At 42.5% G+C, this 57671-nt stretch carries 48 protein-coding genes, 1 pseudogene and 1 other annotated feature (2 of these 50 only partly in view); of the genes and pseudogenes, 7 read left to right on the forward strand and 42 right to left on the reverse strand.

The features are described 5' to 3' along the window. The 22 genes and pseudogenes from NQ488_11730 to NQ488_11835 form a co-directional block, all read right to left on the reverse strand. Positions 1-238: pseudogene (locus tag NQ488_11730) on the reverse strand (TraE family protein); it reaches 53 nt to the left of the window's first position. Beyond that, on the reverse strand, positions 142-1557 hold the full coding sequence (locus NQ488_11735) for a relaxase/mobilization nuclease domain-containing protein (GenBank protein UWN95231.1): 1416 nt from the start codon (positions 1555-1557) through the stop codon (positions 142-144). The pseudogene NQ488_11730 and the gene NQ488_11735 overlap by 97 nt, the downstream one beginning before the upstream one ends. Beyond that, the gene (gene mobC / locus NQ488_11740; protein UWN95232.1) at positions 1548-1889 is read right to left on the reverse strand and encodes a plasmid mobilization relaxosome protein MobC; all 342 of its coding nucleotides are present in this window, start codon (positions 1887-1889) and stop codon (positions 1548-1550) included. Before mobC ends, NQ488_11735 begins: the two co-directional genes overlap by 10 nt. Next, positions 1852-2010: a DUF3789 domain-containing protein gene (locus tag NQ488_11745; GenBank protein UWN95233.1), complete on the reverse strand. Its 159-nt coding sequence runs from the start codon at positions 2008-2010 to the stop codon at positions 1852-1854. Before NQ488_11745 ends, mobC begins: the two co-directional genes overlap by 38 nt. Before the next feature lie 135 nt (positions 2011-2145). Beyond that, a complete protein-coding gene (locus NQ488_11750) occupies positions 2146-2565 on the reverse strand; it encodes a DUF3846 domain-containing protein (protein ID UWN95234.1) in 420 nt (139 codons plus the stop codon). Continuing rightward, positions 2562-3524, reverse strand: coding sequence for a DUF3991 and toprim domain-containing protein (locus NQ488_11755; protein ID UWN95235.1), 963 nt, complete (start codon positions 3522-3524; stop codon positions 2562-2564). The genes NQ488_11750 and NQ488_11755 overlap by 4 nt, the downstream gene beginning before the upstream one ends. A 20-nt stretch (positions 3525-3544) precedes the next feature. Next, entirely contained in the window at positions 3545-6916 is a 3372-nt protein-coding gene (locus tag NQ488_11760) for a DEAD/DEAH box helicase family protein (GenBank protein UWN95236.1), read from the reverse strand. After that, positions 6870-7619, reverse strand: coding sequence for a hypothetical protein (locus NQ488_11765; GenBank protein ID UWN95237.1), 750 nt, complete (start codon positions 7617-7619; stop codon positions 6870-6872). Before NQ488_11765 ends, NQ488_11760 begins: the two co-directional genes overlap by 47 nt. Next, the gene (locus tag NQ488_11770) at positions 7547-7879 is read right to left on the reverse strand and encodes a TnpV protein (protein UWN97158.1); all 333 of its coding nucleotides are present in this window, start codon (positions 7877-7879) and stop codon (positions 7547-7549) included. The genes NQ488_11765 and NQ488_11770 overlap by 73 nt, the downstream gene beginning before the upstream one ends. Before the next feature lie 576 nt (positions 7880-8455). Beyond that, positions 8456-9301 (reverse strand): zinc-ribbon domain-containing protein, encoded by an 846-nt coding sequence (locus NQ488_11775; protein ID UWN95238.1) that lies wholly within the window; start codon positions 9299-9301, stop codon positions 8456-8458. Positions 9302-9456: 155 nt separating this feature from the next. Continuing rightward, the gene (locus NQ488_11780) at positions 9457-9933 is read right to left on the reverse strand and encodes an MGMT family protein (GenBank protein ID UWN95239.1); all 477 of its coding nucleotides are present in this window, start codon (positions 9931-9933) and stop codon (positions 9457-9459) included. 283 nt (positions 9934-10216) lie between these two features. Then, the gene (lysS, locus tag NQ488_11785) at positions 10217-12154 is read right to left on the reverse strand and encodes a lysine--tRNA ligase (GenBank protein ID UWN95240.1); all 1938 of its coding nucleotides are present in this window, start codon (positions 12152-12154) and stop codon (positions 10217-10219) included. 24 nt (positions 12155-12178) lie between these two features. Next, positions 12179-12661: a transcription elongation factor GreA gene (gene greA / locus NQ488_11790; protein ID UWN95241.1), complete on the reverse strand. Its 483-nt coding sequence runs from the start codon at positions 12659-12661 to the stop codon at positions 12179-12181. A 130-nt stretch (positions 12662-12791) separates the two neighbouring features. Next, positions 12792-14591, reverse strand: a complete 1800-nt coding sequence (locus NQ488_11795) for an ABC transporter ATP-binding protein/permease (GenBank protein ID UWN95242.1) — start codon at positions 14589-14591, stop codon at positions 12792-12794. A 24-nt stretch (positions 14592-14615) separates the two neighbouring features. After that, positions 14616-16169, reverse strand: a complete 1554-nt coding sequence (locus tag NQ488_11800) for a glycoside hydrolase family 28 protein (GenBank protein ID UWN95243.1) — start codon at positions 16167-16169, stop codon at positions 14616-14618. A gap of 25 nt (positions 16170-16194) precedes the next feature. Next, positions 16195-17289 carry a glycoside hydrolase family 88 protein gene (locus NQ488_11805; protein ID UWN95244.1) on the reverse strand — a complete coding sequence of 365 codons (1095 nt, stop codon included), beginning with the start codon at positions 17287-17289 and terminating at the stop codon, positions 16195-16197. A gap of 50 nt (positions 17290-17339) precedes the next feature. Continuing rightward, on the reverse strand, positions 17340-19280 hold the full coding sequence (locus NQ488_11810) for a family 43 glycosylhydrolase (protein ID UWN95245.1): 1941 nt from the start codon (positions 19278-19280) through the stop codon (positions 17340-17342). 41 nt (positions 19281-19321) lie between these two features. Further along, positions 19322-20047, reverse strand: coding sequence for a rhamnogalacturonan acetylesterase (locus NQ488_11815; protein UWN95246.1), 726 nt, complete (start codon positions 20045-20047; stop codon positions 19322-19324). A gap of 232 nt (positions 20048-20279) precedes the next feature. Next, complete coding sequence (locus NQ488_11820) at positions 20280-21137, reverse strand: carbohydrate ABC transporter permease (protein ID UWN95247.1); 858 nt, start codon at positions 21135-21137, stop codon at positions 20280-20282. A 14-nt stretch (positions 21138-21151) separates the two neighbouring features. Further along, positions 21152-22645, reverse strand: coding sequence for an ABC transporter permease subunit (locus NQ488_11825; GenBank protein ID UWN95248.1), 1494 nt, complete (start codon positions 22643-22645; stop codon positions 21152-21154). 139 nt (positions 22646-22784) lie between these two features. Further along, positions 22785-24365: an extracellular solute-binding protein gene (locus NQ488_11830; GenBank protein ID UWN95249.1), complete on the reverse strand. Its 1581-nt coding sequence runs from the start codon at positions 24363-24365 to the stop codon at positions 22785-22787. A gap of 418 nt (positions 24366-24783) precedes the next feature. Next, positions 24784-25437, reverse strand: coding sequence for a YigZ family protein (locus NQ488_11835; GenBank protein ID UWN95250.1), 654 nt, complete (start codon positions 25435-25437; stop codon positions 24784-24786). A 147-nt stretch (positions 25438-25584) separates the two neighbouring features. Between NQ488_11835 and NQ488_11840 the strand changes: the two genes are divergently transcribed. The 3 genes from NQ488_11840 to NQ488_11850 all read left to right on the forward strand — a co-directional run bounded on the left by NQ488_11840 (position 25585) and on the right by NQ488_11850 (position 29782). After that, positions 25585-28341, forward strand: a complete 2757-nt coding sequence (locus NQ488_11840; protein ID UWN95251.1) for a PBP1A family penicillin-binding protein — start codon at positions 25585-25587, stop codon at positions 28339-28341. A gap of 79 nt (positions 28342-28420) precedes the next feature. Then, positions 28421-29152 (forward strand): 1-acyl-sn-glycerol-3-phosphate acyltransferase, encoded by a 732-nt coding sequence (locus tag NQ488_11845; GenBank protein ID UWN95252.1) that lies wholly within the window; start codon positions 28421-28423, stop codon positions 29150-29152. 108 nt (positions 29153-29260) lie between these two features. Continuing rightward, positions 29261-29782, forward strand: coding sequence for a hypothetical protein (locus tag NQ488_11850; protein ID UWN95253.1), 522 nt, complete (start codon positions 29261-29263; stop codon positions 29780-29782). A 100-nt stretch (positions 29783-29882) separates the two neighbouring features. On the opposite strand, the gene NQ488_11855 is transcribed toward NQ488_11850, so the two are convergent. The 11 genes from NQ488_11855 to rpmG all read right to left on the reverse strand — a co-directional run bounded on the left by NQ488_11855 (position 29883) and on the right by rpmG (position 42560). Continuing rightward, on the reverse strand, positions 29883-30506 hold the full coding sequence (locus NQ488_11855) for an NUDIX hydrolase (GenBank protein ID UWN95254.1): 624 nt from the start codon (positions 30504-30506) through the stop codon (positions 29883-29885). 26 nt (positions 30507-30532) lie between these two features. Then, on the reverse strand, positions 30533-31153 hold the full coding sequence (locus tag NQ488_11860; GenBank protein UWN95255.1) for a zinc ribbon domain-containing protein: 621 nt from the start codon (positions 31151-31153) through the stop codon (positions 30533-30535). A gap of 168 nt (positions 31154-31321) precedes the next feature. After that, positions 31322-34975 carry a DNA-directed RNA polymerase subunit beta' gene (gene rpoC / locus NQ488_11865; protein UWN97159.1) on the reverse strand — a complete coding sequence of 1218 codons (3654 nt, stop codon included), beginning with the start codon at positions 34973-34975 and terminating at the stop codon, positions 31322-31324. A 16-nt stretch (positions 34976-34991) separates the two neighbouring features. After that, on the reverse strand, positions 34992-38864 hold the full coding sequence (locus tag NQ488_11870; GenBank protein ID UWN95256.1) for a DNA-directed RNA polymerase subunit beta: 3873 nt from the start codon (positions 38862-38864) through the stop codon (positions 34992-34994). 265 nt (positions 38865-39129) lie between these two features. Then, on the reverse strand, positions 39130-39495 hold the full coding sequence (rplL, locus tag NQ488_11875; protein ID UWN95257.1) for a 50S ribosomal protein L7/L12: 366 nt from the start codon (positions 39493-39495) through the stop codon (positions 39130-39132). Positions 39496-39543: 48 nt separating this feature from the next. Then, positions 39544-40038, reverse strand: coding sequence for a 50S ribosomal protein L10 (gene rplJ, locus NQ488_11880; protein UWN95258.1), 495 nt, complete (start codon positions 40036-40038; stop codon positions 39544-39546). A gap of 62 nt (positions 40039-40100) precedes the next feature. Next, positions 40101-40239, reverse strand: a sequence feature (ribosomal protein L10 leader region). Positions 40240-40281: 42 nt separating this feature from the next. Beyond that, on the reverse strand, positions 40282-40980 hold the full coding sequence (gene rplA / locus NQ488_11885) for a 50S ribosomal protein L1 (GenBank protein UWN97160.1): 699 nt from the start codon (positions 40978-40980) through the stop codon (positions 40282-40284). Between the two features lie 110 nt (positions 40981-41090). Further along, the gene (rplK, locus tag NQ488_11890) at positions 41091-41516 is read right to left on the reverse strand and encodes a 50S ribosomal protein L11 (GenBank protein UWN95259.1); all 426 of its coding nucleotides are present in this window, start codon (positions 41514-41516) and stop codon (positions 41091-41093) included. A gap of 25 nt (positions 41517-41541) precedes the next feature. Then, entirely contained in the window at positions 41542-42126 is a 585-nt protein-coding gene (nusG, locus tag NQ488_11895; GenBank protein ID UWN95260.1) for a transcription termination/antitermination protein NusG, read from the reverse strand. A gap of 15 nt (positions 42127-42141) precedes the next feature. Beyond that, positions 42142-42342 (reverse strand): preprotein translocase subunit SecE, encoded by a 201-nt coding sequence (secE, locus tag NQ488_11900; GenBank protein UWN95261.1) that lies wholly within the window; start codon positions 42340-42342, stop codon positions 42142-42144. Positions 42343-42410: 68 nt separating this feature from the next. After that, on the reverse strand, positions 42411-42560 hold the full coding sequence (rpmG, locus tag NQ488_11905; protein UWN95262.1) for a 50S ribosomal protein L33: 150 nt from the start codon (positions 42558-42560) through the stop codon (positions 42411-42413). Between the two features lie 323 nt (positions 42561-42883). On the opposite strand from rpmG, the gene NQ488_11910 reads away from it, so the two are divergent. Then, the gene (locus NQ488_11910) at positions 42884-44176 is read left to right on the forward strand and encodes a hypothetical protein (protein ID UWN95263.1); all 1293 of its coding nucleotides are present in this window, start codon (positions 42884-42886) and stop codon (positions 44174-44176) included. A 108-nt stretch (positions 44177-44284) separates the two neighbouring features. Here NQ488_11910 and NQ488_11915 read toward each other — a convergent pair whose 3' ends face one another. The 5 genes from NQ488_11915 to NQ488_11935 all read right to left on the reverse strand — a co-directional run bounded on the left by NQ488_11915 (position 44285) and on the right by NQ488_11935 (position 52012). Beyond that, complete coding sequence (locus NQ488_11915) at positions 44285-44980, reverse strand: 5'-methylthioadenosine/adenosylhomocysteine nucleosidase (protein ID UWN95264.1); 696 nt, start codon at positions 44978-44980, stop codon at positions 44285-44287. Positions 44981-45449: 469 nt separating this feature from the next. Continuing rightward, positions 45450-47465, reverse strand: a complete 2016-nt coding sequence (gene aroA / locus NQ488_11920) for a 3-phosphoshikimate 1-carboxyvinyltransferase (protein UWN95265.1) — start codon at positions 47463-47465, stop codon at positions 45450-45452. A gap of 1 nt (position 47466) precedes the next feature. Further along, positions 47467-47988, reverse strand: coding sequence for a nitroreductase (locus NQ488_11925; GenBank protein ID UWN95266.1), 522 nt, complete (start codon positions 47986-47988; stop codon positions 47467-47469). A 64-nt stretch (positions 47989-48052) separates the two neighbouring features. Beyond that, the gene (locus tag NQ488_11930; GenBank protein ID UWN95267.1) at positions 48053-49864 is read right to left on the reverse strand and encodes an ABC transporter ATP-binding protein/permease; all 1812 of its coding nucleotides are present in this window, start codon (positions 49862-49864) and stop codon (positions 48053-48055) included. Further along, positions 49865-52012 (reverse strand): ABC transporter ATP-binding protein/permease, encoded by a 2148-nt coding sequence (locus tag NQ488_11935; protein ID UWN95268.1) that lies wholly within the window; start codon positions 52010-52012, stop codon positions 49865-49867. Positions 52013-52207: 195 nt separating this feature from the next. Here NQ488_11935 and NQ488_11940 point away from each other — a divergent pair, with 195 nt between their 5' ends. Further along, positions 52208-53065: an AIM24 family protein gene (locus NQ488_11940; protein UWN95269.1), complete on the forward strand. Its 858-nt coding sequence runs from the start codon at positions 52208-52210 to the stop codon at positions 53063-53065. 5 nt (positions 53066-53070) lie between these two features. Here the strand turns inward: NQ488_11940 and spoVAC are convergent, their stop codons facing one another. Further along, positions 53071-53532 carry a stage V sporulation protein AC gene (gene spoVAC, locus NQ488_11945; protein UWN95270.1) on the reverse strand — a complete coding sequence of 154 codons (462 nt, stop codon included), beginning with the start codon at positions 53530-53532 and terminating at the stop codon, positions 53071-53073. A gap of 231 nt (positions 53533-53763) precedes the next feature. Between spoVAC and NQ488_11950 the strand changes: the two genes are divergently transcribed. Together NQ488_11950 and NQ488_11955 are read left to right on the forward strand one after the other, a co-directional pair. Continuing rightward, positions 53764-54240, forward strand: a complete 477-nt coding sequence (locus NQ488_11950; GenBank protein ID UWN95271.1) for an RNA polymerase sigma factor — start codon at positions 53764-53766, stop codon at positions 54238-54240. Further along, positions 54233-55171 (forward strand): anti-sigma-V factor rsiV, encoded by a 939-nt coding sequence (locus NQ488_11955; protein UWN95272.1) that lies wholly within the window; start codon positions 54233-54235, stop codon positions 55169-55171. The genes NQ488_11950 and NQ488_11955 overlap by 8 nt, the downstream gene beginning before the upstream one ends. Here the strand turns inward: NQ488_11955 and NQ488_11960 are convergent. From NQ488_11960 to NQ488_11970, 3 genes are all read right to left on the reverse strand, one after another. Continuing rightward, positions 55161-55589: a stage V sporulation protein AB gene (locus tag NQ488_11960; protein UWN95273.1), complete on the reverse strand. Its 429-nt coding sequence runs from the start codon at positions 55587-55589 to the stop codon at positions 55161-55163. The genes NQ488_11955 and NQ488_11960 overlap by 11 nt on opposite strands. Continuing rightward, a complete protein-coding gene (locus NQ488_11965) occupies positions 55586-56272 on the reverse strand; it encodes a stage V sporulation protein AA (GenBank protein ID UWN95274.1) in 687 nt (228 codons plus the stop codon). Before NQ488_11965 ends, NQ488_11960 begins: the two co-directional genes overlap by 4 nt. A gap of 162 nt (positions 56273-56434) precedes the next feature. Beyond that, positions 56435-57671, reverse strand: partial view of a zinc-ribbon domain-containing protein gene (locus NQ488_11970; GenBank protein UWN95275.1) — the 3' portion only. Its footprint extends 80 nt past the window's final position; the window shows 1237 of its 1317 coding nt (coding positions 81-1317); its start codon lies off the right edge, out of view — the gene reads right to left on this strand; it ends in the stop codon at positions 56435-56437.

Consider the following 57671-nt stretch of genomic DNA (forward strand, 5'->3'; position numbering starts at 1 on the left):
GGAATTTGTTTGCAAACGGTACAAGCGAGCTTCCCACCTTGATAAGTCCGTGTCCTGCTTCCACATTCGTGATATAAGACATCTGAAGGTCGGAAATATTCAGAAGTTTTGCAAGCTCAAGCCTGTCTGTGGAAGCCTGATTCAGCATAATGATAAACTCTGAGTTTGCAAGCATTGTTCTTGCTGTGTGGCTCTGCAAAAGGTCATCGACGTTCTGGGTAATTCCGCTTGCGTATGCTCAAGATTTTCTTCCATAACCTTTGACCTCTCCGCAATATCCTCGCAGAGTTTTACTTCCCGTCGGAGTTTTTTCAATTCTCCATTGATAGAAGCGATTTCATCTTTTGCCGTCTGAAGCTGACCATCATCAATATTTGTTCTTATCTTTTTTCGGAGATGTGTTCTTCCGGCAATCAGATTTTTCATCTGCTCCTCTAAGGAAGTCTTATATGAAAAAAGCTGTTCGTCCGTGGAAATATTTTCTCGTCCGAGCAGCCTTACTTCATCAGTAATCTTATCGAGCTTCATCAAATCATCTTTCAAAAGATAATGAAGCCTTGCGTTATTCTGTTTCTTATACTTGGGCAGATAACCAAGTCTGTAACAGTAATACAGATACAGTCCATAAAGCCCGCCTTTCTTTTTCAGCTTCTGCCCTCTGGTCTGCATACGGTACTGTCTTGGTTTATAAGTCGCCCTCTGGAACGGCTCAATCTCTGCCCATCTGTCACGATTTTCTTTGATACGCTCTACAATCCGGTCATTGGTATAATCTGCTCCGAGATTTTTCAGTCGTATCGGCTTATCGTATCCCTTTGGAATGACCGTCCAGTATTTTCGGCTTGGACTCAGGTTATAGGCATATCCCATTTCCTTGAGAGCAAACTGAAATTCTTTCAAGGTCTTGCTGTGGTCGATAGCATAATCAATGGCTTCCTTTGCAACCGAGTAGCGTGTCGGCATACCTGCTTTTTCTTTCATCGTCAGATAATCTGACTGCTTACTGCGGTTCGGATTCGGGTCATAGTAAAGTCCATACTTCTCACAAATCCTGTCTGCAACTTTTCGGAATTTGAACCACGCCTTTTCCTCTCCCCATAAATGTTTCCCATCGACGAAAGAAATAGAGTTGATGACAAAATGGCAATGCAGGTGCTTTGTGTTCAGGTGGGTTGTCACAACGACCTGAAATCTTTTCCCCCACACTTCATTTGCAAATTCCATTCCGATTTTCTGTGCCATCTCAGGAGATATATCTGTTTCCTTGAAACTCAAATATCCGTGATAGGCTTGGATACCGTCTGTCTTTTGGTACTGCTCCTTAACCGTTATGAACTGGTCACGGGCAATCGCTACATTACAGTTGATACCCTCAACATAGAACTCACGCTCTGTTTTTTCCTCGTCCTTTGCATAAGCAATAACATCTGCAAGAGCCTGATACTGTTCCGGCGAAAACTCCCTTTTGATTTTTGCAGAAGTCTTTTCGGGATTGGTCGCATAGTCAATGACCTGACCGAGCCTTTCTGTTACCGACCACAACTTTGTTACTGCCATTTCATTTCGCTCTGATTTGGACGAAGATATGTCCTCTCAATCTCTGACTGGAACTTATTCCACTTCGCAGCTTCATTCTTCAGCATAGGTGCGTCAATGAAACCGAGTGTATTTGCTTTGGCAGCAAGCTGATTGATGTTATTACCGATAGAGGAAAGTTCCCTCATCACATCATAGAAGCGGTCATCGGGTTTCTCTTTCGGCTCGTAACCTCTGATAAGTAAACGGATAAGTCCGGCTTCGGAAAGACAAGCCTTCTTTGCCTTTGCTGCCAAGTCCTGTGCTTCCTTGCGGTTAAAGCGTACAATCTTCTGAATGTTTCTCTTTCTCATAATCGGTATCTTCCTTTCTCTTTACTTTGCAATCTTTGTTAATCTGGAATAAGCACATCATCGTAACGCCAAGACAACTGCCGAGCAGTGTTCCAGCGGCGATAAGTAATAACTCTCTCAAATCAAGTTCTCCTTTCTCACGGGGTATTAGGGGCAACCCCTAACGAGCCTTTTACCGTTTGGGAAACTGTGTTTATCCAAATGGTCTGCTCGCTAAGATTAAACATCTCCTCTGGGTTGCCCCGTTCTCAGGCTACTATCTCTCATAATCCTTTGATTTCGGCTTAAAAGGTTCAGCCACGATATTGGCGCCCACTTCCTTAGAAAAGCGTTCAGGATACTTGAACTGTTCCTTATACTTCTTCATCATATCGTCCGGCAAGCTCTGAAAGCTCTCACTCTCAGGCGGTGCATAACAGATAAAGAACTTGCCGCAGATAATATCAACCATCTCTTTCTTATCGTTGTCCTGCACATAAACAGCACGATTAAGCGGAAGTCCTCTCATCTTTCCTTCCTCATTACAGATGATTGCAACGTCATCATCAAAGGGCATATATTCCTCAATATCCCCGCCGACAACCTCCTGCATTGCTTCCAGACTGTCGTCGATTACAATTTCCTTCGGGTACTTTTCCGGTTCTACCAAGAGAACTTTAATCTTTGTATCATTCATCGTTCTTCATTCCTTTCGTGTGTTTTTTTATTGTAAATTCCCATCCGCATACAAAGAAAATCGTTGAAGTCCTTACCTGCTTTTGGTGGCTCATCAACGATTTCATACTTATCCGGCAGAATAGTTTTTAAGGTCTGTGCTGCCTTTCTGCCCGCTATATCATTGTCAAAATGGATACGGATTTTCCTGACAGATGGGTTACTGCCAAGATACTTTTCCAGTGCAATCGGCACTTTACTGTCCTCAATTTTCTTTGCCGGAGAATACACCCCGGACAGCGAAACAAAGCTTATTTCTTTCCAGTCCTGCCCGTTCAGTTTTGCAAGCGTGGCATAGGATAACAAGTCAATGGCACACTCAAAGAGGTGTACTTCCTCCAAATTTTCCTTACCAAGCCGAAAAGAATAATCTTTTTTACTGCCACTGCAATCGCCCATAATCCTACGCTTATTCGTGGAACGGTAGGCTGCATATTTCGGTTCTTTCTTCTCGTCATAGCCTACAAATACAACATTGTGATACGGCAGGCTCTCAAAGATAAGGTCATTAGAGATACAGTAATTGATGATTTCAAAATCTATTCCTCTCCCGAAAAGATACTCTGTAATCACTCTGTTGGAAGCACATTTTTCAGGGAGAAGAAGCGGTTTATTTTCCTCTTTTGGCTGTGGCTTTTCATAGACCGGAGCCTGAATCGCTGTGTGTCCGATAATGGTTTCCACTGCTTCAAGGAAGCTGTAACCTTTGACCTTAATCAGATAATCCAAGGCACTCCTGCCGCCAATTCCTCTCGACCACCATATCCATTTCCCGTTTGAAATTTTCAAACTGTCGTGGGTTCTGGTGCAATAGGTATTACCTGAAAACTTAACCAGCTCATACGGTTCATAATTTTTCAGGTAGGTTAATAAGTCCATCTGCTTCGCCTGAATGATTAACTCAGGTGCGATAAAAGGCATATCGACCACCGCCTTTCAGTTTATCTCTCATACGATTTCTCCTTTCTGCCGCCGACTGCTTCGCCCTCATCAGGCTCTCCGCCGACAATCTCATTTTCCTTTTTATCCATATTGAGCAGGATATTCAGCTCATCAAGTCGGGCAGTTTTTGCCCTCAATTCTTCCTCCTTTGCAAACGGCTTTTCGATTTCCTGCTTCGCTGTTTCAAACTGCTTTTCCGTATTTTCAAGACTGTTTTTCGTATCAGCAAGTGCTTCCTCAAAGCGTTCAATACCGTTATCTATTCTCACGATATTACCGTGAGCGTCGTCGCCAAGCGGTACATCTCTGCTTGTTTCGCCTTTTAATTTCACAACATAATTACGCTGCACCGTATCAAAATACAGTTCCATTTGAAAGCCACGGTACTCGCCAAGTGGTATCGCATCGGGACTATTCATTGACTTGCAGGCATTGATGATTGCCTGACCTGCTTCGGCTTTTTCGGAATAAGAAACACCCGATACCATCATTCCAAGCGGCTGCTCGTCTGTCGGTTTCGGGTGTAATTTTGCTGTTTCAACATCTTTGGTAAGTCCCTCTACACGGGATTTCAAGTAAGCAATCTGCTGTGGGTAGAACTTGATGACCTTATCCTCCAGTCCGTATTTCTCCGATAAGAAATTGGATTTTAACATCTTCAGCTTCTGCACCTGAATGTCTAAGTCCATCTTTTCTTTGATATATGGATTACCTGTTGCAAGCATTTTTATCTCCGCATAGGACAGTGCAGTTTCATCAATATCCTCTGCCGACCTGACCGGAGATTTGCTCGTCATAATCTGACTTGCGAACTTCTGCTTACCTTCCACAAGCTGATAGAGGTATGCATCAAAGGTCTGCTCTGTTACATAGCGGTAAATATCTACCTGCGGATTTTCATTGCCCTGACGGACAATTCTACCGGAACGCTGCTCCAAATCTGAAGGTCGCCACGGACAATCCACGTCGTGAAGTGCAATAAGTTTGTCTTGCACGTTCGTCCCGGCACCCATCTTCTGAGTAGAGCCAAGAAGCACCCTGACTTCTCCCTTGCGGGTCTTTTGGAACAGTTCTTTTTTCTTCATATCCGTGTCGGCTTCGTGTATGAACTTCACTTCACTTTCAGGAATACCTCTCTCAATCAGCTTCTTTCTGATGTCGTTATAGACGGAAAATGTTCCGTCATTCTTCGGCGTGGAAAGGTCACAAAACACAAGCTGTGCAGATTTCTTGTCGGCATTTTCTTTCCATATCCGATAGATGTTATCAACGCAGGCATTGATTTTACTGCCCTCAAAATCAGGCAGCATGTCGTTTAGCATACGCTGGTCAAGAGCCAGTTTTCTTCCGTCATTCGTGATTTTCAGCATATTATCTACGCTTGAATCCACACCGCCGCCACGCACCTGCTCGGCTCTCTCTGCAAGGGAAGCAACCATTTCCTTCTGCATTTCCGACGGCTTTACTGCAATGTTATGGTACTTTGCTTCCGGTACTGGCAGGTTCAACATATCTGCTGTTTTAATGTCCGCTATCTCCTTGAACATCGCCATTAGTTCAGGCAAGTTATAGAATTTTGCGAACCTTGTCTTTGCTCTGTATCCCGTTCCTTCCGGTGTAAGTTCCACTGCTGTAATGGTTTCTCCGAAAGTGGAAGCCCAGGCATCAAAGTGCTGCAACCCGTTTTTCACAAGCGTGTTGTACTGCAAATATCGCTGTATCGTATAGAGTTCCACCATACTGTTTGAGATAGGTGTACCCGTTGCGAATACGGTTCCTCGTCCTCCGGTAATCTCGTCAAGGTAACGACACTTCATAAAGAGGTCGGAAGATTTCTGTGCTTCCGTCTGTGCGATACCACCCACATTACGCATTTTTGTATAAAGATAAAGGTTCTTGTAATAATGGCTTTCATCAACAAAAAGCCTGTCTACACCAAGTTCCTCAAAGGTTACAACATCATCTTTTTTCGTCTGGTCATTGAGTTTATCAAGTTTCTGCTTGATAGATTTCTTTGACTTTTCAAGCTGCTTTATGGAGAAGTTTTCCCCTCGATTTCGCTTGAGTTCTGCAATTCCTCCCGTTATCTCCTCAAGCTGCTGTTCTAAGATTGCCCTCTGTCTTTCAATGGACATTGGGATTTTCTCAAACTGTGAATGTCCGATGATAACTGCGTCATAATCTCCGGTTGCAATCCTGCCACAGAACTTTTTACGGTTCTTGGTTTCAAAATCTTTCTTTGTTGCGACAAGGATATTCGCCGCCGGATAGAGTTGCAAATACTCAGCCGCCCATTGTTCGGTCAAGTGATTTGGTACAACAAACAGTGACTTGTTACAAAGTCCAAGCCTTTTCGACTCCTGTGCTGCCGCTACCATTTCAAAAGTTTTTCCTGCTCCGACTGCGTGTGCAAGAAGCGTATTTCCTCCGTAAAGAATATGGGCAACCGCATTTTTCTGATGTTCCCTGAGTTCAATTTCAGGGTTCATACCATTGAAGATGATATGACTTCCATCATACTCACGAGGTCTGACGCTATTGAATTTCTCATTATAGGATTTGCAAAGTCTTTCCCTTCGTTCAGGGTCAGACCATATCCAGTCCTGAAATTCCTGCTTAATCATTTCCTGCTTCGACTGAGCAATCGCTGTTTCCTTTTTGTTCAGGACAGCCTTCTTCTTTCCCTCATCATCTTCGATATAATCAAAGATACGCACATCTTTTAAGTTCAGCGTTTCCTCGATAATCTTATAGGCATTGATGCGGGAAGTTCCGTAAGTGTTATATGCCCTTACATTTCCTTTGTCATAGGATTTGCCCTCAATATTCCACTCACTCGTAAATGGGGAGAAGTGAACTTTGATATTCCACTGTGCATAGCGTGGTGTTTCAAGCAAATGAAAGATAAACTCCTGCACATCGTCCGGTGGCAGCCAAGTTGCACCAAGTCGCACGGAAATTTCACTTGCAGTCAGGTCTTTCGGTTGCACCTTTTGAAGTGCTTCTACATTGACCTTATAATCTTCCGGATAGAGTTCTGCCGACTTCTTTGCAATCCTCAGCTTTTCCCTGACATTACCCGAAAGGTATTCATCAGCCATCAGATACTTCGGTTCGTAAGAATTTCCATACTCATAAAGCGGGTTTAGGAAGATAACACCCTTTAAGTCCTCAAAGATTTCATTCTCCGATTTACCGGAAAGCTCCATCATATAGTCCATATCAATCGTGGCTTTTTCTCCAAGAGATACCGCCAACGCTTCGCTTGCCGTATCAACAGAAGTAACCGGAGTATGCGGCTTAATTGTCCTCTTAGAAAACATATCAGCCTTCTTTACCGATGCCTTTCGTAATCGTAATACCTTTTCCATCGTGGCTCTCATCAATGCCTGCCCCGATTATGACGGGATAAGAACCGCCCCAACCATATTCATTTTTCAAGAAGTCGGCATTTTCTTTTGCAGAAAGACTTTTTTCAAACTGCTCATAAATACGCATTTTTCCCTCAGAAAATCCGCTTCCATTCGCAAGAATAGCGTCGATAATCTCCTGAGAAAAAGTAAAGGCAGAGGTTTTCTTTTCCTCTGCCCGACCGTCTAATATGAATGTCATCTGACCGTCCATTGACGGTAATGGTTTTATGCTGTCACTTAATTCTCCCAGTAATCGCATAGCTTCAAAATGACGGGCAATAACAGCCCAATCATAATAGCTCTGTGCGGTTCTGCTGTCGTATTTGCCCTCCCACAAATGCAGAACGTTTTCAAAGGTCTTGTACCCTACTGTCCTGCCGTCCTCTAAAGTAAGTTCGGTATAATCATTATTGAAAATACTCTTTATATACTCTGTGCGGTCTTTGTTATCAGGATTACGTTCATAATAATCTTTGATTTCTTCCAGACTTGCTGACAAATGTGGTGTCGTTCTGAGAATTTCATTGATTACTTCATCACGTCCAAAGAACGGAAGGCTTTTATCCTCGTGCGTTCTGTCGTAATACTCTAAGCGAATATCACTTCCGCTTTCACGATTTCCTGTGCCGAATTGCGAAGGGAGTTCATCAGACGAACCCATTTCATCATATCCTCCGCTTTCATCTGTTCGGTCACTCCCTCTTTCTGTGCCATCTGGCTCAGAATTGTTTTCTCCATCTTGCTGGCTCTCTGTTCCACTTCCGCCAAGTGCTGTGTCAGTTCGCCCCTCGTCAGGAGATTGTAGTAAAGGACTCTGTGATGTTCCTTCAGAAACTCTCTCCTCATCTGAGCGTACCTGCCCAGCGTCACTTCCGGCTGCTGTGGAAGTTTCAGGTTCGGAAGGCTGTAATCGCCCACCATCGTGTAGGTCAGTTCGTTCATCGTCCAAACTCCTTTCGTCATTATTTTCAACCTTATTGTATTCATTTCTGTCCTGACCGACAATTATGCGATTTTGACGGTTGAGTGCAGTAATTGTTTTAGATATTTCCGTTAATCCCATTTCTGCAATATCACTGGTAGCAAATCCAAGTGCATTGAGTGTTTCCTGCGTATTGAAGTTAGTAACATCTCTGAAATCATCAAGTTCAAAATAACCGTCCGTATCAACGCCGAGCCTTGACATCATCATATATGCCACACTATTTGTCACGACATTTTTATAAATGAAAGCCACAATATCCTCTTCCACTTCCTCAAAGGAACTGCCCTTGGTTGCATAGTAAAGGTCTTGCAGATAATCAGGGATATTATCCTCTGCCGCATTTCTTGCTGCTCCCATAATTGCTTCGGCAAGACTGCTCTTATTCTCAATCTCTCCGAAAGTGCTTTCCAATGTTTCAATCACATCAGCTTCGTATTCCTGACGCATATCCCAAATCGGGACTGTTCTTGAATATCTGCTTTCGTGAGTATCTGAAATGTCAAAGTAATGTGTCAGTCTTTGCCGTGAACGGTTTTCATCAGCAAAAACAGCAATACCTCTAGCACCTCGGTTGACCCATTGATAACTGATTTCCACTCGTTACCGCATTTTCTGCACTTCCACCAGACATTTTTCCTCGATTTTGCATTTACCTCATCAGGCTTCAATGGTAAGTTCTTCTCCGACCACTCCGAAGCAATTTCAGGGTGTGTTGTCTGCAAATCATTAAACCCTTTCAGGAATATGTACCCACTGCAATACGGGCATTTGCTCCCACCGGAACGAGTAGAAATAAGGGTGTTCCACTCTCTGCCGCAATCCTTACACTTCCACCAAGCCTTACGATTGGCAAAGACCGTAACCTGAGTTGGAAGTAACGGATAATTTCTATCCGACCACTCGGCAGCTATATCCGGCAGAAGTGTTGCAAGGTCATTAAATCCTGCCAACACTTTATTATGAGAGCAGTACGGACAACCTGTTTTATTTATTGTCCTGCTCTTAACGGCAGCTTCCCACTCGTGACCTTTTTTACATCTCCATATCACTTTCTTATGAGAACCAATAGAAACCTCTATCGGTTTTATCTTATTCTTTTTCGACCACTGCTTTACCAATAGTGGCTCTAATGTCGCCAAATCGTTAATACCTGCAATCACTCTCGCACCGGAACATATCGGACATTTCTCTCCATTAGAACGAGCCTTAACGCTTGCCTGCCATTCATGACCGCAAGCACCTCTCCACCATACTTTTTTATTTGAACCGAAAGTAATGTCATCAGGCGTAAGCGTTAAATTCTTTTCCGACCACTCCGAAACAAGCTCCGGGTGTACTTCTGCTAAACTGTTATTCATAGCCAAACCTCAACCTCCTTGTGCTTAGAGTATATGAAGTTTTGGCTTTATCTTGTAGTTTGCGAATATCCGTATAAATAGAAAAAGCCCTTTGAGAAAGGGATTTCTCCTCTCTCAAAGGGCAAGTTGGCAAACTGAAAGTTTCACATTATCTATTACAATGTAAATAATGCTTTTTCGTAGTCCTTAACATAATACTTAATATTGGTTCTACCTTTTTGTATTACAGTATGTCCCTCCTTCTCAAGCATCTCCTTTTGTGCCTCAACTCCTCCAGGATACTTTGCATTTAATTCCCCATTTGCTTTTAATGTTCTCCAATAAGGTGTTTTATCTTCTGCACGCTGATAACTCGCCCATGCAACTATTGAAACAAAAATTCCAGCTGTGATTGGCTCTGTAAAATCAGCACCGCTTTGTTTAGCAAAGTAATCTCTTATTGTACCTACAGTAAGCAATTTACCACAAGGCACAAGTCGCATTACTTTGTCATAGTCAATAGGTGGGGCAAAGTACATTTTATCTCCACCATATTTTTCAATGCTCTTTTCATCTGTTATTATTTGAACTTTAGGCATATCCTTGCTATCCATAAGCATAGCATTAAAATCTTTTTTATCTTCATTTGCCATAAGTATCACCTCCAAGCCAATCATATCTCAATAAATATACTCATGCAATGAGACGGTTTTTAAATTTCTCTCAAAAATTCCGATTTGTATTTCTGTTTGTTTTAAAAATGGGCAACTCCAATTGGAATTGCCCACTCATTGCACTAATTATGCGATTTTTTCTTGCTTGCACCGATTTCTGCATCAAATGATGTAAGTTTGATGTAAATCGCTGTTTTTTCAGTTTTTTATCAAATGAAGTATGTCCCGTCTATTTGGTAAAACGGTACATCTTTACATCATCTTAATAGAGCTTCGCACCTGCCGGAATGTGGTCATCTACCATCAGAAGATGAAGCTTTTCTTCGCCTTCTTCTTCATGAATAGCACTGAGGAGCATACCGCAAGAGTCAATGCCCATCATAGCTCTCGGTGGAAGATTTGTGATAGCAATCAGAGTCTTTCCAACCAGTTCTTCCGGCTCATAAAAGCTATGAATACCGCTTAAAATGGTTCTGTCTGTGCCTGTTCCGTCATCAAGAGTAAACTGTAACAGTTTCTTTGACTTCGGTACTGCAACACACTCTTTAACCTTTACTGCACGGAAATCTGACTTGCTGAATGTATCAAAATCAACAAATTCCTCAAATAAAGGCTCTACCTTTACCTTAGAAAAATCAATCTTTTCAGACTCAGTTTTTACATTTTTTTCAGGTGCTTCAGAAGCTGTATTATTTACATCATTTTTCTTATTTACACCATCTAAGGACTTCATTGTCGGGAAGAGCAGCACATCCCTGATTGCTGCTGAATCAGTAAGAAGCATTACCATTCTGTCGATACCGAAGCCGATACCGCCTGTAGGCGGCATACCGTATGCAAGTGCGTTGAGGAAATCCTCATCTGTGTGGTTAGCCTCTTCGTCACCCGCATCTGCAAGTGCGTCCTGCGCTGCAAAACGCTCTCTCTGGTCGATTGGGTCATTAAGCTCTGAATATGCATTGGCCATCTCCCAGCCGTTCATAAACAGCTCAAAACGCTCAACGTACTCAGGAGCATCCGGCTTCTTCTTAGTAAGAGGTGATATATCAAGAGGATGATCCATTACAAATGTAGGCTGGATAAGATGCTCCTCAACGAACTCCTCGAAGAACAGATTAAGGATATCGCCCTTCTTATGCCTGTCCTCGAATGCTACACCCTTCTCCTTAGCAACGGCCTTAGCCTCTTCATCAGTCTTAATCTGTGTAAAGTCAACGCCTGAATACTTCTTAACTGCATCAAGCATTGTTATTCTCTCGAATGGCTTAGAGAAGTCAATCTCAACATCACCATACTTAACCTTAGTTGTTCCATTGACCTTCTCACATACAGTCCTATAAAGTGATTCAGCCAGCTCCATCATGCCATAGTAATCTGTGTATGCCTGGTAGAGCTCCATAAGTGTAAATTCAGGATTATGCCTTGTATCAACGCCCTCGTTACGGAATACTCTTCCTATCTCATATACTCTCTCCATACCACCAACGATAAGTCTCTTAAGGTACAGCTCAAGTGAGATACGAAGCTTAACATCCTCGTCAAGCGCATTGTAATGTGTCTCAAATGGTCTTGCTGCGGCACCGCCTGCATTAGATACAAGCATAGGTGTCTCAACTTCCATGAAATCCCTTCCGTCAAGGAAATTACGGATCTCCTTGATAATCTGTGAACGCTTCACAAATGTTGTCTTAACCTCAGGATTCATGATAAGGTCAAGATATCTCTGTCTGTAACGGATTTCTGTATCTGTAAGTCCATGGAACTTCTCAGGAAGCACCTGAAGGCTCTTTGTCAGAAGTGTAATCTCTGACACATGAATTGACATCTCGCCCTTCTGTGTACGGAACACTTCGCCCTTAACGCCTACGATATCACCGATATCAAACTTCTTAAATGCTGCATATGGCTCTTCACCAATGCTGTCTCTCGCAACATATATCTGGATATTACCGTTAAGGTCTGCAACATTGCCAAATGAAGCCTTACCCATAACTCTCTTCTGCATAAGTCTTCCGGCGATTGATACCTGCTTACCCTCAAGCTCATCAAAATTATCCTTAATATCCTTTGTATGATAAGTCACATCATACTTTGTAATCTGGAATGGATCATTGCCTGCTTCCTGCAACGCCTTAAGCTTATCCATTCTTATCTTTATCTGCTCATTAACATCCGGTGTCTGTCTGTTCTGCTCAGCCACTGTTATTACCTCTCTTCGTTATGATTACTGTCTGCTGATTGAAAGTACCTTGTACTCAACCTCGCCCATCTGTGTCTCAACCTTGATTACATCGCCGACCTTCTTGCCGATGAGGGCTGAACCAAGCGGAGATTCATTAGAAATCTTATTCTTAAGGCTGTTAGCCTCTGTTGAACCAACGATTGAGAACTCAAGCTCCTCATCGAATTCAAAGTCAAAAAGCTTAACTATACAGCCGATATTTATCTTATCAGAGTCTACTTCAGTCTCAACAACAACTTCTGCATTCTTAAGAATATTCTCAAGCTCTTCAATTCTTGCCTCAATATCACGCTGCTCATCCTTCGCAGCATCATACTCAGCATTCTCAGATAAGTCACCCTGTGCTCTCGCTTCCTTAAGCTTCTCTGCAACTTCCTGTCTTCTGACTACCTTTAACTGCTGTAACTCATCCTCTAACTGCTTCAAACCTGTATAGGTAAGAATATTCTTCTTGTTCTCAACCATGACTCCCAATCACCTTTCTATAAAAAATACAGCCGCACAGGCAAAAAAGTGCGGACACTCTCATTAGTCCGCACTATTATAAACTACAAAGCCCAAAATGTCAATGATATCAGCATATATCGCCGTATCATCAGCTCTGTATCATCTTCATTTTATAGAATTCACCCTTAAGTGCCATAAGCTCATCAAATGTGCCATACTCAACGCATCTGCCATCGGCTATTACAGCAATCTTATCAGCATCTCTTATGGTTGAAAGCCTGTGTGCTACGATAAATGTAGTTCTTTCCCTGGTAAGATTACTGATAGCTTCCTGAATAAGCTTCTCTGAGATACTGTCAAGTGCTGATGTTGCCTCATCAAGCACGATAACCTGCGGATTACGTATAAGTGCACGGGCAATCGATATTCTCTGTCTCTGTCCGCCCGAAAGCGTGCCACCGTGTTCGCCGACCGCCGTATCAACACCATCAGGAAGTGAATCCACAAGTTCTGCAAGATTCGCAGCCTCGATTACCTGACGAAGCATCTCATCACTCACATTCTCCTGTCCGTATGTTATGTTATCCCTTATCGAGCCGGAGAACAGAATTGATGTCTGCGGAACAACCGCAAGATGTTTTCTGTATGACCTTAAATCAATCTGTGTAATATCCTCACCGTCAATTGTAAGAAGTCCTCCGGTAGGCATATTGAATCCGATTACAAGATTAAGTATCGTCGACTTTCCGGCTCCCGATTCACCGACCAGCGCAATTGTCTCACCCTTATTAACCTTAAGATTAAGTCCGTTAAGCACGTCATGACCGGAATTATGATATCTGAAATGTACATCCCTGAATTCAAACGCTCCTTCAACCTTCTCAAGCTCCTTCTTACCCTCATTGCGCTCAACGTCATCGGCAAGGAGTACCTCTCCGATTGAATTAACAGACTCAACGCCCTTGGCAATAGTAGGAATGAGCGCCATGAGTGATGACACCTGATTAACTATCGTTGTAAAGTAACTCTGGTAAAGCGTGATGTCACCAACCTGAATCTTATGTCCGAGTGCAAGCCATCCGGTAAATATAAGACAGATAATCTGGAATACCTGGAATATCGCCCAGCCGACAGAACCAAACAAAGACTGAATCACATCAAGTCTGTAGCCTTTTTCTGCAACTGCAAGGAGCTGTCCGCTCATCTTGTTTACTTCCTCTTCCTCAAGCGCATGTGCCCTTGTTACCGGAATAAGTTCAACCATCTCCATGACACGGGCTGAGGTCTCTTCCATCTCCTTACGGAACTCTGTATTACGTTTCTTCATTACATTACGGAACGATACCATTGTAAGTGCCGCAATAGGCGTTGTAAGAAGAAAGAAAATGAATACAACCATACTCTTCGATATCGTTACCGCAAGTGCTATACCGATATTAAGAGCGATATTAAGTATACTTAAGAACATCTGCGTTGAAAGCGTCTCAACCGCCTCTACATCACGCATAATCTTCGACTGCAGACGCCCAGACTGCGTCTCAGTATGATACGCAATTGACAGCTGCTGAAGCTTCTGCACAAGTGCTTTACGAAGTCCTGTCTCACAATATCTCGTTGCAAGACTCTTATACCTCGTATATCCGTAATTCATCGGTATATTCAGCGCAATAAGAACAATCATTATAATTCCGTATATTATCATATTGCGCCAGCAGTTAGCATCACCAACCGTTACTTCATTAATGATATTGGCCGTAATGATTGGAAGCACCCATACCGGGCTGTGCTTTATAAAGAAAAATACTACTGCAAGAAAAAACTTATTATAATTGCCCCTGTAGAGACCAAGAAGAATCTTCATCGGGTGCCCTTCGTTCTTTTTGTAACACTCGATGAACCAGTCTTCTACTGACTTTCCCCTGGGCCCTTTCATATTGATCTTAAACATTCTCTGCCTCTTTCCGTGATTAGACTATTTAATGATTGAATCAGCATTCTCTGCGACAACAGGTTCGCCCTCGCAGCCTTCCACATTAACGTTCTTAAGTACAAGCTCCTTGATGTTGCTTACAATAATTCCTGCCTTGCATGATTCTTTACATGCAAGCATCATAGCTGCAACACCTGACTTTGCATCGTCTGCATAGCTTATATCTACATTCTCAAATGTAAGACGCTCAATCTTACTCTCCGGCAGTCCGCAGATATATGCACCTGCCACATGGCAGTTCGTTGCCTTAATATCCTTGAATGTAAGTCTCTTAATAGCCGGAGTTCTGTCATCTACAGGCAGAGCCTTGCTTGTTGCGACATACTCAGTCTTACCGTCAGGGTCGCAGAAATAAAAGCTGTTTACAACAAACGGTGTCATTACATTGTCCATTGTAATATTCTCAAATGAAATATCATCAAGCACTGAATCCCTGCCACGTCCGCGGCGCGTCTTAACTCTTAAGCCTCTGTCTGTGTTCATGAAAATACAGTCTCTTATATGAACATCCTTAACACCTGCCGCAATCTCACTTCCGACCGTTACGGCACCATGTCCGTCGCGCATGCAGCACTGGCGTACTTCCATATCGGATGTAGGAATCTTATGCTTTCTGCCCATGTAGATCTTACCCGACTTTATTGCTATACAGTCATCACCAACCGAAATGTATGTACCAAGCACTCTTACGTCTGTACATGACTCAGGATCAAGTCCGTCTGTGTTATGTGAATTGGCAGGATTCTTAATCTTAACATCAATAAACTTAAGATGGTCACTAAAGTAAGGATGAAGCGTCCATGACGGAGAATTCTGCACTGTTATTCCGTGCATTGTTACATTCCTGCAGTGATTGATGAAGAAAAGTCTCGGTCTCCATGCAATATTACGGACCTTTACGTTATACCACCAGTTATCAAAGCCTGCATTGCCGTCAATCGTTCCTTCACCTGTGATAACTACATTCTCCACATTAATTCCGCATACAATTGCTGAGAAACAGTCAAGCGGATTGCCTTCCCATGAGCCGAGATTATATTCATCAGTCTCATCATAGCTTTCAATAACTCCCGGAAGAATAGGGAACTTCTCCCTCTCAGTGAATGCAGAAAGCACTGCTCCCTTTGCAAGATCAAGTGTAATATCACTCTTCAGGAAAATACTTGATATCTTATACTCGCCTGCCGGGACAAGAATACGTCCCGCCTTAGGACATGACATGATAGCGCACTGGATTGCATTAGTATCATCATGCTCACCATTACCATATGCGCCAAAATCCTTTACATTAAGTGTCACAAATTCATAATCCGTCCTGACACTTACAGGAGCTATCTCCTTACCGTCATATACGGCGCTGATTGTATACTCCGTATCAGGCTTAAGTCCGTACAGTGATGTTATAACCTTGTCACTCTCCATGAACTTCCCGCCGTTAACATATATATCATACTTCTTCTCTGAGTAATATTTACCTGAATCAGTAAGCTCGACAACTACGCTTCTTCCTGTCTTAATAACAATCTGTAATTCCATATTAATCTCCATTCCTGCTATAATCTTATAATCTGTTAATCTCAGAATATGCCATTATAAATGGTCCAACGCCCTTATGGTCATCATATACAACCGGTTCACTGAAATAGTACTTCAGGCTGCCGTCACGCTTTTCCTTGCCTCCAAGACCAGCTACTGAGCATATGCCGCCAAGCTTAAGCTCTCCGTCAACTTCCTCAAGTTTATTATCAGCAAGTGCTTCAAATATACTGATTGCATTATCCTCATACTTCTCCGCAAGAACCGCCTTCATTCTGCATGCCTTAAGCATTGCATATGCTATCATTGCAGAGCCTGATGTCTCAAGATAATTCTCCTTGACATCGGCACGGTCTATTACCTGATAGAACAGGTGCGTCTTCTCATCCTGATACTTCAGTACTCCCTTGAGTGCCTCCTTGAAAAGGCTCTTAAGGTCGTCATAATACTCATATACGCTCTGGTCGATTGCATCAAGGCATTCTATAAGTGCAAGCAGATACCAGCCCATTGAACGGAGCCAGAAGTTCTGTGACAGCCCTGTAGTCTTATCAGCCCAATACATCTGTCTGCTCTCATCATATGCATGATAATAAAGCTGCTTCTCATCATTGAACATATTCCTGCGCACAAGCTTAAACTGCTTAATTATATCGCTGTAGTGCTCCTTGCCGCCGAATCTGCTCTCATACATCATATAGAAGACCTGTCCCATATACAATCCGTCAAGCCATACCTGATTAGGATAAATGTTCTTGTGCCAGAAGTTTCCTTCCTGTGTTCTCGGCTGCTTACGGAGCTGATCCATAATATGCTCTATTGCATTGCGGTACTTCTCTTCTCCTGTCTCATCATATGCAAAGAAAAGAACCGTTCCGGTGCTTACGTTGTCGATATTGTAGTCTTCAGCGTTATAATAATTAATTGTTCCGTCTTCATTTATATATTTTTTAAGGTACTCAAGTATAAATGTCTTATATTTCTCCTCACCTGTTACCTGATACATCATCTGTGCACCCTTAAGCACACATCCGTCCTCATAATTCCACTTATCAACCTTGGCACTCTTAAAATTCTTCAGATACCCGTCAATAAACTTCTCTACCTTCTGATTCTTCACTTCAGATTACCTCCTGCATTTTATTAATCTGCCTGTTATTAACCTGTCTGTTATCTGCTCTTATATTCAAAATAATCAAACTCGGCCACATGCGTATATTCCCCGCCGGCATATGCATACATGCCAACCATGGCCCCCGTGAACCTCTTGCCCTTGTTAAGGCCCTCATCACACAGATAATACACATTATCAAGTGTCACAAAATGTGTATAATTTTCACCATCATAGCTGTAATAAAAGCTTCTCTTAAGATAATTAGTCACTATCTTAAGCCATATGAATCTCTGCTTTGTATCAACTGCAACTCCTTCACAGGCAATATTATCCTCATCTATGTGCTGGATAACATTAATCTTCATTACATATGACGGTGCCTTGTCATCATCCCTCACAGCTGCTTCCATGAACAGTCCAAACTTAAGAAATGTATTCTCGTCATAATAGCATGTAAGGCCCGCATTCTGTCCCATAGCCATGGGATTAATCTTCATCTTGCATTCTGCATCAAATTTAAAATGCTGTTGTCTTCTCAGGACAACATTACGTGCTTTCATGCTGCTAAGATCTGCAACACTTCCGTGTATCTTAAGAAATCCTGCCTTAAGCTCTATTCCATCAAGCTCAGGAGCTCGCGGGAACATCCACTGTGTATCAAGATACGGCTCTGAGAAATCATCCTTAAGCAGCTCATCATATACACATTCCTGAAGACCCGGCTTAATCTGTAATACACTCGGTCCTTTAAGGCCATTTACTATCGGCCATCCGTCTTGTGTCCACTCAATCGGATCGAGCGCTGTCTCTCTTCCGAGTATACTGTATCCACCGCCTACCATTCTTCCGCACAGATACACCATATACCAGTCACCGTTCTGAGTCTGTACCGGCTTACCATGTCCGCAGCGCTGTATCGCTGCTCCCTCGTCATTCTGTCTCATTATCGGATTATACGGGCAGCTCTCGTAATTACCCATAAGTGTCCTGGAACGTGCCACGGTTATCCTGTGTCCCGGGCCTGTTCCGCCTTCAGCCTGAAACAGATAATAATATCCGTCCTTCTTAAGCAGGTGTGGTCCCTCCGGTGCCCTTTTATTGCTTCCGTAATAAAGCATCTGCGCCTCAGATATCTTCTTAGTCGCATCCTTACTCAGTTCAAATATTCTTGCACCTCTGTTAAGAAGCATATATCTTCTGCCGTCATCATCATTAAATATTGATGGATCTATTCCATCCTCATCTATGATTGCAGGCTTGCTGTACGGTCCTTCCGGCTTATCACTGGACACCACGATCTGCTTCCTGTACACAGTACCTGTGTCATTAAGCCTGTATGTAGCCGTAATATAGAATCTACCTTCATAGTAAGATATATCCGGAGCCCAGTAGCCTCTGCCTCCTTCAAGTTCATCAAGCATTGCCCACTGCGTATTGGTTATTGCATGTCCTATTATCTCCCAGTGAATAAGATCCTTTGAATGTGAGACCGGTATACATGGGAAATATATAAATGACGAATTCACCATATAATAATCATCGCCGACTCTGACTATAGAAGGGTCTGGATAGAACCCCGTTCTTATCGGATTACGGTACATCTGCGTAATTGGCGCCCCGGTTACCTCTTCGTAATACGCTTCGATATCCATAAATTTGTTATCGTGTGCAATATCATAAGGTGTCACAAGGTTAAAGTCACCACTAACCGGAGACATCCCAACCTTCTCGACGAGATACTTCACGCACTTAAGGCTCCCGGACATTGTTGCATAATGAAGTATATTGCGGTGATCCCTGTCCACCATATTCATGTTGGCAAGCGAATATTCCACAATATATCTCAAAATCTGCTCGTTACCGCTCTTTGCTGCAAGGAATGCCATAGCAACGCCGTGTTCATCTTCCCTGTTTATCTCTTTGGGATTCTCCTGTAATATTCTCTTAATCTGTGAAAGATTCTCGAGATATATCGCATTTTCCAGTTGATTAATCAATTATTCTCCTCCTATTAATCATCAACATTAATCTAGCAATATTAATCTATCAACATTGCAGGGTCCTCATAATCGCTGTCCGGATCAATAAATAAATCCGCATATACTCCGCCAAGCTTCTTCATATCTTCTGCAATAAGCTGTGAGAATCTGTAAGCGCCTTCGTACTGAAGATGCGTGTCATCCTCCTTCCCATCAGGGAAATGCGGATATATACCAGGTTCAACATGCATAAACCACTTTCTTGTTGCCTTCTCGCCAAACTGTTCTATAAGTGCTTTGCTTGATGTACACAGATCAATAACCGGTACATTCTCACGCTTGCCAAGTTCTATCATCGCCTCAGGGTAATCCAGATGCGTACCCTCAACAAGCGTCCTTCCGTCCTCATTGAACTTTCTTCTGTATAACGGAGTTATAAGCACCGGATGCGCACCATGCTTTCTTGCTACATCTATAAACTTGAGAAGATTCTCCTGATATGAACCAAAGCTCTCAGTATATCTGGATGGATCCTGCTTCTTCTCGTCATTATGTCCAAACTGTATAAAAAGGAAATCACCCTCACCTATTCTTTTGTCTATTGCATCAAGGCGTCCCTCAGCTATAAAGCTCCTGGTACTTCTGCCATTCTGCGCATAATTTTCAATACGTATGCTCTGCTTTATAAAAAGTGCGAATGCCTGACCGATTCCTGTCTGTGGAAAACTCGTATAATTATTCTGCTTTACAGTGGAATCCCCTGCCCAAAAAATCTTTGTATCCATATCACTCAATCTCCATTCTGACATATTTCTTAATATATACCTGTCCAATATGTTTACTTAATGAATCCATTTTACTACACTTTTTCACCAATTACCACATTTAAGCAACATATATAATGCCATTTTACAGAAAGTTTGTGTCAAAAAAGGCTTTACCCAATGACATGTCATGCAAATGACACATCAGCAGGCAAAGCCTTTATAATTCATATTATATTGTAGATACTATAGATTACTCCTTAACAGCACCTACGTTAACGCCCTGTACGAAGTAGTCCTGAAGGAATGGGTACATAATCATGAACGGAAGAATAGCAACGATAGTAGCTGCATTCTTAACTGTGTTAGGATCTACACCACCAACATCAGGCATATCGTTATCCATAACCAAGCTACGAAGCTTAATCTGGAAGTTGAACAGTGAGTTATCATTAATATAAATCTTGAAGTTTGTATAATCGTTCCAGAATGTTACCATGAACATCAGACCGATTGAGGCAATAGCTGCCTTTGAAAGAGGAAGTACAATCTTGAAGAAGATGCCCATTGGAGAACATCCGTCAATCTGTGCTGCCTCGAACAAACTTCCCGGAATACCCTCGAAGAAGTTTCTCATAAGTACGAGGTTATATACATTGATAGCCAGTGGGAAGATAACGGCACCAAGTGTATTGAGGAGGTGCAGGTTCTTCATAACGAGGTATGTAGGAATCATACCACCATTGAATATCATTGTGAACAGTAACATATTAGCGAAGAAGTTACGTCCAGGCATCTCGTACTGAATAAGTACATAAGCACCAAGTGTTGCCAGTGTAAGACCAAGTAATGAACCTACTGCTGTAACGAATACAGAAATAAGGAATGGCTTGTAAAGCACGGCATTAGTAATAACTTCCTTATAGCCATTGATAGAGAATACCTGTGGCCAAAATAACATACCATAACCAGCGCGGGCATCGAAAGAGTCAACGATAACCTTCCACATAGGAACAAGTATGATTAAAGAAATAAGTATAAAGATAATTGCATTAACAATTGGGAATACTTTTACTTTCTTCTTTTTCTTCTTAACTACGATTTCACTCATTCTTCACACCCTCCTTACACAATACCGCGTCCGCGGACCTTCTTACTTGCATAGTTACAGATGATAACGAGAACACCACTGACAACAGAACGGAAGAGACCAACGGCTGTTGTATAACCGTAATCAGGACGTCCACCACCGAATGTCTTGTAGTATACGAATGTCTGTAATACGTTAGATACATCATATACAGCATCGTTCATAAGTACGAATACTGACTCGAACAGGTTCATAACCTTAGCAAGGTTAAGAATGAATACTGTAATAATTGTGTTAGTAAGTGCTGGCAGTGTTATATATCTCATCTTGTTGAAACGGTTAGCACCATCAATCTCAGCTGCTTCGTAAAGCTCAGGGCTGATACCTGACAGTGTAGCAAGGAAGAGGATTGTTCCCCAACCTGTATCCTTCCATACATTGATTACGAAATATGAGCCAACCCAGTATCTCGGATCTCCAAGGAAGAAGATACCATTGGATGGGTTACCACCAAACATACCAAATACTTCTGCAAGGAATGTGTTAACCATACCTGATGAACTTGGAGCAAGGATAAGACGGAACAGAGAAGCTGTAACAACCCATGACATAAAGTGAGGGAGATAGATAATTGTCTGTACTGTCTTCTTAAATATAATGTTAGAAATCTCATGGAGCAGCAGAGAAATGATAACAGCTGCACCTGTGTTAAGGATGAGCTTTATAACACTCAGGTAAAGAGTATTCTTAAATGCTGTCCAGAAATAAATATCCGCTGTAGCCATCTCATGGAAATGAGTAATACCTATGTAATACGGATTAGTGATTTTATAACTTGTAAATGCGTAACGCAGACCAAGCATTGGCCAGTAGTTGAATAACAATACAAAGATCAGTGCCGGCAGGAACATAACATAGAACCATCTGTAGTAGTATACCATTGACCATACACTCTTGTTGATGGAGTTCGTCATGTACTTTGCGTCAACATTAATTTCCTTCTTAAAATACTTCAATAAATCGAAGAATACACCTATAATTGCGACTATCAGACCGATAATTACAACGAATGTACCCATACCAATACCGTTCTCTCCATTAGAAAGGAGATCACTAAGCATAACATTGTTATATTTGTTAATAACTGTACCGCCCTTGCCCTGCTGTCTTCCGGCATATTCAAGGAATGGTGATACGAAAAATGCTACTGCAAAAATTACGCCTGCAATTGCAGTTGTAATAATTGAAAGTTTTTCTTTCTTTGCTACGCAAAGAAGAATTGTTGCTACTAAAGCAATCATATACAGATACCAGAATACAGGCATCTGGATATTCATAAAGCTGTAGGCTTTTTCAACATCTCCAGTATTCTGAACAAAAGGCAGTAGCCCACCTATAAACGCAATTACAGCACCGGCTATAGCAATTACCTTAAGATTCTGAGGTCCCTTATCGCTGACCTTGGCGCCGCACTTTGGGCACACTTTAGCATGTTTAGGTAACTCTGTATTACAAGACTTACATTGCATCTTTTTACCTTCCTTCTTTCCTAAAAAATTTCGTAATTCATTCAAGCCTACTTAAGAAAAGCTGCTTTAGACAGAATCTGCTTTCAGGTGGCTGCCCACCTGAAAGCAAACCTATCATGAAAAAACTAATTAAAACTAATTACTTATTAAGTGACTTAAGAACTTCGTCAACCTTGTTGCCGACCTTGCTCTGGTATTCCTTGATACCATCAGCAGCTGACATCTCACCGTTAGCAACCTTACTTACGATGATGTTTCTCTGCTTGTTGATATCAGAGATGTTATCAGCCATCTCTTCTGTGTAAGGAACAGCTACAGCAACTGTTGAATTGTTAGCGAAGAATTCACCATTTGTCTTAGCTACATCTGTGAGAGCCTTAGCACCTGGATCTGTTCCGTTCTTGAATGTTGCAAGAGCGAGGATTGGATCGATATGGTTCTTCTTCATAAGACCTGTAGGCTTCTCAGGTGATGGAAGCATATGGAACTCGCCTTCCTTGTACTCTGTTGGCTTATCTTCCTTACCCTTAACTGTTACTGACTCTTCCTTTGTATCCCAGTGAGTACCCTTAGCGCCATACTCCCAAGCTGTCTGAACGTCGCCGCCATCAAGCATTGTGTCGATGAAGTACTTGAAGATTCCTTCTGGATTCTCAGCGTGAGTTGTAATACACCAAGCTGGTGCAATACGCTCTACATATGTACCAAGTTCCTTGATAGGATTGATAGCGATAAGCTCGCTGTCAAGACCCTTAGCTTCAAGCTGTGTCTTAAGTGTGTCAGCCCATGTACCAGCCCAGTATGTGAATACACCTGAGTTATCTGCATAGAACTTATCACGAGCGTTAGCTGTTGAGTTGTTAACTGATTCCTTATCAATTACGCCATCCTTAACAGCTGTCTGGATTCTTGTAAGAGCATCCTGCATCTCCTTCTGAGCGAATCCATCAACGTACTTACCATCAGCTGCCTTATAGAATGAGTACTGAGCCTTCTGATAGAACTCTGGAAGGTAGTTTGTATAAGGAGCCTCTGATCCGATGTAACCGGCTGAAGAAATAACTACGCTGTTCTTAGCCTGCTGCATATCCTTAAGAATCTTATAGTACTCGTCGAATGTAAGAGTCTTACCCTGGATATCTGATACCTGATGACCAGCAGCTTCAAGCCATGTCTTCTTAACATATGTACAGCATCCGTTACCACGATATGGTGAGAATCCGTACATTCTCTTCTGTCCGTCAAGACCTGCAACCTGAAGAGCGTTAAGTACGTTATCAGCTGTCTTGATAAGTCTGCCTGAGTTCTTTGTCTCAGAAGCATTCCAAGCATCTGTCATATCCCAAAGGTAACCTGATGATGCATACAGAGCATAGTAATCAGCTGAAAGCAGAACTACGTCTGGCATAGAATCTGTTGCGTTGAATGCATTACCTACTGCATCATAGTATCCTGAGTGATCTGGACGAATCCACTTAATATCGATTGTTCCGTCACCAAGAAGTGTCTTAAGGTATGCATAGAACTCCTTACCACCGTTTGTCTCAGCTACGACTGTGTTATCAACCATAACTGTGAATGACTTAGGCTGTGTTACTTCCTTAGCAGCTACTGATCCGTTAGCAGGACCCTCTGTTGTCTTGTTGCCACATGCTGCAAGGCTCATTACTGATGTAAGTGTTAAACCTACAGCAGCCAGTTTCTTAACTGTCTTCTTCATAAAAATGAAACCCTCCTTTTTGGTTTTGAAGCCGTACGGCTTCATCCCCGACATTAGATTAATTTAATCGGTAGATACATAATAACATTTTTGTGTAATTTTAACAAGACCATTTTTAACAATTTGGGTATTTTTTTTGAACAAACTGTTAAGTATTTGTGATAAATGCCTATTTATGGGCATTTGCCGTACTTATAAAAAATATATAAACTTCATGTTTATTTCACATAAATGTGTTTTCTGCATTTATGATGTCACGTATGCCAACGCACATCATATAGTAAAAATGTCTAATTATATCTTATCCGTATGCGCTTTAATTGTTGCATTTTAACATTCCGCATGACAAGTATCAGCAAAATGAGCCAATTTGTAATATTGCTTTATGATTTTTCACCAATCACATTACACACCGGCATTACATATGTAAAATCTCACCGGCATCTGCGTCCCTGTATATAAGCACGCCATCCTCCACATTCAGCTCTGCCTGTCCCGATGTATTGTCCGTAACCTGTGCAATGAACTCAGCTGCAGTATCCGGCACTGCCATTACACTTGCCGTTATTCTGTCAGTATAGCTGACTTCTTCAAGTTCAAGTCCAAGCTGTGTGGATATATGCTGTATCTTAGCAAGATTGCTGTAATCAAATGTGAGACTTATCTTTGAACCCGTCAGCTGTTCCTTTATCCCCGCATCTGACAAACCTTCTATTGCTGCTGATGTATATGCGCGCACAAGCCCGCCTGTTCCAAGAAGGACACCTCCAAAATACCTTGTAACTATTATAAGACAGTTATGCAGCTGCCTTCCGTGAATAACCTCCAATATCGGCTTACCTGCTGTTCCTGAAGGTTCTCCGTCGTCGCTGCATCTCTGCACCTCATCATGTGCGCCAATCACCATAGCATAACAGTTATGACGTGCATCCCAATATTTTTTGCGAGCCTTCTCTATATATAATGAAGCTTCTTCCTCGCTTTTAACAGGATAGACATTTGCTATAAATCTTGATTTTTTTTCAACTATCTCTCCACTGCCCGCTCTGCTTATTATGTAAAAATGTTTCATGATGTCCCATCCTTTAATCAAAATCCTCGTAAGCACTGCATTTATACAGCATAGCATACATTTGTGAATAAGTCATTTATATTTGTCAAAAATGAATGTGTGTGATATACTCACATCGTATATTATATTTTAAGGACAGGTGTTTTTATGAATTATGGCAGGAAAGGTGTACGCCAGAAGAAAAAGCAGCTAACGTCCACCGGAAGCAGGATAGGCGCCAAGCTTGGTGTCAATATCTGTAAGGTTCTTCTCGTATGTGCTGTCGCAGTGATTGTTGGCGGCGGATGTGTTGTTGCCGGTATGGTAAAAGGTGTCATTGACTCCGCTCCGGATATATCTACAATTGATGTGTCTCCTACAGGCTTTGCGACCAAGGTCTATGATAATGAAGGCAATGAGATTCAGTCTCTCGTCGCATCAGGTTCTAATCGTGTTGCCAAGAGCATTGATGAGATTCCGGTATACCTGCAGCATGCTTTTGTTGTGCTTGAGGACGAACGTTTCTATGAGCACAGCGGTATTGATATACGCGGTATTGTACGTGCCGCTTCTGAAGTTATTAAGACACACTCTCTTTCACAGGGTGCCAGTACAATTACACAGCAGCTTCTGAAGAATAATGTATTTAACGCGTATAATGAGAGTACATCTGAAAAAATCAAACGTAAGATACAGGAGCAGTATCTTGCAGTAAAGCTTGAGACAACAATGAGCAAGGATAAGATTCTTGAGAATTATCTCAACACCATCAATCTCGGTAATGGCTATCTCGGTGTCCAGGCTGCTGCGAATGGCTATTTTGATAAGGATGTTTCTGAACTGACTATATCCGAATGTGCCGTAATTGCTTCAATTACCCAGAACCCAAGCGGATATAATCCGATTAATTATCCAGAAAAGAATCAGCGGCGACAGCGCGTATGTCTTGAGAATCTGCGTGATCAGGGATACATCTCTGAAGCACAGTATCAGGAAGCTATTGCTGATGACGTGTACGCAAGAATTCAGGATTTACATACTGAAGAATCGGCATCAACATATTCTTATTTTGTTGATGAGCTGATTGAGCAGCTTTCACAGGATCTGCAGGAGCAGAAAGGTTATACGGAGACACAGGCTCTTAACCTTATATATAAAGGCGGTCTGTCTGTATATTCCACTCAGGATTCCACTATGCAGGCAATTGCCGATTCAATAATTAATGACCCGGCAAACTGGCCCGCGAATACCTACATTTCGATATCATACGCTCTTACTGTTGATGATGCGAATGGCAAGCGCCACAATTATTCCCAGTTGTCTTTGCAGAAATATTTCCAGACAACCGGAGGACGTGCTAACTTCAGTCTGACCTTCAACAGTCAGGACGAAGCTCAGAAGTACGTTGACCAGTATCGTGAAGCTATACTTGCCCAGGGCAATGCGCTTGTAGCTGAGAATCTTTCATTTACCATACAGCCTCAGATATCATTTTCTCTGATGGACCAGTACACCGGAGAGGTCAAGGTTATAGTCGGAGGGCGTGGCGATAAGAACGGCAACAGAACACTTAACCGTGCAACAAGAACCGCAAGACAGCCGGGTTCTTCAATTAAGCCGCTTGTAGCTTATGGTCCCGCTCTTGATGTCGGCGCCATAACGCTTGCTACAGCTATCGATGATGCACCTTACTATTATCAGGGTGACGAGGCTAAGCTTGTAACTAACTATGAGAAGAACTATCTGGGTCTTATAACTGTCCGTGAAGCTCTTAAGCGTTCACGTAACGTACCGGCCGTCAAGGTTCTTACTATGATAACTCCACAGGTTGGATTTACCTACCTGCAGAAGCTTGGATTTACCACACTGGTATCTCCAAAGGATGCCGTTAACGGTGTACATGATGTTGTCCAGTCCCTTGCACTCGGTGGCATGACAAAGGGTGTTACGAACCTTGACATGACTGCAGCGTATTCTGCGATAGCTAATAACGGCACTTATACAAAACCTGTTTTTTATACCCAGGTATATGATCAGAATGGTAATCTTGTAATTGATAATTCACAGACTGAGACAAGACGTGTCTTCAAGGAGACTACGGCATGGCTGCTTACCAACGCAATGGAAGATGTAATCAAGTCAGGTACCGGTACTGCAGCTGCTATAGCTAACCAGCCTGTAGCCGGTAAGACAGGTACAACCAACGCTGACGGAGATATCTGGTTCTGCGGTTACACACCATACTACACAGCTTCAATCTGGATAGGTTTTGATGACAATACAACAATGAAAACAAGCAATTATAAGCACCGTGAGATCTGGTCCAAGATAATGACCCAGATACATCAGGGGCTTCAGACGAAGGATTTTCCTTCCGTTGACAATATTATCCAGTTATCTGATGTCTGCTCGCAGTCAGGAAAGCTTGCCGTGGACGATCTGTGTGACGCAGATCCGCGAGGCAGTCAGGTTATCTCTGAATACTTTGCGGAGGATAATCAGCCAAAAGATACTTGCGATACACACGTACGTGTCAATGTATGTGATTTGTCCGGAATGGCAGCAAGCTCTTTCTGTCCCGCAACATCTTCACAGATATTTATAAGAAAGCCTTCATCAAGTATTCTTAATGAAGAGGATGCTGCTGAATACCCTGTAGGAGATGCTGAATATACAATAACAGATTCTTATCTGAGTAATCTCTGTACCATGCATAACAAGGCAGTTACAGTGATGCCCGGAGTTTCTCAGGGTACAACCGGCGTGACGTCACCTACGCAGTCTGCGGTATCAGGAAGCCGGCCCGGTGCAGCAACAGGTTCCTCCGGGAATTCAAAGAGTACTGTTGCCGCCGGAAGCACAGGCAGCGGCTCTTCCGGAAGCAATAGCAGTAATAACTCTCCGGTAAGCCGTACTAATCGTTAATCTGATTACTAATTTAAGCGGTGTTCATTCATAACGGACACCGCTTATTTCATAAAATACTAAAAAGGAAGGTACAGATATGATACGAACGTTACTGATAATCATTTTTCTTATTATATTTTTTATAATAAGCATTCCTCTTTTTCTCATTGAGTGGCTAATAGGAAAGTTTAATCCCCACGCTAAGGATATCAGCTCTTTAAGAATCGTGCAGACAGCTTTCAAAATAATACGTTTTATTGGCGGTATACACACAACCGTAATCGGATATGAGAACATTCCAAAAGACAAACCGGTACTTTTTATCGGTAACCATCGCGGATTTTTTGATACAATCATCTCATACTCCATGATGCCCGGAATTACAGGATTCGTTGCCAAAAAGGAAATCGAAAAGGTTCCTCTTCTCCGTGTATGGATGAGATATCTTCACTGCCTTTTCCTTGACCGTGCCAATATCAAAGAGGGCCTTAAGACAATACTGAAAGGCATTGATGAAGTAAAAGCCGGTATCTCCATGGTAATATTTCCTGAAGGTACACGCAATAAAGGTGACGGCATAATGCCGTTCAAAGAAGGAAGCTTTAAGATTGCCGAAAAATCCGGCTGCCTTATTATTCCAATGGTTCAGAATAATACCTCGGCCGCATTCGAAGATCACTTTCCATTCATCAGACGTACACACACCATTATTGAATTCGGCACACCAATAGACCTCACCACTCTTTCAAAAGAAGACCGCAAGGCAATCGGTGCTTATACACATTCAATCATGCTCAAAATGTACGAGAAAAATCAGTCTCTTGTATAAAATGATACTTGTGTTACAGCCCGCAATGTAGTATAACTATTAAGTATGGTTATTCTTGATAAATTGGATAATCACGTTCAGAATTACGTATATGGAGGAATTTACACAATGGCAGTATGGAAGATTGTTTTAATTGTCGTCCTCGTTGTTCTCGCAGCACTTTTCATTGCCCTTCTTATCATCGGCAATAAGATGCGTAAAAGACAGGAAGAACAGCAGGCACAGATTGATGCAGCCAAGCAGGTTATGTCAATGCTCATAATTGACAAAAAGATAATGAAGATGTCGGAAGCAGGTCTTCCTAAGATTGTAATGGATCAGACCCCTAAGTACATGAGACGCACTAAGCTTCCTATTGTTAAGGCTAAGATTGGTCCTAAGGTAATGACACTTATTGCTGATAATAAGGTATTCGATGAACTTCCTGTTAAAGCTGAGGTAAAGGCTGAAGTAAGCGGTATCTATATTGTTGGTCTCAAGTCAGTCCGTGGTGGCAAGGCTGCTCCTGCTCCTGCCAAGAAGAAAGGCTTTATGGCTAAGTTAAGAGCCAAAGCCCAGAAGACTCTGGATGAAGATAAGGCAAGAAGAGCTGCTGAAGAAAAATCATCTAAGAAAAATAAAAAGAAGTAATATGGTTACAGATAATATTTGACACATATCGAAAATACCGGCATACAATTCGTAATAAAGAATTATTCGTACTACGAATTGTATGCCGGTATTTTGTATTTTACAGAGATGGATTGAGAAAAGCAAAAGGCTTTTCCGGGTCAGAATTGACAAACTGCATAAGCATGTATGCACATCGTATCGAAAGCTCTTCTTCCTGCAATATTCTGAGTGCCTCCCTCTTATCTGCAAGCACCGGTTCTATTGCTTCAGACTCTTCAAGCTTCTTATCTGAAATCTCTCCTGACGCATATCCAAACACCAAAGCGTTGCTTTCATCACAAAGGCCCTGTGCTTGAAAGAAAGCTCTTCTAAAAGCTTCCAGACCTCCCTCATATTCCCTGAATGTAAGACCTGTCTCTTCCTTAAGCTCTCTTGAGGCAGTCATTGCTATCGTCTCCCCAGGCTCTATAAGGCCCGCCGGCAGTTCATATATGTATCTGTCCAGCGGATACCTGTATTGCTTTATAAGCACAATTCTGTCGCTTGGACACTCTGTTACAGCATATATAACAGCACCATCGGGCGATGTTGCACTTGTCTGACAGGCCAGTTCCCCGTCATTCTTTCTGGTTGCAAAATAATATCCAAATGTCTTTCCATTCCTGTCAACTGCATCCATCTTATACATATTGAGAAATGGATTATCCGTCTGCTTTGTTATTGCAGTATATGCAGGTCTCATATAAATCCTCTTATAATGCTTGCATTCTAGTAGTACATTGTGTTAAATGCCGATGCCGCACTTAATCCGAAAGCAATATAAAACACCATAATTAACGCTATCATCACTACAGCAATTATAAGAGATGCAAGGCAGTAATTCTTGCGGCTCTTATTACCTGATCCAAATGCCCATACAAGCAGCATTATAAAGTTAACAACCGGAATCATGAGGACTATCATCGTTGCTATCCAGCCACCCACTGATAATGGCTGGTCATTAGTATCCTGCCATGCTGTATTCGCAGTGCCATACTGAGGCTGATACATCTGCTGCATCGGCGGCACCTGCTGTTGAGGCCGGTACTGCTGCATCGGCGGCACCTGCTGCTGAGGCTGGTACTGCTGCATCGGCGGCACCTGCTGCGCCTGTCCCAGATTCATCCTGTTATATGCAAATGGATCATTAGCTATGTTCTGAGCCGCCTCATCCGTTGTCACAGTATCGTCAGAACTGTTCTCAGCCTGATTATCATTGACTGAAGTGTCCTGAACTGTGTCCTGTTCTATGGCTGCGCCCTGCTCATCCCCCTGATTGCGTGTTCCACAGTACGGACAGAATAATGCATCGTCTTTAATCTCCTGTCCGCAGGTTATACATTTTTTCATAAACCTTCCCTCCATATCCTATTGTCTGTATGTATGTTCATATACATTCTAATTAATTATATAAGATAGCACCAGATTTTTCAATAAACATATCTGCCTATTATTCTTTATCTGTATGTAAAAAAACTGCCATTGCGGAACTGTTATTCCGAAATGGCAGCTTTGTAATTATTCTTCTGTACTATTATCAGCTGCAACTGTTGCTGCATCTGCTTCTGTATCCTCTGTATCCTCTGAAAGATTGAGTTCATAATCACCGTCATAATTCTCAATCTCATTGTATACACGACCTGTATCAATCTTAACATTGCGGTAACGGCGAAGTCCTGTACCGGCAGGAATAAGCTTACCGATGATGACATTCTCCTTAAGACCGATAAGTGGATCGACCTTACCATTAATTGCTGCTTCAGTAAGAACCTTAGTTGTTTCCTGGAATGAAGCTGCTGAAAGGAATGAGTTAGTCGCAAGAGATGCCTTAGTAATACCAAGCATAATAGGTGTTCCTACTGCCTGCTCCTTGCCCTCTTCTTCAAGTCTCTCATTAGTCTCATTAAAGTCAAGAACATCAACTGTTGTTCCAGGAAGGTATTCTGAATCACCTGCTGATTCAATTCTTATCTTCTTGAGCATCTGACGTACAATAAGCTCGATATGCTTATCGTTAATCTCAACACCCTGAAGTCGGTAAACTTTCTGTACCTCACGGATCATGTAATCCTGAACTGCACGTACACCCTTAATCTTAAGAAGATCATGTGGGTTAACGCTACCTTCTGTAAGCTCATCACCGGCTTCAAGAACAGCACCGTCAAGAATCTTGATTCTTGAACCGTAAGGGATAAGATATGTCTTTGACTGTCCGCTCTCATTATCTGTAATGATAATCTCACGTTTCTTCTTTGTATCCTTAATTGTGGCAACACCACCGAACTCAGCAATAATTGCAAGTCCCTTTGGCTTTCTTGCCTCAAAAAGTTCTTCTACTCTAGGAAGACCCTGTGTAATATCATCACCTGCAACACCACCGGTATGGAAAGTACGCATAGTAAGCTGTGTACCAGGCTCACCGATTGACTGTGCAGCGATAATACCAACTGCCTCACCTACCTGTACAGCCTGGCCTGTTGCCATGTTGGCACCATAACACTTGGCACATACACCGATATGTGAACGGCATGTAAGGATTGTTCTGATCTTAATCTTCTGAATACCTGTCTTCAAGATAGCTTCAGCTCTCTTAGGTGTAACCATATGGTTAGCAGCAACAATTACTTCACCTGTTGCAGGATCCTTAACATCCTCAGCAAGATATCTTCCTGTGATACGATCCTTAAGAGACTCAATCATCTCCTTGCCTTCCGTGAACTCTGTTACATACATGCCAGGAATCTCCTTGCGGTTCTCAGCACAGTCTGTCTCACGGATAATCTGTTCCTGGGAAACGTCAACAAGACGTCTTGTAAGGTAACCTGAATCGGCTGTACGAAGAGCCGTATCAGAAAGTCCCTTTCTGGCACCATGGGCTGAGATGAAGTATTCCAGTACATCAAGTCCTTCACGGAAGTTCGACTTGATAGGAAGTTCGATTGTACGACCTGATGTATCAGCCATAAGTCCTCGCATACCTGCAAGCTGCTTAATCTGCTGATTAGAACCACGGGCACCTGAATCAGCCATCATGAAGATGTTGTTATATTTATCGAGACCTGAAAGAAGGGCATCTGTAAGAGTTGCATCAGTCTCCTTCCAAACCTCTATTACTTCCTTATATCTCTCTTCTTCTGTAATGAAACCACGACGATAGTTCTTGGCAATCTTCTCGATTGTGCTCTCAGCATCAGCAATAAGCTGCTTCTTCTGCTCAGGCACTGTCATGTCAGAAATAGAAACTGTCATGGCAGCTCTTGTTGAATACTTATAACCGATAGCCTTGATATCATCAAGAACTTCTGCTGTACGTGTAGAACCATGTGTATTGATAACCTTCTCAAGGATAGCCTTAAGCTTCTTCTTACCTACATGGAAATCTACCTCAAGTGCGAGGAAATTCTCAGGCTTGCTTCTGTCAACAAAACCAAGATCCTGTGGAAGAATCTCGTTGAAGAGGAATCTTCCGAGTGTTGACTTAATCACACCTTCAACTATCTCGCCCTCAGCATTCTCTTTCTGAACCTTAACATTGATAATTGAATGAAGTGTTATAACTCCGTTCTCATATGCAAGGATTGCTTCATTAACGCTCTTAAAATACTTACCTTCACCCTTAACTCCCGGTCTTTCCTGTGTAAGGTAATAGATACCAAGTACCATATCCTGTGAAGGAACGGCAACAGGACCACCATCTGAAGGTTTCAGAAGGTTGTTAGGTGACAGAAGAAGGAAACGGCACTCTGCCTGTGCTTCTACTGAAAGTGGAAGATGGACAGCCATCTGGTCACCATCGAAATCGGCATTGAATGCTGTACATACAAGCGGATGCAGCTTGATAGCCTTACCTTCTACAAGGATTGGCTCAAAAGCCTGAATACCAAGTCTGTGAAGTGTAGGAGCACGATTAAGCATAACCGGATGCTCTTTAATAACATCCTCAAGTACATCCCATACTTCAGTCTCAAGTCTCTCAACCATCTTCTTGGCGCTCTTAACATTATGTGCCTTACCGCTTGTTACAAGCTCCTTCATAACGAAAGGCTTGAAAAGCTCAATTGCCATCTCCTTAGGGAGACCGCACTGATATATCTTAAGTTCAGGACCTACAACGATAACTGAACGTCCTGAATAGTCAACTCTCTTACCAAGGAGGTTCTGACGGAAACGTCCCTGCTTACCCTTTAACATATCTGAAAGTGACTTCAGAGCTCTGTTACCCGGACCTGTTACAGGACGTCCTCTTCTGCCATTATCAATAAGCGCATCAACTGCTTCCTGAAGCATTCTCTTCTCATTACGGACAATGATATCAGGAGCTCCGAGTTCCTTAAGTCTTGCAAGACGATTGTTACGGTTAATGATTCTTCTGTAAAGATCGTTAAGATCTGATGTAGCAAAACGTCCACCATCGAGCTGGACCATAGGTCTTAAATCCGGTGGAATTACAGGAATTGCAGTAAGTATCATCCACTCAGGCTTATTACCTGACTCCCTGAATGCCTCTACAACCTCAAGTCTCTTAACTATTCTTACTCTCTTCTGTCCTGAAGCATCTGCAAGTTCTGACTTAAGCTGTGCTGAATCCTTCTCAAGATCAATCTTCTGAAGAAGTTCCATAATAGCTTCCGCACCCATGCCTACTCTGAAAGCATTGCTTCCGTACTGGTCGCATGCTTCTCTGTATTCTGCCTCTGAAAGAATCTGCTTATCGGCAAGATTAGTCTCACCTCTGTCAAGCACAATATACGAAGCGAAGTACAGAACCTTCTCAAGTACACGTGGAGAAAGATCAAGAATCAGACCCATACGGCTTGGGATTCCCTTAAAATACCAGATATGTGAAACAGGAGCTGCAAGTGCGATGTGTCCCATACGCTCACGACGTACGCTGGCCTTAGTGACCTCAACGCCACATCTGTCACAGATAACGCCTTTATATCTGATCTTCTTATATTTTCCACAATGACATTCCCAATCTTTGCTCGGTCCAAAGATTCTCTCACAGAACAATCCATCCTTCTCAGGCTTAAGTGTTCTGTAATTGATGGTCTCCGGCTTAGTTACCTCGCCGTGAGACCACTCCATAATCTTCTCTGGAGAAGCAAGACCAATCTTGATAGAATCAAATGTCATTGGCTGATATGTTTCATTTGTTGTTTCTTGTGACATTTCCCGCACTCCCTTCTTATTCTTCATCACCTGAGTAATCATCATCATAATCATCCAGTACAACATCATCTGATGATTCTTCAGGCTCTTCATTCTCAAAGCCTTCTTCGCCTATTGTCTGTGCAGTATATCCATGATCTCCAAGGTCACCATCCTGCTTATAGCTCATTCCGGCATCCTCATAGATACGCTTGAAATCACCTTCACTATAATCAACATTCTCCATGATATCAACTTCTTCACCATTCTCATCAAGAACCTTAACATCAAGTGCAAGTGACTGGAGTTCCTTAAGGAGTACCTTGAATGACTCAGGGATACCCGGTTCAGGAATATTATCACCCTTGATAATTGCCTCGTAAGTCTTAACACGTCCGATAACATCATCAGATTTAACTGTAAGAATCTCCTGCAGTGTGTAAGATGCGCCATAAGCCTCAAGAGCCCAAACCTCCATCTCACCAAAACGCTGTCCACCGAACTGGGCTTTACCACCAAGTGGCTGCTGTGTTACGAGTGAGTAAGGACCTGTTGAACGTGCATGAATCTTATCATCAACAAGGTGATGCAGCTTAAGGTAATGCATGTGTCCGATAGTAACAGGGCTGTCGAAGTACTCACCTGTACGTCCGTCACGAAGTCTTACCTTACCGTCACGTGAGATAGGAACACCTTTCCACTCTGCACGATGATCCTTGTTTTCCTCAAGATAAGCAAATAATTCGTCATCAATCTTTCCCTTGCGCTTAGCAACGAACTCATCCCATTCAAGGTTAACATAGTCGTTGGCAAGATCAAGAGTATCCATAATATCATGCTCATCCGCACCGTCAAATACAGGTGTTGATATATTAAATCCAAGAGCCTTCGCAGCAAGGCTGAGATGAATCTCAAGCACCTGTCCGATATTCATTCGAGAAGGCACGCCCAGAGGGTTAAGCACGATATCAAGAGGTCTTCCGTTAGGAAGGAATGGCATATCCTCTACAGGAAGTATTCTTGAAACGACACCCTTGTTACCATGACGGCCGGCCATCTTATCACCAACAGAAATCTTTCTCTTCTGGGCAATATATATACGGACTGTCTGATTAACACCCGGTCCTAATTCATCTCCGTTCTCTCTTGTGAATACCTTAGCATCAACAACAATACCATATTCACCATGAGGCACCTTAAGTGATGTATCTCTTACTTCTCTTGCCTTCTCACCGAAGATTGCACGAAGAAGTCTCTCTTCTGCTGTAAGCTCTGTCTCACCCTTAGGTGTAACCTTACCTACAAGTATATCTCCTGCACGAACCTCGGCACCGATACGGATAATACCTCTCTCATCAAGATCCTTAAGTACATCATTGCCTACACCCGGAACATCTCTTGTAATCTCTTCCGGTCCGAGCTTTGTATCTCTTGCCTCTGTCTCGTACTCTTCTATATGAACTGATGTGTAAACATCATCCTGAACAAGCCTTTCACTAAGAAGTACGGCATCCTCGTAATTGTAACCTTCCCATGTCATGAAACCGATGAGAGGGTTCTTACCTAATGCAATCTCACCATTCTTAGTCGATGGTCCGTCTGCGATAACCTGTCCCTTCTCAACCTTATCACCCTTGAATACAATAGGTCTCTGGTTGTAGCAGTTGCTCTGGTTACTTCTTGCAAACTTAGTAAGGCGGTATACGTCTCTGCCATCCTTAGTCTTGACTGCTATCTCCTTAGATGTTGAATACTCAACAACACCTGCTTCCTTAGCGACAACACATACGCCTGAATCGACAGCAGCCTTATACTCCATACCTGTACCTACAACAGGAGCTTCTGTTGTAAGAAGAGGAACGGCCTGACGCTGCATGTTAGATCCCATGAGGGCACGGTTAGCATCATCGTTCTGGAGGAAAGGAATCATTGATGTAGCAACTGAGAATACCATTCGTGGAGAAACGTCCATAAGATCAAGCTTGCTCTTAGGGAATTCTGATGTCTCTTCACGATAACGGCCTGATACGGAATTCTTTACAAAATGTCCGTCCTCATCAAGTTCAGCATTAGCCTGTGCTACATAGAAATCATCTTCCTCATCCGCTGTAAGGTAACGTACTTCGTCTGTTACTCTTGGATTCTGTGGATCCGACTTATCGATAAGGCGATATGGAGCCTCAATAAATCCATACTCATTAATTCTTGCATATGATGCAAGTGAGTTAATAAGACCGATGTTAGGTCCTTCAGGTGTCTCGATAGGACACATTCTGCCATAATGTGTATAGTGAACATCTCGTACTTCGAATCCGGCACGATCTCTTGAAAGACCGCCAGGACCAAGTGCTGAAAGACGTCTCTTATGTGTCAGCTCACCAAGAGGGTTATTCTGATCCATGAACTGTGACAGCTGTGAACTTCCGAAGAACTCCTTAACTGCAGCCGTAACAGGCTTGATATTAATAAGGTTCTGAGCTGAAAGACCGCTCTGATCCTGTGTCTGCATTCTCTCACGGACAACTCTTTCCATTCTTGAAAGACCGATTCTGTACTGGTTCTGAAGGAGTTCACCTACAGCACGAATACGACGGTTACCAAGGTGATCGATATCATCCTTTGTACCGATTCCATATTCAAGATGGAGATTGTAGTTAATAGATGCAAATATATCTTCTATAGTAATATGCTTAGGAATAAGGTCATTAACATTCTTCTTAAGAAGTGTCTTAATATCATCTTCCTCATTCTCAAGTAAAGTCTTCAGTACAGGGAAGTATACAGGTTCAACGATGCCAAGTTCCTTAGCCTCATCTTCTGTTATATCTACCCACTTTGTAACATCAACCATAAGGTTAGAAAGCACCTTAACCTTACGCTCTTCTGTCTGGATATATACATATGGTACAGCTGCATCCTGGATTGTCTGTCCAATCTCTCTTGTAACAACCGTTCCTGCAGGGAAAGTCTCACCTGTCTGTTCGATAACAACATCTTCAGCAAGTGTCTGTCCTGCAATTCTTGTTCTGAAGTTAAGCTTCTTATTGAACTTATAACGTCCAACCTTAGCAAGATCATATCTTCTAGGGTCAAAGAACATAGCCTGAATAAGGCTTTCAGCATTATCTACTGAAACAGGCTCTCCCGGACGAATCTTCTTATAAAGTTCTGTAAGACCCTTCTCATGGTCTGTTGATACATCCTTCTCAATTGTAGCAAGGAGCTTTGGCTCATCACCAAATATATTAATAATATCCTCATTGCTGCCATTAATCATGGCATTATCCTTAGTTGGTGTAAGAAGTGCACGAATAAGCACTGTTACAGGAACTTTACGTGTTCTGTCGACACGTACATAGAAAATGTCATTAGAATCTGTCTCGTATTCCAGCCATGCACCACGGTTAGGAATTACCGTACATGAATAGAGTTCCTTACCAATCTTGTCATGCTGGATATCATAATATATACCAGGGGAACGTACTAACTGGCTTACAATAACTCTCTCTGCGCCATTAATGACAAATGTACCCGTTTCAGTCATCAGCGGAAGATCACCCATAAAAATCTCATGGTCTTTCATCTCGCCTGTCTGCTTATCCTGAAGCCTTACCTTGACACGCAACGGAGCTGCATAAGTAGCATCTCTTTCTTTACACTCTTCAATAGTATACTTTGCCTCATCCGTACAAAGTCTGAAACCTGTAAAATCCAGGCTCCAGCGACCGCTGTAGTCGCCTATTGGAGAAATGTCATTAAAAGCTTCATTGAGACCTTCGTCCAAAAACCACTGATATGAATTCTTCTGAACTTCGATTAAGTTTGGCATCTCAAGAACTTCTTTCTGCCTTGAGTAACTCATTCTGACATTATTGCCAAACTTCTTTGGACGTATTCTGTTCTTTTCCATCGACGTTTCACCCCTATGCTTAGTTTATTAAACACATTGACGGCAGGCTCCCAAGCCTCCGGGAGCACACAAGCTGCTGCCCTGTCCTAAAAAAAGGCATAAACAGCCTATCTCGCCACAATAGTGCATTGTTCATGATATCATATTTGTCAATAAAATGCAAGCAATATTTTCATTATATTTCCTGAATATTTATATAAGCACAAAAAACGGCACCCACATAAGTGGATGCCGTTCAATAAACTCAATCTGATATCCGTTATAATTACTTAAGAGTAACCTTAGCGCCCTCAGCCTCAAGCTTCTTCTTAATCTCCTCAGCCTCTTCCTTAGCTGCTGCTTCCTTAACTGTCTTAGGAGCGTTATCAACGAGATCCTTTGCTTCCTTAAGTCCAAGACCTGTGATCTCACGAACAACCTTGATAACCTTAACCTTGTTTGCGCCAGCTTCTGTAAGCTCTACGTCAAACTCTGTCTTCTCCTCAGCTGCTGCTGCGCCAGCACCTGCTGCTGCAACTACAACGCCTGCTGCTGCAGATACGCCGAACTCTTCCTCACAAGCCTTAACGAGATCGTTAAGCTCTAATACTGATAAACCTTTGATTACTTCGATAATTTCCTGAGTTGTCATTATTATAATCTCCTTTTCGATATAATTAATTAAATGTAAATGTTAACCTTATGCAACTTCTTCCTGCTTCTCAGCGATCTGCTTAATAACACGAGCAAAGTTTGTAACAGGTGACTGGATGCTTCCAAGGAACTTGGCAAGCAGTTCGTCTCTTGATGGAATTGTAGCGATAAGAGAAATTCCCTTAGCGTCATAATATGTTCCCTCAACTACGCCTGACTTTAACTCGAGTGCTTCAGCTGTCTTACCAAAATTGTAAAGAATTCTTGCCGGAGCTGTTGCATCATCTGCGCTGATTGCAATAGCTGTAGGTCCGTCGAGTTCTGCACTGAGTGCCTCAAACTCTGTACCTGCGATTGCACGCTTGATGAGTGTGTTCTTGTATACCTTGTATACAACACCAGCCTCTCTTAACTGCTTACGGAGCTGTGTATCCTGTTCTACTGTTAATCCACGGTAGTCAACAAGTACAGCACCCTTCGCATCCTTTAAGAAACCAGCGATCTCGTCTACAATCGGCTGCTTAAGCTCTACTTTAGCCATGATATTTACCTCCTGTCAGATTTTGACTGCCGAACCATCTTAACATCGGTTCGCATCAAATCGACATTATAAGAAAAGCCCCGTCTGCACACAGACGAGGCTATAATCTCAAACACTAATGATTTGATTGATTCCTCGGCAGGCGTGTTACCTTTGACCCTTGCGGGACCTAGCTGTCTTCGGCAGTTCATTACTTGTAATACTATAACTTATTATCTATAGAATGTCAATTGTTAATTTCAATTAACCAACAAACTTTGCTGTGTTAACCTTAACACCAGGACCCATTGTTGAAGTTACTACTACACTTCTGAGGTACTGACCCTTCAAAGATGATGGCTTAGCCTTAACGATTGCATCCATAATTGCCTGGAAGTTGTCCGCTAACTGCTCCTCAGTAAATGAAGCTTTACCGATTGGCACATGAATGATATTTGTCTTATCAAGTCTGTACTCGATCTTACCAGCCTTGATATCGTTGATTGCCTTTGTAACATCCATTGTTACTGTACCAGCCTTAGGGTTTGGCATTAAGCCCTTAGGACCAAGTACACGTCCGAGACGACCAACAACGCCCATCATATCAGGTGTAGCAACAACTACATCAAAATCAAACCAGTTATCGTTCTGGATCTTAGGGATAAGCTCCTCACCGCCAACATAATCAGCACCTGCTGCCTCAGCCTCAGCTACCTTATCACCCTTAGCGAATACGAGAACCTTTACAGTCTTACCTGTTCCGTGTGGAAGTACGACTGCACCACGGATCTGCTGGTCTGCATGACGTCCGTCACATCCTGTTCTGATGTGTGCTTCGATTGTCTCATCGAACTTAGCTGTAGCTGCCTTCTTAGCAAGAGCTACTGCTTCTGTTGTATCATATAAAGCTGCGCGGTCAATAAGCTTTGCAGCCTCTACATATTTCTTTCCTCTTTTCATTATGAACCTCCTGTGGTATTAGTGGCTGTGTAAATGTGCTAAGTGTATACTTTACACACGTCTCCCACTTTTCAATATATCTTCAAGATATTATATTCAATCCTCTGTCGGGATTAGTCCTCAACTGTGATACCCATGCTTCGTGCAGTACCGGCAATCATGCTCATAGCAGCCTCAAGGCTTGCTGCATTAAGATCCGGCATCTTAAGTTCTGCAATCTTCTGAATCTCAGCCTTAGAAATTGTAGCAACCTTATCCTTGTTAGGAACGGCTGAACCACTCTTAAGCTTGCATGCCTTCTTAAGAAGAACAGCAGCCGGCGGAGTCTTCGTGATGAAGCTGAAGCTTCTGTCTGCGTATACAGTGATGACAACAGGAATTATTAAATCTCCCTGGTCAGCTGTCTTTGCGTTAAACTGCTTTGTAAATTCGACGATGTTAACACCATGCTGTCCAAGTGCAGGACCAACAGGTGGTGCTGGTGTCGCTTTTCCGGCAGGAATCTGCAATTTGATATAACCTGTTACTTTCTTTGCCATTGTTATGACCTCCTAAAATATTACCTTACATCTTTTTAACTTCTGAGAAACTTATCTCAACCGGTGTTTCACGGCTGAACATATCGACATTAATAGTAACTGTCTGTCTGCTCTCATTGACGCTCTGGATTGCCTTAACTGATCCGGCCCATGCGCCTCCTGTGACTGTTACAATGTCACCAACCTTAAGATTGACAACCACGTTCTTGTCAGACTCTGAACTGTCGTTGCTTGTAAGACCATAAGGTTTCATCTCTTCTTCCGTGAGCGGTACCGGTTTAGATCCAGGACCTACAAAACCTGTCACGCCACGGATATTGCGTACCACATACCAGGTATCTTCGTTCATGACCATATTAACAAGAACGTATCCCGGGAATATTTTTCTCTCGACAGCCTTCTTAGTGCCATTAGCCCTAAGTTCATATACTGTCTCTACCGGAACCCTGACATCAAGTATCTGATCTTCAAGATGCCTGTTGGCTATTGTCTTGCTAATACTGTCCATAACCTTATTCTCATAGCCGGAATAAGTGTGAACAACATACCAACGTGGTTCTGAATTCACTTCTGCCCTAACTTCGCTTACTTCTGAATTTGTTTCTGCCATCTTATCACCCTCAACTTATTTTATCAGGAACTCGAGTCCGTATCTGATAATAAAATCTAATCCTGCTGTTATTAATCCCAGCAATACGGAGACAACCAATACAGCAACAGTTTCCTTAGTAAGTGTCTTCTGATCCGGCCAGCTTATATTCTTGAATTCAGCCTTAAGACCTTTGAACCAACTCTTCTTGGTCTTGCCCTTAGCAGTGTCACTCATAGAATCCTCCTACCATCTCCTGCCGCATGTCAATGCCATACATGCATCGGAGACAACTGTCATACTAATTACTTTGTTTCTTTGTGTAATGTGTGTGACTTACAGAATCTGCAATACTTCTTTGTTTCCATTCTGTCCGGATGAGTTTTCTTATCCTTCGTCATGTTGTAATTACGCTGCTTACACTCTGTACATGCCAATGTTATCTTTACGCGCACAACCATCCACCTCCATTAATTTTCTTTGATGATGCTGTATGCTTATGTAGCCATATTCATACTGCACCGCAAAAGGCTTTTTTTAGGCATAAAAAAAAGACCTCTTCCATAGCTAGTCTAATATATCACAGTTACAATGCAACGTCAATAAATTTTTCAAAATTTAGTAGTGACAATTCACTTTTCTCCTATTATAATATGTGTATCAGAAAAAGTCACGATTTTTTCACATTTAATATAAAGTAATAATAAAAATATTCCGAAATGGATTTCGGATTGTTATTACATTTTCTTAAATCATACAGACAAGGAGGTGACCTGTTATGATAAGCAGTGCATACAGCTATTATCTTTCCCAATACGCCGCACGTGAGACTGCAAGAACAGATAATGCAGCACGCAGACCGAGCGATTTGCGCCGTGCATATAACAAGATGCTTGGCATTAACAGGCTCGCTCCTGCATATAAGACCGACGTCTCACTTGAGGCACAGAAGTATGCAATAGACCTTAAGGAGAATGCACGTGAATTAAGCAGCATTGCCGACGAATTATCCGGAAGTGACGATGACAGCCTGATAATCAGGCAATCGGCAATATCTGATAATCCCGAAGCAGTAAGCGCCGTCTACGTCGGAAGCGGTGACTCCGGGGCTTCATCATTCAGCGTAAGCGTGCATCAGCTTGCAACAACGCAGATTAACACCGGCAATTTTCTGCCGCCGTCATCGAAGCTTCTTGAACCGGGTGATTATTCATTCGACCTTAACATGTCCGACATAACATACGAATTCGAATTCGGTGTCAGTGACAATGACAATTCACGAAGTATCCAGGATAAGATCTCACGACTCATAAACCGCTCCAATATAGGTCTGTCTGCCGATATCTGCAGCGATGACATGGGTAATACCGCGCTTCGCATTGAGTCTGCAGATACAGGTATCTCAGGAATGAAGCCTGTAATATTTGATTTTAAGGATAATGAGACTCCAGCCGCACAGAACACGCCTGCCGCAGCTACCTTGGGGCTTGACAGAGTAACGCAGCATCCGTCCAATGCGGTATATTCAATTGATGGCAATCAGCGTACAAGCACTTCCAATAAGATTACGATTAACAAGGAATTCGAGCTTTGCTTCCACAGTGTGCAGGAAGAGCCTCCGGTGAACATTGCTCTGAAGGCCGATTCCGATGCAATTGTAGACAGTATTAACGAACTGATTGGCGGCTATAACAATCTTATATCAGTTGCAACAGGTTCTGACACAGATACATTTGAAGGCAGTGCAAGATTAAGAAGACAGTTCTCTCAGCTTTCACGTTCATATTCAGGAGTTTTGAGCCAGAGTGGTCTTGACGTCAATGATAACGGAACTATCTCCGTCAATAAGAATGCCATTCTTACTCTTGCAGACGAAGGCGGTCTTGGTAAAGTCTATGACAGTCTTGGACACTTCAAGGATGCCCTGCATGATACAGCCGAGAGAATCGCGATGAACCCAATGGATTACGTGAATAATAAGATTATTGCATATAAGAATCCTAGAAGAGTGATGACAGACCCTTACAATCTGTCAGCTTATTCCGGAATGATGTTTAACGGATATATTTAAGAACTTGTATTTGCCAATATATGATATTTACACCATGCATAATAAAACGCCGCACGCTAAGTCCCTGTGACTTAACATGCGGCGCATTTTTGTATTTTTATATTTTACTTATCCAAGCTTTGCAGCGATTGCCGTAAGTAGTGTCACGGAATTCTTTATTGCCTGTGCTTCAAATGCGGGATAATCAACTGTTGCGCTGTCATCCGCTTTATCTGATATAGCTCTCATAATAAGAAATGGAATCTTATTTACATATGCTGCCTGTGCAATGGCTGCTCCTTCCATCTCCGTACACATTCCGCCAAAATTACTGATAATACGTTCCTTTACTGCCTTATCTGATATGAACTGGTCTCCACTCACAACACGTCCCACATGCACACCAACCTGAGGAAGCACTTCTTTGCAGCACTCTTCTGCTGTTGCCAGAAGCTTTTTATCTGCCTCGAATGAAAGCGTATCCATTCTTGGAATCTGTCCAAGCGGATACCCAAATCCAGTTGCATCCACATCATGATGAAGAACATCTGATGATAATACAATATCTCCAATGTCAATCGATGCATCAAGTGAGCCGGCTATTCCCGTATTAATAACTGCATCAGCCTTAAAGTCATCGCAGAGAATCTGCGTACATATTGCAGCATTAACCTTACCGATTCCGCTGCGCACAATTACAACCTCGCTGCCATTGAGACTTCCGCATGAGAACTTCATGCCGGCTTTTTCCTCAACACGCTCAATATTCATAGCTTCTACTATCTGTTCAACTTCTTCGTCCATGGCGCCTATAATGCCTATCATATGTGTTACCTCCGTATAATTAATGTCTGTTTGTGTAGTGGTTAGTTGTATCTATGTGTCATATTGATATAAGAGTGACGCGGGGCAGACCGGCAGTTCAACGCAGGGCCGCTTGCGCTGCTTAGAGCCGGCAATGGTACATAAGGCGGCAGAATACGCCGCCTAAGTACCAGCCGCTCTAAAAGCCCCTGCTTATGAATCTGCCGGTCTGCTCCGCTGTGCTTCCGTCATCGTTACCTGACGCACACAGATGCATCTACACTGTATTCCTAATAATCCCGGTGCGTATATTTCCGCGCGTCCGCGTCTGCGAAACACAGCGGCGGTGTGTTGTGCTGCAACCGGGTGCTTTGCAGACATCGGTACTTAGCCGCCGTATTCCGGCGGCTTATGTACCGCTATGTCTGCATCGCAGCGCAAGCGTGCCCGGATGCGGCATAACACACCGCCGCGTTCCTTACACACGCGCCTACAGTATCCTCTCTATATCCTCATAGCACTTCACTACATAGTCACAATGCAGCCCCTGTGGTCTTACAGCTCCTGCGCGGTTTAACCAGCATGTCTTAATTCCATACTGCACACCGCCCTTCATATCAGAAGTAAGTGAATCTCCTATTATCATCACCCTGCTTCTGTCATATATTCCGATTCCGTTCATGCATGCATCAAAATACTTTTCTGAAGGCTTGTCTGCGCCTATCTGCTCTGATATAAAGCATCCCTTTATATACTTTCCGACACCGCTTTCCGCAATACGCCTTGTCTGCGTTCTTGTTATTCCATTAGTAGCTATATATACATCATAACGTTCCGAGAGGTATTTCAGGAGTTCCAAAGCCCCCTCATAAAGCACGTGCTGCTTTGTAAGCTCATCGCGATATATTGCCTCAAATGCCTTACCGTCATAATCTATCCCCTCTTTTTCAAAGAAAAGCTGCCAGCGCGTATCAAGAAGTTCCTGCCTTGTTATCTCGCGTCTTTCAAGCTTCTGCCACATAGACGTATTATGAACAAGGAATCTGTCTGCGAATCCAACGGCTGTATCCGCTTTACCGGCATGTATTCCAGCCTTCTCCAGCGATATTGCTACCGCTCTTCTGGCACATTCATCAAAATCCATAATCGTATTGTCATTATCGAGAAGTATTACGTCTACATCGGCCTTTGTATACAACGAATCAAGCACCTCAAAATAATTCTCAAATGTCTTACGGCAGCACCCCGGATTCTTAATTACAACGCCATCCGCTCCAAGTCCCGTAAGAGACATCGCCATTGCTATTCTGTGGTCTTCATAAGTCTCAACCTCAACAGGCTGCGGCTTACCCGGGAATATCCTGATTCCATCGTATTGAGGAATCTCCTCGCATTTTATCCCCATTCCCGTAAGTTCATTTATAATTGCCGCCATTCTGTCAGATTCCTGATACCTGATATGTCCGACATTATAAATGCTTGTCGGCGTATCGGCATATACGGCAACTGCTGCCATAGTCATAGTCTGGTCCGAAAAATCATTCATATCAATAGTTATACCGTGATATGACGATACCCCGGAGCCCTTAACCCATAGTCCTTCCTTCGACTCCTCGAGTACACAGCCAAGCGTCCCAAGTGTCTCGACATACTTCATATCACCCTGAAGAGATGGTCTGTGGACACGCTCAACTCTCACATCACAGCCGAGTATCGGAGCCATACTGTAAAAATACGACGCAGCCGATATATCAGGTTCAACAACATAACTGCCGAGTCCGTAACTTTGATGACCTGCAACTCTGTATCCGCTGTCATGTCTCGTATATGATATACCAAACTGTTCAAGCATCGAAAGTGTCATCTTAATATATGAACCTTCTGTTCTGCTGCCTGTCACATTAATGTCAAGCCCGGCATCAAGAAGTGTTCCTGCCATAAGAAGCGCACTTGTGAACTGGCTGCTTACCGTAGTATCAACCGTGACAGATGACAGATGTATATCATGTGAATGCATAATGAACGGAAAATGCCCCTCTTCTCCGAGGAATTCAAACTCAACTCCTCCGTCACGAAGAATTTTAAGCAGCGGCTCCATAGGTCTTTTAGCCATCTGCTTTGACGAATTCATCTCATAATCACCGCCTGCAAGCGCAAGCATAACTGTGAGAAATCTTGCCGCAGTTCCTGCACTCCGCACATCAACTGAAGCAGTGTTATTGGGAATTACTCCGCCTGTACCCTGTATTACGACACGCTCATTCTCCTCATCGATGATAAGTTCAAATCCGAGCCTGCCGAGGCAGTCCAAAAATGCTCTTGAATCATCACTGAACAAAACGCCGGTAAGCTCACACCGGCGTTCTGACATTGCAGCAAGCATCAATGCCCTGTTCGTTATACTCTTTGAGCCGGGAACCTTAACACAAAAAGGTCCCCTGTTGCAAAGCCGTTTAACCTCGTATGTATCATTAACCATCATATCCTTCTGCATATTATTCTGCATATTATTCCGCATAGTACACCCAGTTCTCTTTTTTCTTCTTCTCTTCCGGATATTCTCCGTCTATATAGCCAAGCGCACAATGTCCGATTCCTTCGTAATCTCCTTCTATTCCAAGTGACTTAAGGATCTCCTTGCCCTCAGGCATCTCAAACTCTTCCTTAGCTCTGTGTATCCAGCAGCTTCCAAGTCCCAGGTCATGTGCCGCAAGCATAAGGTTACCCATAACAAGGCTTCCGTCATACACATGTGTAGGACGCGACTTGTCAGCAAGAACAATAAGAATTACGGGTGCCCCGTAGAACGGGTCACTTGACGAACCCATTATCTGTGCATTCATCTTAGATATCTTATCCCTTAATCCCTTATTAGTTACTGCAATTATAATCGGTGACTGATAGTGCATTCCTGTAGCTGCACATGTTCCTGCTTCAAGAACCTTGTCAATGAGTTCCTTCGGAACCATGTCAGGCTTATATTTTCTGATACTTCTTCTTGTCTTAATAATGTCTAATGTCTCACCCATGCTGTTTCTCCGTTTCATAAAACAACTTTACCGAAAACATTTTACCACAACATAATTAATGCGTCTATGATACATTTTCAAACTGGGAATTATAAAGCTGTGCATAGAATCCGTTCTTTTCAAGGAGTTCCTCATGGCTGCCCTGCTCTACAATATCCCCGTCACGCATAACAAGTATTATGTCGGCATTGCGGATTGTCGAGAGACGGTGGGCTATGATAAAGCTTGTGCGGCCCTTCATAAGATTATCCATGGCGTTCTGTATCTGCTCTTCTGTTCTCGTATCTACTGAAGATGTAGCCTCGTCAAGAATTATCACCCTGTTATCCGCAAGAATTGCCCTTGCTATCGTAAGGAGCTGTTTCTGTCCCTGTGATACATTGCTTGCATCTTCGTTAAGTTCCATATTATAGCCGCCCGGAAGTGTTCTTATGAACTTATCGGCATGTGCTGCCTTACATGCTGCAATTACTTCTTCATCAGTTGCATCAAGGCGTCCGTAGCGTACATTTTCCATTATTGTACCCTTGAAAAGCCATGTATCCTGAAGCACCATTCCAAATGCGCTTCGTAAGTCTCTTCTGTTGTAGTCTTTAACATTATGCCCGTCAAGCATTATCTTTCCTGAGTTCACATCATAGAATCTCATAAGGAGCTTGACCATCGTTGTCTTTCCCGCACCTGTAGGCCCTACTATGGCTACTTTCTGCCCCGGCCGGACATTGGCGCTGAAATCATGGATTATGACATTATCCGGGTTATATCCGAACTTAACATGGTCGAACTCAACTGATCCTTCAATGACATGCTCTGATATATCAACCGGATTGGCCGCAGCCTGATCCTCCTCTTCCTCGCCAAGGAATTCAAATACACGCTCAGCTGCCGCTGCCATTGACTGTACCTGGTTAATAACCTGTGCAATCTGCTGTATTGGCTGTGTAAAGTTCTTTACATACTGGATAAATGCCTGTATGTCACCGACTGTAATTCTGCCCTTTACTGCAAGAATACCGCCGCAAAGTGCCACACCTGCATATCCGAGGTTGCCTACAAAAGCCATTATCGGCTGCATCATTCCCGAGAAAAACTGTGACTTCCATGCTGAGTCATACAGAATCTTATTCGTGCGGTTGAATTCATCAAGTGTCTCCTGCTCTTTATTGAAGAGCTTTATTACGTTCTGCCCGCCAAACGTCTCTTCAACCTGACCGTTTATATGACCGAGATACTCCTGCTGCTTTATGAAAAATCTCTGTGATTTTTTAACTGTAAATGAAACAAGCGCTCCGGATACAGGAAGGACAACAAGTGCTATAAGTGTCATAAGCGGTGAGATGCTGAGCATCATTATAAGCACACCTATAAGTGTTGCCGTTGATGTAATTATCTGTGTTATACTCTGGTTAAGTCCCTGACCGAACGTATCAACATCATTGGTAATTCTTGAAAGAACCTCACCATATGTCCTGCTCTCAAAGTATTTCATCGGCATTCTGTTTATCTTCTGTGATATATCGCGTCTTAACTGATAGCATACCTTCTGGGTAACTCCTGTCATAAGCATGCCCTGCGCGAAATTGAATATTGCACTTACCGCGTATATTGCAAGTACAAATACAAGTATTCTGCCAATATATTCAAAATCAATACCGCCTGTTCCCTGTATCTTCGCCATAAGACCTTCTGCAAGACCCGTTGTTGCCTTACCAAGTATCTTAGGTCCCATTACGCTGAATACCGTTGATGCTGCTGCAAACAGCATTACAAGGAATATCTGTATTTTAAATCTGCCTATATATGACATAAGCTTCTTTATTGACCCCTTAAAATTCTTGGATTTCTGGGGTGGTACCATTGCTCCCGGACGTGGCATTTAATTTTCCTCCTTTCCCGCATTCTTAAGTTCTTCCTCTGAAAGCTGTGACATTGCTATTTCTTTGTATACCTCACAGTTCTCAAGGAGCTGTCCATGAGTTCCGATTCCGGCGATCCTGCCTTCATCAAGTACTATTATCTGCTCTGCATGAAGTATCGTACTTACACGCTGTGCAACTATAATCATGGTACTGTCGCGGACATTCTCACCAAGCGCCTTTCTTAATGCGGCATCAGTCTTTAAGTCAAGCGCTGAAAAGCTGTCATCAAATACAAATATCTTCGGATGCTTTGCTATTGCCCTCGCAATCGAAAGTCTCTGCTTCTGTCCGCCTGACACATTAGAACCGCCCTGCGCTATTCTGCTGTTATAAGTATCATCTTTTTCTTCGATAAATTCTGTTGCCTGCGCTATCTGTGCACACTGCTTCATATCATCATCAGATGCATCGGAATTGCCAAACTTTATATTACTCGCGATTGTTCCTGAAAAAAGCACCGCTTTCTGAGGAACGAATCCAATCATTCCCCTTAAATCCTCAAGAGACATATCCCTTATATCCGTTCCGTCTATGGTTATCGAACCTTCTGTAACATCATAGAGACGCGGAATAAGATTTACAAGTGTTGACTTACCGCATCCGGTACTTCCTATAATTGCAGTTGTCTGCCCCGGAAGTGCTTCAAAATCAATATTTTCAAGTACGCAGTCCTCTGCATTCGGATATCTGAAATTAACATGGTTAAATCTGACTTTTCCTTCTGCCTTATCTTCAACATGTACCGGATTATCAGGATTCTCAACCGAACTTGCCGTCTTCATTACCTCATCAATTCTGTCTGCTGCAACCGCTGCTCTCGGAAGCATTATTGAAAGCATCGTAAGCATAAGGAATGCCATAACTATCTGCATCGCATATGTCATAAATGCAGTCATCGTTCCTACCTGCATTGTTCCCGCATCAATATGGTGTGCGCTCACCCATACGATAAGTACAGTTATGACATACATGATAAACATCATTCCCGGCATCATAAATGTCATTACGCGGTTAGTAAAGAGATTGGTCTTAGTAAGCTCTGTATTGGCTGCATCAAATCTCTTCTCCTCTTCATCTTCACGTCCGAATGCCCTGATTACGGAAAGTCCGGTAAGAATCTCTCTTGATACGAGATTAACCTTATCAACCAGCTTCTGCATAAGCTTGAACTTAGGCATTGCGATTGAAGTAAGTACAAGCACAAAGCCCATAATAAGGAGTACCGCGAGACCTATTACCCATTCCATATGTGAACCGGTATTAAGCACCTTTATAATTCCGCCGATTCCGATTATAGGCGCATATGCAACAATTCTCAGCATTATTACTGTTACCATCTGTATCTGCTGCACGTCATTGGTACATCTTGTTATAAGTGATGCCGTAGAGAACTTATCCATCTCAGTGTTAGAAAATCCGACAACCTTTTTGAAAAGATTGCCGCGGAGTGTCATTCCCACACCGGCCGCAACACGCGAAGCAGCAAGTCCTACAAGCACTGTTGCGGCTGCCATAATAAGTGCAAGCCCAACCATCTTACCGCCGGCTGCAAGCAGATAATTCAACTGGATCTTATTCATATCCATTCCCGCATTGGCATCACACTGCTTTGCATAAGCAACTCCCATTGAACTTACAAGTGACGCCCCCATTGAGTCTATCATCTGTGAAGCCTTATCCTGCATCTGTATGACAGCATCTTTACCTGCAAGCCCTGCCTTTGCCGCCTGAATGAACTGCACTCTCTCATCGTCCTTTAACTGATAGTTAATCAGAATTGGAACAAGCAGTTCATTCTGCACAGCCGTAATATCTTTTTTCTTACTTATGTTAAGTCTGTAGATTCCATCCTCTTCCAGATCATACGACTTTTTCCAGAGTCCGGCCTGTTCATCTGTCATGAAAAGCTCAGCCTCCTCAAAGTCTGTCTGCGTCACCGACTGTGGCACTGAATACGCAATGCCGCCATTCTGTATTCCGGTATCAATGATATCCGATGTATACTGTGGCATCGCAAGGTCACAAAACGCCTGAACCGCAAGGAGTGCCAGGATTATAATTACCGATTTCCAATACGGAGCAAGATTGCGAAATATTTTTCCCATTGTAATTCCTTTCTGAATATAGTTACTTCGTTATTTTCATATTTTCATTGACAATGTTCTAATAGTATTTCATTTTTACAAATTACGTCAATACTAATGGACTACATTTAATAAATATATAATACTAATTGACACATTTATTAACATTATCTAAAATATATTAACGTAGTATAAATTTTTACACAGGAGGCTATAATGATTCAATTAAACAATTTTGCAAACAATGAAAATCTTAAGCAGATAGCTCAGATGGGCTCATACACTGTATATGAGCATCAGAAAGATATGAGCGTTGCACCGTCATATGCATCAGTTGCATATTTCATGCATGAGATGAATGTAAGAAAGCGTCAGGTTCTGTGCTGCCTTAACGGAACTTCCGTAAGAGTCCAGGCAGGCGCAATGCAGTGGACAGCCGGAAGCGTAGAATCAGAGACAGGCGTTAAGGGTGTAGGTGATTTCTTAGGGAAGGCTCTTAAGGGTGCCGTAACCAACGAATCAGCCGTTAAGCCGGTATATAACGGCTGGGGCTATCTCATGCTTGAACCTACATATAATTATATCATCCTTGAGGATGTTGCTACATGGGGAAGCGGTATTGTTCTTGATGACGGAATGTTTCTCGCATGTGATGCAGGTCTTAATGAGACAGTTGTTGCACGTAACAGTGTATCTTCAGCGCTTCTTGGCGGTGAAGGACTTTTCAACTTAAGTCTCAGCGGCCAGGGTATTGCTGTTCTCGAAAGTCCTGTGCCACGCGAAGAACTTTTTGAGATTGTCCTTGATAATGATGTTGTAAAGATTGACGGCAATATGGCTGTTGCATGGTCATCTTCACTTCAGTTTACTGTCGAAAAGTCTTCAAAGAGTCTGCTTGGCTCCGCTGTTAACGGTGAAGGTTTTGTTAATGTATATCGTGGTTCGGGACGCATACTCATGGCACCTACAGTCAACGGAACCACAATGTCAACATCTAATTCTCCTAAGCAGAATGCCGGAGTATCATCAAAGGGTCTCGTATCAAGCATTGCCAAGAGTGCATTAGACTTATAATTTTGTTACAATAACTTTGTTATCCAGTATATAACACCCAGTATCCAGCTGCTGACTATTCCATAGAGTATAACAGGACCGGCTATCGTGAATATCTTACATCCGACTCCGAATACCCAGCCTTCCTTCTTATACTCTATAGCGGCAGCTGCTACTGAGTTGGCGAATCCCGTTATCGGCACAAGGCTTCCGGCTCCGCCCCACTTCGTAATCGATGGATATATATTAAGTCCCGTAAGAATTACGCTCAGAAGAATGAGTGTAACAGTTGTCCACAGCGCAGCTTCATCCGCTGCTATTCCACAGCCCTTATATATCTCAAGAACCCCCTGCCCAACAGTACATATTATTCCTCCGGTAACGAATGCCTTTATACATTCCACGGCACAATTGTGTTTGGGCGTAATCTCCTCCACATATCCATTATATATCTCATCCCTGTCCTTAGAATCAAGTCCGTCAAGCATATCCCTACTCCCTTCTGATATTTCCTTCACAAGCAGCAAAATCATGTTATCATAAGACAAGCTTTTCCCACATCCAATAAATATATTCATGAATTAATTTTAATTTTTAATAAAATTCCAAACTTTTACTAATATTAATTTGTCTATATAATAGAAATTGAAAAATATACAATTATCCGGATATACGATATTTTTTATTTCCTTAAAATTCACAAAACGGAAGGAGCCATCTTGAATAAATACGATAAATGCGTGCAGTACATCCTTGATAATCAGACGCATTTTTACCGAATAGCATACTGCTATGTAAAAAATGAGCATGATGCTCAGGATGTTGTACAGAATACAATTATCAAAGCGCTTGAGAATATCACTTCTCTAAGATGTATAGGAGCCATAAGGACATGGTTCTACAGAATCCTTGTAAATGAATCTCTCAATTTTATTAACAGGACTAAGAAAGAGATTCCTTATGAACAATTTGACACCGAATATACCGACAGCTTCTATCATCCCGACGATGAGATTATGTCACTTGTGCTTGGACTTCCACAGGATATGCGTACAATAATTATACTTCATGTTTATGAAGAGCTTACCCTGAGGGAATGTGCTGCTATTGCACGCATTCCGCTGAGTACTGCCAAGACACGATATTATGCAGCACTTAAGCAGCTTCGCAACAGTATGGAGGATCACAATGAATAACCGGAATAATATCATTTTTGACAAGAGCAGGGAGGCCTACAATAATATGGTCATCCCATCAACGCTTAACAGCAAAGTAAAGGAGGCGGTTAATATGTCACCAGGCAGAAAACATACAAACAGCCGTATTATCATCACTGTAGCATCTACAGCTGCCGCAATAGTTATTCTTTTTATTGCAGGCGTCAATACAAGCACAGCATTTGCCGCAACACTATCTGATATTCCTATTATAGGAAGTATCGTAAAGGTCGTTACGGGACGCAGCTTCAGTGAGAGGAATGACAATGTTACAATCAATGTCGACATACCACAGATAGATGTTGATTCCACATCGGCATCAGATGCCGCTCATGTCACAGCAGAGCAGGTCAATGCCATTATACAGAAAACTGTCGATGATTACATGCAGGAACAGCAGTCTGTAATAGACGATTACAAAAAAAGCTTTCTCGAGACAGGGGGAACGATTGATGAATGGAACCAGCGTACAATCGACCTTACAGCCAGATATGAAGTAAAATATCAGGATGACCGCTGCCTTTCATTGTATCTGTACATGTATATGTCAGCATTTGCATTTACTCAGGATAATTACTATTACAACTATGACTTTGCAACCGGCCGTGAACTTACCCTTAAAGACATTCTCGGCGACGATTATATCAACATTGCCAACCGGTCAATAATTGACCAGATTACAGAACAGGTGAATTCTGACTCTAATGCAATGTACTGGGGATATTATCCTGCCGGTTACAGCGGAACTGACACATCTGAGAACACTGACAAATTTACTACTATCACAGATGACACTTCATTCTATCTGAATTCCGACGGTGACCCTGTCATATGCTTTCCGAAATACTCCATCGCACCGGGTTACATGGGTGTCCGCGAATTCGTTGTAAAACGTCAGTCTAATTCATAACATACAGGCGCAGATAATATACAAGACTTCCTATGCCTTTTCCAAGTGCTATGCAAAGCACAGCCCATCCAAGACCTCCGGCTATCCTTGTTCTTCTCACAAGAACAGGGATAGCCTTTACCGTCTCAGCAAGACATACAGCAAAGCTCCCCACATATATACCCGACATCAGGCCAAATACTGCCGCTCCGGCTATTCCGACAGGCACCGGAATTTCATACAGCAGCCATATATTTCCAAGCGCTGCCCCAAGCATTATCATATCTTCATATAATCTTATGTGACTTGCCGTATTCGTAACTTTTGCATATCTGTTAATAAGACCGACGCTGGTTATAATTGCAAATATTCCCGCTGCCGATACAGCGCCTCCTCCTAGGCACAAGAGGCCTGTCATTATATATTTTAATACCGTCATTGAACATCCTCTTCCTTTCCTGACCTTCCGCCACGTTCAATAAGTGCATAATCCAGATCCTGCTCGTAATTATTCATCTCAACCTCTATCGGTGTAGGGTCATTACTGAATGTCTTACTTCCAAAATGATTATAGAACACTGCTATTCCTCCGGTAAGTCCCACCGAATACATAAGTTCCATCCAGTTTGTATCCGTCTTTTCCTCTCCTGTTATCATTCCATATACTTTTTCAAAAATCTCTGTTGTCCCGACATCATTGTTATAGGCCATAATTGCATACCCGCTGCCAAAGAAAATCACTATACATATAAGAACTGTCTTAATAACATCAAGAACCGCCGCCATATGATGATTCCGCTTTTTCTCGTCTATATAATCCACTATAAAATCTGCCTCTCCGATATTCTCAACCGAGGCCTGTGGATATTCCTTCTGTATAAGCTCAATTACCTTCATTGCGGATACACTGTATCTTTTCTTTTGTATATGCTGTTTTTTGGCATTTCTGTTACCTGCCGTGCTGTCTCTCCCATTCTCAGGTATCTTCATAATCCTTATTGTCTTAAGCTTATTTACAACTGTGCTGTCGGTACAGTATATACTTGCCACATCCCCGATGGTTACTTCCCTGCTGCCCACCTCGTTATTCCTGTCTAGTTTTATATAGATATTCTGATTCATTCTGATTCATATTCCCCCATTAACACCCATTTTTGTGACATAACAATTCTTTGTGCAGACACAAATCCTGCATAATCCTCATTTTATTATGCACCAAAAAAGGCCCCGGCATACATATGCCGGAGCCTGATTATACAATATCTGTAACTATGCAATTAACAATTAATAGAATATGGAATAAAGCGTAACTGCACTTATCTTCCACTGTCCATCCTTATACATATAAGTAAATGTGGCACTTGTTGTTTCGTTAAAGTTCTTTGTCTGGCCTGACTTCTGCGCTCCCGTTCCTGTAACTCCTGCTGATATCGAAACCTTAACATAAGGACATCCGTCAGTTGTTCCGGAAGATGACTGTGTCGAGAACTTATTGAAATCAATACTCTTGACACCATAGCCATTTTTGTATGTATTAGATACAAACTTATCATATGCCGACTTAATGCTCTTTAACTTTGCTGCATTATCAACACACATGCCCTTAACTGAATCAAAGCTCTTGTTATCAATGGCTGCGTTGAAGAACGTCTTGAGATCCTGCTCTGCCGCTGCCATTCTGGCATCAAGGACATCCTCCCTGATATCCGTCGTTGTGATGACATAAGTATATCCTTCGTCTGAGCCGAACTGATAATCCTTATCAATATCCCTGTAAATATCATCAGTTACACGGATTCTGTGTTCGCCTGCAAACATTACGTCAATCTTATATACCTTCTTCGTTTTTTCTGATGATGACTTTGAATTATCTTTCTTATCATCTTCGCTGTTGTCAATATATTTGTCCGGCACTTCTACATCATCAATATAAAGTTTGGATGTTGCTCTTACCGTGAGCTTAACATTCTTTGATACTATATCTCTTGGACTTACCTTATATCTGTTCCAGAAGAGCATAAACTTCCCGTCGCGCACCAGCTCAACTGATGTCACAGATCTTGAATTGCCTTTTGTATAATATGTAACGTAAAACTTCTTGGCAATTTTGGAATCATAATCTTCATCTTCAACGACTTCATAGTTCGTTATATCCTTGGCATCTCTGTCTTCAAGTGTTTTGGCAAGAAGCTCCTTTGTAATGAAGTCTCCCTTAGGAAGATCCATATACTTAAACGCCTTCTCCCACTGTCCTTCCATAGATGCTTTGAAATAATTCTGCGCGATTCTCTTAGGACTGCTGAGTACACTTCCTGCTATTATGAAAATAATAACAAGTGCCGCAACTGCTGCTCCTGTAATAATTGACTTACGCTGCTTTGCTGACATTGGCTGCTTTGGTGCTGCAGGTGCCTGTACCTGTGGCTGCTGTGCCGTCATCTGCGGCTGCTGTGCCGCCTCCTGTGTACTCTCAGGTGCCTGTGGCGCTGTCATCTGCTCTGCCGCAGGTGCCTGTACTGTG

This window comes from [Bacteroides] pectinophilus (assembly GCA_025146925.1).
Classification (GTDB): domain Bacteria; phylum Bacillota; class Clostridia; order Lachnospirales; family Lachnospiraceae; genus Bacteroides_F; species Bacteroides_F pectinophilus.

Coding starts and splice junctions, on each gene's coding strand:
- NQ488_11735 (UWN95231.1), bottom strand. CDS start 1,557: ATGGCAGTAACAAAGTTGTGGTCGGTAACAGAAAGGCTCGGTCAGGTC.
- mobC (UWN95232.1), bottom strand. CDS start 1,889: ATGAGAAAGAGAAACATTCAGAAGATTGTACGCTTTAACCGCAAGGAA.
- NQ488_11750 (UWN95234.1), bottom strand. CDS start 2,565: ATGAATGATACAAAGATTAAAGTTCTCTTGGTAGAACCGGAAAAGTAC.
- NQ488_11755 (UWN95235.1), bottom strand. CDS start 3,524: ATGCCTTTTATCGCACCTGAGTTAATCATTCAGGCGAAGCAGATGGAC.
- NQ488_11760 (UWN95236.1), bottom strand. CDS start 6,916: ATGGAAAAGGTATTACGATTACGAAAGGCATCGGTAAAGAAGGCTGAT.
- NQ488_11765 (UWN95237.1), bottom strand. CDS start 7,619: ATGGGTTCGTCTGATGAACTCCCTTCGCAATTCGGCACAGGAAATCGT.
- NQ488_11770 (UWN97158.1), bottom strand. CDS start 7,879: ATGGTGGGCGATTACAGCCTTCCGAACCTGAAACTTCCACAGCAGCCG.
- NQ488_11775 (UWN95238.1), bottom strand. CDS start 9,301: ATGAATAACAGTTTAGCAGAAGTACACCCGGAGCTTGTTTCGGAGTGG.
- NQ488_11780 (UWN95239.1), bottom strand. CDS start 9,933: ATGGCAAATGAAGATAAAAAAGATTTTAATGCTATGCTTATGGATAGC.
- greA (UWN95241.1), bottom strand. CDS start 12,661: ATGGTTGAGAACAAGAAGAATATTCTTACCTATACAGGTTTGAAGCAG.
- NQ488_11795 (UWN95242.1), bottom strand. CDS start 14,591: ATGTTTAAGATCAATATGAAAGGGCCCAGGGGAAAGTCAGTAGAAGAC.
- NQ488_11800 (UWN95243.1), bottom strand. CDS start 16,169: ATGGAATTACAGATTGTTATTAAGACAGGAAGAAGCGTAGTTGTCGAG.
- NQ488_11815 (UWN95246.1), bottom strand. CDS start 20,047: ATGGATACAAAGATTTTTTGGGCAGGGGATTCCACTGTAAAGCAGAAT.
- NQ488_11820 (UWN95247.1), bottom strand. CDS start 21,137: ATGAGTGAAATCGTAGTTAAGAAGAAAAAGAAGAAAGTAAAAGTATTC.
- NQ488_11825 (UWN95248.1), bottom strand. CDS start 22,645: ATGCAATGTAAGTCTTGTAATACAGAGTTACCTAAACATGCTAAAGTG.
- NQ488_11830 (UWN95249.1), bottom strand. CDS start 24,365: ATGAAGAAGACAGTTAAGAAACTGGCTGCTGTAGGTTTAACACTTACA.
- NQ488_11835 (UWN95250.1), bottom strand. CDS start 25,437: ATGAAACATTTTTACATAATAAGCAGAGCGGGCAGTGGAGAGATAGTT.
- NQ488_11840 (UWN95251.1), top strand. CDS start 25,585: ATGAATTATGGCAGGAAAGGTGTACGCCAGAAGAAAAAGCAGCTAACG.
- NQ488_11845 (UWN95252.1), top strand. CDS start 28,421: ATGATACGAACGTTACTGATAATCATTTTTCTTATTATATTTTTTATA.
- NQ488_11850 (UWN95253.1), top strand. CDS start 29,261: ATGGCAGTATGGAAGATTGTTTTAATTGTCGTCCTCGTTGTTCTCGCA.
- NQ488_11855 (UWN95254.1), bottom strand. CDS start 30,506: ATGAGACCTGCATATACTGCAATAACAAAGCAGACGGATAATCCATTT.
- NQ488_11860 (UWN95255.1), bottom strand. CDS start 31,153: ATGAAAAAATGTATAACCTGCGGACAGGAGATTAAAGACGATGCATTA.
- rpoC (UWN97159.1), bottom strand. CDS start 34,975: ATGTCACAAGAAACAACAAATGAAACATATCAGCCAATGACATTTGAT.
- NQ488_11870 (UWN95256.1), bottom strand. CDS start 38,864: ATGGAAAAGAACAGAATACGTCCAAAGAAGTTTGGCAATAATGTCAGA.
- rplL (UWN95257.1), bottom strand. CDS start 39,495: ATGACAACTCAGGAAATTATCGAAGTAATCAAAGGTTTATCAGTATTA.
- rplJ (UWN95258.1), bottom strand. CDS start 40,038: ATGGCTAAAGTAGAGCTTAAGCAGCCGATTGTAGACGAGATCGCTGGT.
- rplK (UWN95259.1), bottom strand. CDS start 41,516: ATGGCAAAGAAAGTAACAGGTTATATCAAATTGCAGATTCCTGCCGGA.
- nusG (UWN95260.1), bottom strand. CDS start 42,126: ATGGCAGAAACAAATTCAGAAGTAAGCGAAGTTAGGGCAGAAGTGAAT.
- secE (UWN95261.1), bottom strand. CDS start 42,342: ATGAGTGACACTGCTAAGGGCAAGACCAAGAAGAGTTGGTTCAAAGGT.
- NQ488_11910 (UWN95263.1), top strand. CDS start 42,884: ATGATAAGCAGTGCATACAGCTATTATCTTTCCCAATACGCCGCACGT.
- NQ488_11915 (UWN95264.1), bottom strand. CDS start 44,980: ATGATAGGCATTATAGGCGCCATGGACGAAGAAGTTGAACAGATAGTA.
- aroA (UWN95265.1), bottom strand. CDS start 47,465: ATGCAGAATAATATGCAGAAGGATATGATGGTTAATGATACATACGAG.
- NQ488_11925 (UWN95266.1), bottom strand. CDS start 47,988: ATGGGTGAGACATTAGACATTATTAAGACAAGAAGAAGTATCAGAAAA.
- NQ488_11930 (UWN95267.1), bottom strand. CDS start 49,864: ATGCCACGTCCGGGAGCAATGGTACCACCCCAGAAATCCAAGAATTTT.
- NQ488_11935 (UWN95268.1), bottom strand. CDS start 52,012: ATGGGAAAAATATTTCGCAATCTTGCTCCGTATTGGAAATCGGTAATT.
- NQ488_11940 (UWN95269.1), top strand. CDS start 52,208: ATGATTCAATTAAACAATTTTGCAAACAATGAAAATCTTAAGCAGATA.
- spoVAC (UWN95270.1), bottom strand. CDS start 53,532: ATGCTTGACGGACTTGATTCTAAGGACAGGGATGAGATATATAATGGA.
- NQ488_11955 (UWN95272.1), top strand. CDS start 54,233: ATGAATAACCGGAATAATATCATTTTTGACAAGAGCAGGGAGGCCTAC.
- NQ488_11960 (UWN95273.1), bottom strand. CDS start 55,589: ATGACGGTATTAAAATATATAATGACAGGCCTCTTGTGCCTAGGAGGA.
- NQ488_11965 (UWN95274.1), bottom strand. CDS start 56,272: ATGAATCAGAATATCTATATAAAACTAGACAGGAATAACGAGGTGGGC.